We start from the raw sequence: 56,082 nt of genomic DNA, 5'->3' as shown, positions 1-56,082 counted from the left end.
AGGAATAATGTCATTGAGATATTTTAAGGTTTTATTTTTGTTGAGCAATTCCTGCTGGCGTTCCTCAAAGTCCCAGAATCCTTTTTGTCCCATAGTCCTGATGAGAAGTGAGTAATTTATACTGTCTATGATCTCATCTTTTCGTGTCTATCGACTATCTCTTTAAGAATCAAAATACTAATGATCAAATATTGGACTATTAGCAAATATTTCAGGAGTCTAGATTTCGGCGTGAGTCTCATTGTGAGACAGTGTCTTCAGTATTTTTCGAGGTGCCCTAAGGTTTTATTTTTGTTGAGCAATTCCTGCTGGCGTTCCTCAAAGTCCCAGAATCCTTTTTGTCCCATAGTCCTGATGAGAAATGAGTGATTTATATTATCTATGATCTCATCTTTTTGTGTCTATCGACTATCTCTTTAAGAATCCAAATACTAATGGGCACCTCGAAAAAACCAGATTTCCCTAGGAGTGACAACGTGATTCAAAGGTTTCCAGCTTCTCGAAAGCTGCCAAATGGTAATTAATCGAGGTGCCCTAATGATCAAATATTGGACTATTAGCAAATATTTCAGGAATCTAGATTTCGACATGAGTCTCATTGTGAGACAGTGTCTTCAGTATTTTTCGAGGTGCCCGATGAATTATTTTTGGAGGGGGCTTAACTAGCTATATATTTACTTCTGTAGGGCATTAATTATCATTCTGACTATATTGACATACAGCTCAGTCTAGCAAATAACACCCTTACCCCAATACCGGATGCTGCTCTAGTACTTTGGCCAAATACTTGCCCGTGTAGGAACCCGCCACCTGGGCCACCGCTTCTGGGGTGCCTTGGGCGATCAGTTCGCCGCCTCGGTCGCTGCCCTCTGGGCCGAGGTCGATGATCCAATCGGCGCAGCGAATTACGTCGAGGTTGTGTTTGCCCACGCAGACAGCATTACGCCTCCCCATTGAGACACCTTTTCGACTCAGGATCGCCATCGATTTAACCAGCCAACTTGCCCCAGCCAAGTATCCGCCGTCGTCTCCTGCAACAGGCGATCCAGGGCATGGATCAAATTGGTCAAACTCCAGCTACTCTGGGCTGCCAGGATAATGCCACTGTGTTCGGGATATTGCACCACCAACGCTAGAAAATCTTTCACGTTAAAGGTAAAAATACATCAGCCCTGGGCTGTTGCTTGCAGAAGCTGAGCTTTATCGCTGACATCCTCTGGCATCTAGGGGTTGGGGTTCGGGTCACATCATGGCCACGGGCCAACAAGGCTGAATGCAAGGCTTTGATGGACGTATCTGCATCCAGGTGCAGTTTTAGGCTAGGCATGGGATGCCTCGATGGCGGCCTCTAGGGCCATCGCACCCTCTATTTCGGCTTGGTTTGCCGCATAGAAGGCGAGGGCACCATCAATTTGAGGGATACTCAGATTGTATTCCTCAGCCAGTTGTTCCTTGGTGAAACCCCACTGGTGGAAGGCGATGGCGATGGTTTGTATCCGAATGCCCGTACCCGATACCACGGGCACGGGTTGGCCGCTGGCTCCCTGGCGATAGGCCACGTTGGGAAAGGCCGGATCGGTGGCCTGATGAAAGAATTTTGCCAAAAGCTGAAGGGTCATGGCTTCAACCGATAGCCCGTGTTGCGCGGCTTCTTTCGCTAAGCGTTGCTCTAATTCGGGGGGAAGATCGAGGGTTAAGGTCATCGTTCTACCGGGCTACCTAGCCTCCATAGTAGCGCTCCTACCCTGCCGGATGCCGCTCTAGCACCTTGGCCAAATACTTGCCTGTAGCCGCAACTATTCTGCGAGTGGCAACAAATCGTTGGGTTCTGGCTCAACATCAGCGACCTTGGCCAATACGGCCTCATAGCTAGAGCGACTGCCTTGGCTGGCACGGTCTTTTAGATAGCCTTCGGTGGTTAAGGCCGAGATTTTCTCAGCAACCGCCAGCGTGATGAACTGATCCAACAAAACCCCATCTTGATCAGCTAGCTTTTGCAGACTTTGAGAGAGTGTTTCGTAGTAGGTGTTCCACTCAAAGAAGTCTATCGTGTCTTCTAGTTCACCTGCTTGAAAGCGTTGGTAGAAATCCTCAGATGACATCTGATAATGGTCTTCAAACTGCTTCAATCGAAGCTTCAAATCCTGGACTTGTCCTGAAACTGAAGCTTTCTGAAGTTCATGGTCTAGGGATTGCCGTTCTTCGTCAGACAGCGAAAGAATGACCTGCGCTAAGGATTCCACTAGTTTTTGATTCATAGAATATCTCCAACACACAGCATTAGGCTATCTATTGCCTCTAACGCCTGCATCAAGGTAGCACCCGCCCCAAAGTTGTTGTAGGGGGTCGGCAAATCGTAGGTTTTGAAGGGTTCTAGGGGCGAAATATCTTCGGCTGCTTCTAGATCCTCTGCGAGAATCCGAATCAGTTTCAGTTTCTCGATAACCGAGAGTTTACGAACGGATGGAAGAACTTCAGACAGTGTCATATTAGAGTCTCCAAGCTTAAAATCTTGTGCTTTGAGGGCTTTGATGTTGGGGTGGAATCGGGGAGTTTGCTCTAGCTGCTGCAAACATCGAGCAATTTTCTTGGCTAGGGCTTTGTCTGCATTGGCATAGGTTTTTGCGGCATCTGGGTGGAGGAGAACGTCATACATCGGAGCGAATGGTTCTCCATGAGGTGTAATGCGCTTTAGGAGTCGCTTGGTTTTGCTTAATGCGTTCTAACAGCCCAGGAATGGCCAAAAGTTCTTGGGTGGCGGCTTCACTTTCTGCGTTTGCTAGGTAAGCGGCAAAATCAGCCAGTACTTGTAGGCGTTCTGGGGAAAGTTGTTTGAGGGAATCATTAAGCTGGCGTTGTAATTCTGCTACGGATACTACAACTCCTGACTCCATATCTTCGACTGGGAAATTATCGGTAGAGTTCATGACTTTGCCTGCTTAGCGACTTCAAAAATAAAGGATTCTAAAGACGATCACACAAAACCTTCATCAGTTTCAACTTCTGAAGGTATAGCCCTAGCAGGTCTTTACCTGGCTGACAGTGTAGTGCAGATTTAACAAGTAAACTTGATCAAAAGTAGAGAATTTCCATGTACTGCCATGAGAGTTTAGAGCACTAAAGCATTTGCTTAACTTTAAGATGAATCAGTCAGAAAAATAAAAAATTTCTCTATAAACAATCAACACTTCATGATCCTGGGGCAGAATTTTAGTTGATATTTGATCAAGTATTGTATTAGCCATATTTGATGCTGTTTTACAGGCCCATTTAGCAGCTTTTGCAGTACTGATTAACAATGTTATTGACTCAATACTGGTGTACTGCTGCACAATCCCTTTACTTCGGAGTTTCCTTGCTAGTCTTCGCCCCAAGAACCTAGATTCCTGATTATCACTAGCCTCTATTAGATCTTCTGGCTTTAGATGAACCAAGCAATCACGTAATCTAAATAGATCTGCAAAATCCTGATAAGGATTTTGCCCTTTATCAAATTGGCTTTCTAGTGCCTGACTTGCTAAAAAAAACTTATTCTGTGTACTTTTGTAGCCATCATTTTCTTCTATTGCATTAATTAACAGATCGAGCGATGATTCGTTGACTCCAGACTCCTTTACATTTTTGGCGATAGCAAGTAATTCATTGATAAATGCCTCTAGGGTAAAGGCTGAAAAAACAATAGCGACTATTGCATCATGTTGACGCTGGATTTCAAAGCCTTCACTAGCCTTACGATATCCATTTTTGGCAATTTCAAAAAAATGATTGGAATCTATAATGAAGCCTTGAGGAGAATTCATTGATTAAATCTCTATGTTTTTTGTGATCAATGATAGGGCAAAAAGCACCTGTAAATTATCTATTTAAAATCACGCACCAGCTTCTCTTGCCCATTTTCTGACTTTCTCCATCATTTTCGGCTCATTGATAACATCAAACTTACACCAAGGCTCTGGCCCATCGAAACCAATGATTATATTTCTCTGAACGCTGTAGTCACCTTCAGTCAGGCTACCAAAAAAGTATGCGGCAATATCTAGCTCTTGCTCTAGAGTTTGATTATCCATATGCCTTAGAATCTCACGAGCCAAGGCTACAGTTTTACCAGAAAACAACTTTCCTTCATCAAATTTTCCTCTAAAAATCAATAACTTGTACATCTTGCGAGATACATCATAGGTTGTTGCCATTTGATCTAGATTTAAAGCTCCATAATCGATTATTTTAAAGAATCTATACCCACTATCAATAGCCATGTCATAGTCAAATCCCATGGCACATTCAATCATGTTCATATAAAAAAAGGGATTGTTTGCGTATTTTCTTTCAACACTTTTTATAGAAGAAAAGGCTTGCTTAAAGTATTGAGAAGCACTTTTGGGTGAAGACTGATACGTCTGCATTCCTTTGTTATATAAGCTTACAGCATGTCTTAATGCCTCATCTCTAAATATTGCAGTGTTCCAATCAGCTTGATTGCTTATCATAGATAACGAGCTTGGTGCTTGAGAAGAATAAGGTTCGGGCGGAGAATCTAGTTTCTCCGAACCAATATTGTTAGAGTTATCTTTGCTAAGGGCAATTAAAAACAATATAAAACTCACGAAAATAAGGATTAAAAGCAAGGCACCCATGGTACTCTCCCTAACTATTTTCTAGGTGTTTCTAGCATGTTTAATGAACTTTGCGGTTTCACCAACCTGGTTATCTAATACAAGTCCCAAAAGCATTGAAAATACGTCGTCTTAGAATTGAAGCCCATAGTCCCTAAGTCGGAGCCAGAAGACTTGACTGAATGGGCTCTTGGGCTAACGTCCCTCACAAGAAATCAGGAGTTTCCGGAGATATTGCAGGCAATCAGTTCATCAGTTCGCCAACTAATTAAGCGATAGATTCATCAGATAACCACCGCGATGACTAATATTGTCCATCGAACTTGCAAGATGACACCTAGATCTTAAGAAATTAATCATCATTCCTGCCGTATCGGGAAACAAGCCCAACCTAGCAAATAACGCCCCTACCCCGCCGGATGCTGCTCTAGCACCTTGGCCAAATACTTGCCCGTATAGGAACCCGCCACCTGGGCCACCGTTTCCGGGGTGCCTTGGGCGATCAGTTCGCCGCCTCGGTCGCCGCCCTCTGGGCCGAGGTCGATGATCCAGTCGGCGCAGCGGATTACGTCGAGGTTGTGTTCAATCATCAGCACCGAGTTGCCCTTGTCTACCAGACGTTGCACCACGTCGAGGAGTTTGTGGACATCGTAGAAGGAGAGTCCGGTGGTGGGTTCGTCGATTAAATACAGGGTTTTTCCGGTGGAGCGGCGAGCCAGTTCGGAGGCGAGTTTCATCCGTTGGGCTTCGCCGCCGGAGAGGGTGGGGGCGGTTTGGCCGAGGCGAATGTAGCCCAGGCCCACGTCTACCATCGTTTGCAGGCGGCTGGCGGCCTGGGGGATGTTTTCAAAAAACACCAGGGCTTCTTCGGCGGTCATGTTCAGCACGTCGGAGATGTTTTTGCCCTTGTAGGTCACTTGCAGGGTTTCGCGGTTGTAGCGGGCACCTTTGCACACCTCGCATTGCACATAGACATCGGGCAGGAAGTTCATTTCAATCACGTTCACGCCCTGGCCGCCGCAGGCTTCGCAGCGTCCGCCCTTGACGTTGAAGGAAAACTGCCCCGCCTTGTAGCCCCTGGCCTTAGCCTCGATGGTTTCGGTGAACAGGTTGCGAATCACGTCGAACACGCCCGTGTAGGTGGCGGGGTTGGAGCGAGGGGTGCGGCCAATGGGAGATTGGTCGATGACGATCACCTTATCCAGCGCCTTGAGGCCGTCCAGCTTTTCGAGGTCTTTGGGGAAGGGGACTTTGCTGCCGAAGTGGTGTTGCAGGCCGGGGTAGAGCAGCTCGTTGATCAGGGTGGATTTGCCGGAGCCGGATACCCCGGTAATGCAAACCAGTTTGCCCAGGGGAATGTCTACGTCTAGATTTTTCAGGTTGTTGCGGTGGGCATTTTTGAGGGTCAAGGCCCGCCCGTTGCCCGGTCGCCGTTCTGCCGGGGTGGGGATGCTGCGTCGCCCAGAGAGGTAGGCTCCGGTGAGGGAATCCTGGGCCGTCATCAGCGCCTTCAGGTCGCCCTCGGCTACGATGGAACCACCGTGGATGCCCGCCCCAGGGCCAATATCCACCAGGTGATCGGCGGCGCGGATGGTGTCTTCGTCGTGCTCCACCACGATCAGGGTGTTGCCCAGGTCGCGCAGGCGGGTGAGGGTGTTGAGCAGACGGTCGTTGTCGCGCTGGTGTAGGCCGATGCTGGGTTCATCGAGGACGTAGAGCACCCCCGTTAGGCCAGAGCCGATCTGGGTGGCCAGCCGAATGCGCTGGGCTTCACCGCCAGAGAGGGTCATGGCGGTGCGGTGCAGGGTGAGGTAGTCTAGGCCCACATCCATCATGAATTGCAGACGGGCGCGGATTTCCCGCAGCACCAGTGCCCCAATTTGCAGTTGGCGGGCCGAGAGTTTTGGAGAATCACCCTCTTCGCCTACCAGAGTACGGATGCGTTTTAGGCATTCCCGAATCGAGACATTGGTGAGGTCGCTGATGGAATGGGGGCCGATGCGAACGGCGTTGGATTCGGGCTTGAGGCGGGTGCCGTGGCAAACTTCGCAGGTTTGATCGACCAGGTACTTCTCTAGCTTTTGCTTGTAGAGTTCCGAGGTGGTTTCCTTGTATTGCCGATCTAGGATGGGCAATACGCCCTCGTACTGGCGATAGTAGCCCTTGCGATCCCGGTAGCGGGAATCGGACTCAATATAAATCTTCTCTTCACTGCCGTGGAGGACGATGTGCTGTTGTTCGGGGGTGAGGCTGTCCCAGCGGGCTTGGATTTCAAAGCCAAAGGCTTGGCCAACGCTGTAGAGCAGCGAGAAATAGTAGGTGTTGTCCTTTTCCGACCAGGGAGCGATGGCGGCGTAGACGGGCAGGGTGGGATCGGGCACCACCAAATCCGCCGAAAACGTCCGCAGACTGCCCAACCCGTGGCAGTGGGGACAGGCTCCGTAGGGGGAGTTGAAGGAAAACAGTCGCGGCGACAATTCCTCCATCACCGCCCCATGTTCGGGACAGGCGAAGTTTTCAGAAAAGACCAGTTCCTTCGGCAGGGTGTCGGCCAACGCGGAACCATAGCTGCCCCCGGCTTCTGCTGCCTGGGGTGTCCGATCCGGCAGACGATCCGACAGGGACACCACATTATCCTTAGCGACCGCTTCTCCGGTGCCCGATTCCTGATTCTTCTCCGCCAGGATGTCAATCACCGCGATCCCCTCCGACCGCTTTAGGCAGGTGGCCAGGGAATCCGCCAGTCGCTCTTGCAGACCGTCTTTCTTCACCAGACGATCCACGACCACTTCGATGTGATGGCTGTGGTTTTTGTCGAGTTCGATGTTGTCGGTGAGTTCGCGAATTTCCCCGTTCACCCGCACCCGCACAAAGCCTTCGGAAGCGAGGCTGGAGATCAGTTTTTTGTGGGTGCCCTTTTTGCCTCGGACAACGGGGGCGAGTACCTGAAACCGAGTCCGATCCGGCAGGGCCATTACCCGGTCGATCATTTGATCGATGGTCTGGGGCGAAATGCTGCGGTCGCAGTGGGGACAGTGGGGTTCCCCGGCTCGTCCGTAGAGCAGCCGCAGGTAGTCGTAGATTTCCGTCACCGTGCCCACCGTGGAGCGGGGGTTGTGGGAGGTGGATTTTTGGTCGATGGAAATAGCAGGACTCAGCCCCTCGATGGCGTCCACATCGGGCTTGTCTACCTGGCCGAGGAACTGCCGCGCATAGGCGCTGAGGGATTCCACATAGCGGCGCTGGCCCTCGGCAAAAATCGTATCAAACGCAAGGGAAGACTTGCCGGAACCGGATACCCCCGTGAACACCACCAGCTTGTTGCGGGGAATCTCTAAATCCAGATTTTTGAGGTTGTGCTGCCGTGCGCCCCGAATGCGAATCACGTTGTCATTCAGCGCCGCATGGTGGTGAGCCAGCCCCGTGTGGCCAAGGTCAATGCCGGAGTCCTGGGGCGCGTCCTGATGGTCAGCGGAGGGCTTACCGTTAGTCGCCTTTTCCCCGGTGGCCTTGCCCTTGCTTGTCTTGCCAGTGGTGGACGCTCGCCCGTTGCGAGATGTGGCGGATTTCTTGTCGGCAGCGTCCGATTTCGGCATGTTTGGGGGCTTCGTGACAATGCTTTACCAATTTAACATTTATACATACAGGTTTAGGGTACAACTCCGGTAGGGCTCCCTTGTCAAGCCGATGACTGCTCAATCAAGCGCATCCTCAAGGCTGGCATCTGCGGTTTAGGGAGTTGTCTAATTGGCACTGTGTGGTCAAGAATGGAGGATGTTCTGTCGTCTGGGAATCCGTACTCCTGGGCGATTATGTTCTACGTTTTGGGTTTGCCTTAGGAGCCTGCTGTGAGCGACGCATTTGACTACGACCTAGTGATTATTGGGGCTGGGGTAGGGGGCCACGGAGCCGCGCTCCACGCCGTTAAATCGGGTCTAAAAACCGCCATTGTAGAGGCGGATGTGATGGGCGGCACCTGCGTAAACCGGGGCTGCATTCCCTCCAAGGCATTGCTGGCGGCGTCGGGTCGGGTGCGGGAACTGCGCGACGATCACCACCTCAAATCCCTGGGCATCCAAGTCGGCCAGGTCGGCTACGACCGCAGCGCCATCGCTGATCATGCGAAGAACTTGGTCAGCAAAATCCAGGGCGACCTCACCAACAGCCTTACCCGCTTGAACGTAGACATCCTCAAGGGCTGGGGCCGTGTGGTGGGCGAACAAAAGGTAGCCATCGACACCGCCGAGGGCGAAAAGATCGTCACCGCCAAGGACATTATTCTGGCTCCGGGTTCGGTGCCCTTTGTGCCCCCCGGCATCACCACCGACGGCAAAACCGTCTTTACCAGCGATGAAGCCCTGAAGCTAGACTGGCTACCCGACTGGATCGCCATCATCGGCAGCGGCTACATTGGCCTAGAATTTTCCGACATCTACACCGCCCTGGGCTGCGAAGTCACCATCATCGAAGCCCTGGATCAGCTCATGCCCACCTTCGACCCCGACATTGCTAAGGTGGCCCAGCGGGTGCTGATTGCACCGCGTGATATCGACACCCGTGCCGGACTGATCGCCAAGACCATCACCCCCGGCAACCCCGTGGTGATTGAACTGGCCGACCGCGAAACCAAGGAAGTGGTGGAAGTCCTGGAAGTGGATGCCTGCCTGGTCGCTACCGGACGCATTCCCGCCGCCAAGAACATGGGCCTAGAGCGCGTGGGCGTGGAGCTAGATCGACGCGGATTTATCCCCGTCAACGACCGTCTGCAAGTGACCCGCAACGGCGAACCCGTGCCCCACCTGTGGGCCATTGGCGATGCCACGGGCAAGATGATGCTGGCCCACGCCGCCTCTGCCCAGGGGGTGATTACCGTTGAGAACATCTGCGGCCAAGATCACACCGTCAACTATATGAGCATCCCCGCCGCCGCTTTCACCCACCCGGAAGTGAGCTTTGTGGGGCTGACGGAACCCGCCGCCAAGGAAAAGGCCGCAGCGGAAGGATTCGCCATCGACACCGTGCGCAGCTACTTCAAGGGCAATTCCAAAGCCCTAGCGGAGGGTGAAACCGAGGGTCTCGCTAAGGTGATCTACCGCAAAGACACCGGGGAAATTTTGGGCGCACACATCATCGGTTTGCACGCCGCTGATTTGATCCAGGAAGCCGCCAACGCTATCCACCAGGGGCAAACCGTCACCGATCTGTCCTTCTGTGTCCACACCCACCCCACCCTTTCCGAGGTGATGGACGAAGCCTTCAAACGCGCTGTGGTGGTTCCCGTATGACTATCCGCCGTCGTCCCCCCAATCCCCCCGTTGCGGTGAAGCATTTGCATTACCAAGTCCAAGCCCCCGACGCCGAACCGCGCAACATCCTGGAAAAAATCGTTTGGCACAAGGAAAAAGAGGTGGCCCAACTGCGGGAACGCCTGCCCTTGGCCGACCTTCAGCGGGACGTGTTGAGTGCTCCCCCCGCTAGGGACTTCATTGCCGCCCTGCGCCAGGGGCCAACCTCCCCAGCGTTGATTGCCGAGGTCAAAAAAGCCTCCCCCAGCAAGGGCGTGATTCGCGAAGACTTTGACCCCGTGGCCATTGCCCAAACCTACGCTAGCCACGGGGCCGCTTGCCTCTCGGTACTGACGGACAAAGCCTTCTTCCAAGGCGATTTTGAATACCTAGCCCAGGTGCGGCAAGCGGTGGAGATTCCGTTGCTTTGCAAGGAGTTCATCATCTACCCCTACCAGATGTATTTGGCCCGCTGCAAAGGGGCCGATGCGGTGCTGCTGATTGCGGCCATTTTGTCCGACAAAGACCTGCGCTACTTTGTGCAGATTGCCAAAGCGTTGGGCATGGCCGCCTTGGTCGAAGTTCACACCCTGGAGGAACTGGATCGGGTACTGGCGATTCCAGCGGTGACGCTGATCGGCATTAACAATCGTGATTTGGAAACCTTCACCACCGACCTGGCCACCACCGACACCCTGATTACCGCCCGACGGGCCGAACTGGAGGCTAGAAATGCCTTAATTGTGGCTGAATCGGGAATTTTTACCGCCGAAGACGTGCAAACCTTGGCTACTTCTGGAGCCAGTGCCATACTGGTAGGAGAATCGCTCATGCGACAGCCCGATCCAGGGGCAGCGATTGACCAACTGTTTCCGGCCAGGGCAGATTCGTGAAGGGCTGTTCCTGACTCAACGGAATACGGTTTACGCACGCGGGTTTATTTTTTGGGGCACAACACCTATGGTGACTCCGGGCCAGCCAGTTCCACTGCCATCCCACATTCACTACGAGCTACTGTTACAACTGCTAGAGCAACAGACCATGGCGACGGTCTACCCATCGCCCCACCTAAAGCAGCAGACCCAAGAGCTAATCTTTACCCTGAGAAAGGCGCTTTCCCAGCAGCGACAGCTTGAGCAAACCTGCAAGCTCTCCAATGTGCCTGTGGAGTATCAATGGTCAACCAATCAGCCCCTAGATCGATTTTCAGCGGAAGTCGGCAACGGTTGAGCCACCCTAGACGAATGCCCTCCTAGGGACTGAGCTAGGATGGGAATCTACGGGTCAGAACGGCGTGGGACATGGATCTTTCTTTTCTGTTGGCGATTGCGCTTCTCGTCGGGTTGTTTTTTTGGCTGAAGCGCTTTCGAGGGCGAGGGAGGAGCTATCGTCGTACCCGATCCACCGCTGCCCCAACCCAACCCCGCTCCGTCAAAGGTGCCACCCGGCGGGAACTGCTGCGTTTGGTGGGCGGTAACCAGGATGTAGCCCAGCGCTTGGTGGATCAGGTGCAGTTGCGCAACCCCAACCACAGCGAACAATGGTGCTGGGAAAAGGCGATCTACGACATCCAGCGGGATCGCCGTAGTTCCTAATGTCGGTTGGGCAACGAGCACCCTAGCCCCGCAGACGGGCTTTGAGTTGTTTGGCGGCTAGGGCATAGCCTCCATCGGCGCTGTCGATGAGGTGAAAGTGGCGATCTCGGCGGTTGAGGATCAGGCAGGTCATGAGTGCTCGGTCGGAAACATGAAGGCCGTAGGCGAGGTATCCCCGTTGGTAGCGATCTTCCAAATAGTCTCTAAGCTGCTGGGTTTGGGCTGGGGTGCCCGCCATCACCATGCGTAGAGAATCATCGAGCTTTTGGTAGTCCGATGCCGCCCACACCTCCTGCCGATAGCGGCCCCAGTCTACCCCGCCAGCCTTGATTCCCAGCGCCATGAAGGCAAAGCCCAACAGGGTTTCTAGGTACGCCCTAATCCAGTAGACCCATTGCCCCGATTTGGGTCTGTGGGCCTTCACCTCCGCCGAAAGCTGAAGCGGATTGAGCGTTACCGTCAACCGATCTATCGCAGCAGGGTGATAGTCGGCTGGGTTGCCGTAGAGGGTTTGGATTTGAGTCAGCACCTCCCGAAAGACGGCAGGGGGTAGGGTATGCCCACGCTTGGGGGCCGCCACAATTAGGCTGAGGGTGTGCCCTGGTTTGCTGGGAATGGCCCGCCAACGGCATTCTAGGCCCGATAGGTTAGCCGTGGCGGGGTTGCCTGCCTGCTCCAGTCGATACATCGCCTCGGTTTTGATCAATCGCTCGGCATAGGTGATGCCCCCGCCCTGAAAATTCGCCTGACAATAGGTGGGCGTGAGACGAAACTTAGCCACCTTCACGGGCATCTCTGGGGCCAAGGCCGACACAGGCACCACCCCCACCCGCAGGGTTAGCCCAAAGGCTTCCTGAGCGATGGTTTTTAGCCCCAGCAGGGCTTCCCGCGCCTGCCCCAGGGCCGAGGGAGGCACCAGTAATACGGCCCCATCGCCCCCGAATACAAAGGGCACATCCAAGGGCGCGATGGCGTTGAGCACCGCCATAATGGAACTTGCCCCCAGCACGTTGACGGCTTTATATTGTCCCCGTTCGATGGCGGCGGTAGACCCAGCTACGTCGGTCATCAACACATACCAATCCGCCGGAGCCGTCCGATAATGCGTGGAATCCGCCAGGTCGATAAAGCGCTCTAGCACTGGAAGCGACCGATAAAAGTCCTCGCTAGCCATCATCGCCTAGGCTCACAACATCAAGGGAATACCACCATCGAACCACGCCCCCCGGATTGAAACCGTCAGACCGTACAGAAAAGCCTACAGATATTAACCCCATCCCCTGGCGACCCTATCCTCTGGGCGGAGAGACTGGGCCTTAGACCCTCTGGGTGGGAAGACTTCGCCCCTACCGTAATCCGCCAATCCGCCCCACCCCCTTAACAATGCCCCTCCCCCGTACCTGATATACTGATCCTCCAACCGTTACAAACCGTAAACCGTCTGCCCACGGAGATTATGCAGCCCACCGATCCGGATAAGTTTACCGACAAAGCCTGGGATGCCATCGTTGAGGCGCAGGATGTCGCCCGCCGCTTCAAACATCAGTACTTAGAAGTGGAGCATGTGATGATTGCCATGCTCGACCAGGAGGAGGATGGGCTGGCCCACCGCGTTTTGGCTAAGGCCAAGCTGGATACGGATTTGATCCTGGACGAACTAGAAACCTTTACCCAGCGGCAGGCCAAGGTACGCACTCCCATGGATGGCAATCTCTACCTGGGCAAGAGCCTAGATCGAATGCTGGACAAGGCGGAGGAAGCGCGGGAGAACTTCAAAGATAAGCTGATTTCCGTGGAGCATTTGCTGCTGGGCTTTCAGCAGGATGAGCGCATTGGGCGGCGGTTGCTGCGGGGCTTTAATGTGGATTCCGCCGAGTTGATGGCGGCGATCCAGGCGGTGCGGGGTAGTCAGCGGGTCACCGATGCCAAGCCAGAAGCCCAGTATGAGGCGCTAGAACGCTTTGGTCTAGATCTCACCCAGGCGGCACGGGACGGCAAGCTCGACCCCGTGATTGGGCGGGATGAGGAAATTCGGCGGGTGATTCAAGTCCTGTCCCGGCGCACCAAAAATAACCCGGTGGTGATCGGCGAACCTGGTGTGGGCAAAACCGCCATTGCCGAAGCCCTAGCCCAGCGCATCATCAACGGCGAGGTGCCGGAATCGCTGAAGGGGCGGACGCTGATTTCCCTGGACATCGGGGGCCTGATTGCCGGGGCCAAGTTCCGGGGCGAGTTTGAAGAACGTCTGCGCCTGGTGCTGAAGGAAGTCACCGACTCCGAGGGGCAGATCATTCTGTTTATCGACGAACTGCACACCGTGGTGGGGGCCGGGGCAGGCCAAGGCACCATGGATGCGGGCAACCTGCTGAAGCCCATGCTGGCCAGGGGCGAACTGCGCTGCATTGGGGCCACTACCCTGGACGAATACCGCAAACACATCGAAAAAGACGCCGCCCTAGAACGCCGCTTCCAGCAGGTCTACATTGGCCAACCCAGCGCCGAGGACACGATTTCCATTCTGCGGGGGCTGAAAAATCGCTACGAGGGCTACCACGAGGTGGAGTTCGCCGATAGCGCACTGGTGGCGGCGGCGGTGCTGTCGGATCGCTACATTGCGGATCGGTTTTTGCCCGACAAGGCCATTGATCTGATCGACGAAGCGGCGGCCAAACTAAAAATGGAGATTACCTCCAAACCCGCCGAGCTAGAGGACATGGGGCGACGGCTGATGCAGCTTGAAATGGAAAAGCTGTCCCTAGAGGCCGAAGAACGGGTGGGAACCGCCAGTCGGGCCACCCGCGAACGCCTGGATCGCATTCAGCAGGAAATTGACCTCCTCACCCCCCAAAAGCAAACCCTGGATGACCAGTGGCAACTGCAAAACCAGGCCCGTGATGCCATCCACACCCTCAAGGAAGAAGAAGAAAACCTGCGCCGCCAGATTGACCAGGCCGAACGGGATTACGACCTGAACAAAGCCGCCCAGCTCAAGTACGGCAGACTGGAGGCGGTGCAGCAGGAACGGGAAGCGCTGGAAGCCCAGCTTGCCGAAATTCAAGACCAAGGGACAGCTCTGGCCCGCAAACAAGTTACCGATGCCGACATTGCCGAAATCGTCGCCAAATGGACGGGCATCCCAGTCAATCGCCTGATGGCCTCGGAACGGCAAAAGCTGCTGCAACTGGAGGGCCACCTCCACGACCGCGTCATCGGCCAAAACGAAGCCGTGGAAGCCGTTGCCGCCGCCATTCGTCGCGCCCGTGCGGGGATGAACGATCCCGGTCGGCCCCTGGGTTCCTTCCTGTTCATGGGGCCAACGGGGGTGGGCAAAACGGAACTGGCCCGCGCCCTGGCAGAATTTTTGTTCGACACCGAAGATGCCCTAATCCGCATCGACATGTCGGAATACATGGAGAAAAACGCCGTGTCTCGCCTGGTGGGTGCCCCTCCCGGCTATGTGGGCTACGAAGATGGGGGCCAACTCTCGGAAGCGGTGCGCCGCCATCCCTACTCCGTGGTGCTGCTGGATGAGGTGGAAAAGGCCCACCCCGACGTGTTTAACATTCTGCTGCAAGTGCTGGATGATGGCCGCATCACCGACTCCCAGGGCCATCGGGTGGATTTCCGCAACACTGTAGTGATCATGACCAGCAACCTCGGTAGCGACCACATTTTGGAACTGGCGGGCGACGACGACCGCTACGACGAAATGCGTAGCTTGGTACTAAAGGCCCTGCAAAAGCAATTCCGCCCTGAATTTCTTAACCGCGTGGATGACCTGATTCTGTTCCACTCTCTGCGGAAACAGGAACTACGGAAAATTGTGGCGATCCAAATTCGGCGGGTGGAAAAACGCCTCACCGACCAGAAAATTCGCCTAGACATCACCGATGCCGCCATCGACTTCATTGCCGAAAGCGGCTACGACCCCGTCTACGGTGCCCGACCCCTCAAGCGGGCCATCCAGCGCCTCTTGGAAAACCCCATCGCCACCAAAATCCTAGAAACCACCTTTACCGAAGGCGGCACTATCCAGGTCAATAAAGAAGGCGACGATGGGTTAGTTTTCAGCCATCAGGAACCCCAGCCTCCGGAAGAGATTGAAGTAACGACGGATCAGACCGATGATCAACCCTTGGCAGAATCTGTAGCGGGTAGTTAGTTGAGGCATCTGCCTCTAATCGTCTACCTCTAATCAACCGTAGGGGAGAGTTTCCTCGCCCCTCTCAACCAAGGATTGACCTTAAAGGATTGGCCTACCAAGGCATCCAGATTAAAAGGAATCTAGGTCGAGGGCCTTGGAGCCACCTTCTTCGATCATGGCTAAGATTTTGCCCAACTGCGACCAAATCAGCAGACCGCTAAGCAGGGTCATCGGGGCTCCCATGGCGTAGGCGACCTTACCAGAGAAGCCAAATAGCTCAATGCCAGAGGCTAGGAAAACGCACACCCCAGCACAAATGCCGAAGAAGGGAATTTTGAGCTGAGGCCCCCGTAGGGTCGCTAAAATCCGGGTCGAACGATTGCGGTTCCAGTCGCTGACGGCTTGTTGCAGGGCGGTACTAAAGGCGTAGCCAGAGGTAACGGCGGCTAGGAAGCCCGCTAGGAGCAGGATATAGGGAGGTTGGGAATACACGGGTAACGCTCTGAAACAATCATGAATCTTTAGCAATTATAGGGGAGAGGTTTCCCTTCTTTAGGGCAGTGGCTAAACCTGAAGCACTTGGCGCAGTTCGCCCATCCCCGGCACCAACTGTTCGGCCTGTTCTAGGGAGTAGGTGGTAAACGCTCCCCAGGCGGCACCAAGGACACGATCCACGGTCAGGTCGTCCTTCACTAAGGCCCACAGGCGTTGCACCTCTTCGGTGTGGAGGCGGTCGTTTTCGGTCAGGGCCAGCAACAGCATTCGGCGCAGGTGCAGTCCTTCCTCGGACATCAGGTAGCGAATCCCTAGGCCAGCGGTGGGCAGAACGTCGAAGTTACTATCACTGCGGGCAATGGCTAGCATATTTTCCAAGCGCTGCCACTGGAGTTGACCGTCCTTAAAGATGACCTCTAGGAGCCGCTGGCGCAGGGCCGGGGTTTCGCCTAACAGTAGCCGACGGGCCACATAGGGATAGGCCACATCGACAATTTTAAAGTCGGGATTCAGGCTCAAGGCCAACCCTTCCTGGGTGACCAGGGATCGAATAATCAGGGCAAACTTGGCAGGCACCCGGAAGGGGTAGTCATACATCAATTCCGAGAACTGATCCGTGATGGTCTTGAAATTAAAGTCCTGTACCCTGGCCCCCATGGCATCCCCCAACACCCGTTTGAGCGCAGGAATAATCGGCCCTAGTTCGGTCTCCGGGGTCAGGAAGCCCAGCTTGATGAAGGCAATCCCCAACCGTTCAAAGTCCTGGTTGATCAGATAGACAATGGCATCCACCAAGGTTTCCTTGGTGTCTTGATCCATCTGATCCATCATGCCAAAGTCGATGTAGGCCATGCGACCATCGGCGAGGGCGAACAGGTTGCCGGGGTGAGGGTCGGCGTGGAAGAAGCCAAATTCCAGCAATTGTCGCAGGCCGGAGGTAACACCAATTTCAATCAGCCGATCCTGATCCAGGTTATCTAGCGCCATCCCTTCAGCATCCGTTAGCTTGCTACCCTCGATCCATTCCAGGGTCAGCACTCGGTGACTGCTGTAGGGCCAGTAGATGGAGGGCACCTTCACCGTGGGGTCATCCTTGAAGTTGGCGGCAAAGCGTTCGGCGTTGCGCCCTTCATTCAGGTAGTCAATTTCCTCAAACAGCTTGATGCCAAACTCATCCACAATCAGGGTGAGATCATGCCCTAGGTTGAGGGGCAAAAATCGCGCTATCCACCCCGCGGCCCAACGCATCAGGTAGAGGTCTCGACTCAGCAAAGGCCGTAGGTTAGGGCGCTGCACCTTCACCGCCACCTCTTCCCCAGAAAAGAGGCGGGCGCGGTAGACTTGGCCCAGGCTGGCGGCGGCTACGGGGGCGGGGGAAATACTGCTAAAAATTTCTTCGGGGGAATAGCCCAGTTCCGCTTCGATGATCGCCCTGGCGAGGGGGGTGGGAAAGGGCGGAAGCTGATCCTGAAGTTTGGTTAGTTCCTCCAGAAAGTCTTTACGCACCAGGTCGGGCCGGGTGGATAGGGCTTGTCCCACCTTAATGAAGGTTGGCCCTAGGTCAATCAACACTTGGCGCAGTTGGGAGGCCCGTTTCTGGCGGTTTTGTTCCTCTCGCCGGAACCATTGATCAAACTTTAGCCCTAGAACAAAGGTGCCCAGCCACCAGAGAATTTGTACAATCCTTGTCCCTAGCGTCCACCAGCGCCACCGAAAATGACGGGCAATGACGGCAGCGTCATAGGCCCACAGAGCATTGGGATCTTCACCAGTCACAGTACGCTTGCCTCTCTTCCAGGGGGTAGGGGAACGATGCCAGGGAGCCTATGCCTATCCGAGTAATGCCCCGAGAAGCCACTGGCTCTAGTATCAGGTCTGCTTGTCTCCCGTTAAGACTAGTATAGAAAACTACAAACAAATTTACCTAAGAGATCCAAACCTTTACCCTGGGTTCTTGTTAGTAGGTCAATAGAGTTTTCTCAACGGTTGATGAATTACCGATAGAAGGAATGGCTGATCCACGAAAGGTCAACCCTGATCAGAGTCAGGCTAGCAGTACTGGGCGGCTTTCACACCCACCTCCGACAACACCTGCTTTAGGGTGGCGACCACGGTGTCCTGACGGGCGGCATCGAGTTCAGGGAACATCGGCAGGGAGAGGACTTGGTGCGAGGCCGCTTCGGCCTGGGGCAGGTCTCCTGGCTTGTAGCCTAGGGACTCGTACACGGGCTGAAGGTGTAGGGGGATGGGGTAGTAGACCATGCAGATCACCCCGGCTTCGCGCATCTTCTGCTGAATGTGGTTGCGTTCTTGGCCATCGGCGGTGGATCCAACAATGCGCAGGGTGTACTGGTTCCAAACGGACTGGCCAAAGTTGGGGGCTTGGGGGCGAACCACACCCTCTACATCAGATAGAAGGGCATCGTAGCGCTGGGCCACGGCGGCGCGTTGCTGGTTCCACTGATCCAGGTAGCGTAGCTTAATGGCCAGGATTGCAGCCTGCACCGAATCTAGACGGCTATTCACGCCAATGGCCTCGTGGTGATAGCGCACCCGACTGCCGTGCTCCCGCAGCATGGTCATGGTGTCGGCTAGGGCGGGATCGTTGGTGGTAATGGCCCCGCCATCGCCACAGCCTCCTAGGTTTTTGGTGGGGAAAAAGCTAAAACAGCCCACATGGCTCAGACTACCCACCGATTTCCCCTGCCATTGCGCCCCCGTCGCCTGGGCGCAATCTTCAACGACGGCGAGTTGATGGCGACTAGCCAGGTCTAGGATTGGCCCCATGTCCACCGGATGACCAAACAAATGAACGGGGATGATGGCGCGAGTGCGTGGGGTGATGGCCGCTGCAATGCGGGTAATATCGATATTGAAGGTGTCGGGGTCGATATCCACAAAAACAGGGGTAGCCCCCACCGCACTGATGACTTCAGCGGTGGCAATGAAAGTGAAGGGGGAGGTAATCACCTCGTCCCCAGGGCCAATGTTGAGGGCACGCAAAGCCAGGTAGAGGGCATCCGTCCCGGAGTTGCAGACAATGCAGTGATCGGTGCCCACGTATTGACCAAAGGCTTCCGTAAAGGACTGCACAATGGGGCCGTTAATATACTGGCCCGCCGCCAACACTTGGGTTACCGCAGCATTCACTTCGGCTTGAATTTGCTTAAACTGCTCCGTCAGATCAACAGGAGGAATCACAGCCACTCGCTTACACTCACGCTCATAGATAGATAGGCTTAGTGTACCGTACTATCTGAGCCCCCGTAGGTTCCCCCATGCCCTCTGCTGATTGAGTCGTAGCCGCTGTGACTGAGGCCTTCTGTACCGATCCCACCGATCCCATCCATCGACGGTGGATGACGCGCTGCCTAGAACTCGCCCAACAGGCCGCCGGACAAACGGCCCCCAATCCCCTCGTGGGTTCGGTGGTTCTACAAGGGGAGGAGGTCATGGGGGAGGGGTTTCATCCCGGCGCAGGGCAACCCCATGCGGAGGTCTTTGCCCTGCGGCAGGCGGGGGAGAGGGCGAAGGGGGCCACGCTCTATGTCAACCTAGAACCCTGCAACCACACAGGCCGCACTCCCCCCTGCACCGAGGCGATTCTTCAGGCGGGGATCCGGCGCGTGGTGGCGGGCATGGTAGATCCCGATCCCAGGGTCTCCGGCGGCGGGATTGCGCGGTTGCGTCAGGCCGGAATTGAGGTTGTCGTGGGGGTGGAAGAAGCGGCCTGTCAGCGGCTAAACGAAGCCTTTGTCTGTCGGGTTTTGCGCCAACGTCCCTTGGGCCTACTGAAATATGCCATGACCCTAGACGGCAAAATTGCCACCACCACGGGCCACAGCCAATGGGTGACGGGGCCGGAGGCGCGGGCCGCAGTACATCAACTGCGGGCGGTGTGTGATGCGGTGATCGTCGGGGGTAACACCGTGCGTCGCGATAATCCGCACCTCACCAGCCACGGCCACAGCCCCCATAATCCTCTCCGGGTCGTGATGAGCCGCGCCCTTGATCTGCCCGATCAGGCTCACCTGTGGGATACCTCAACGGCTCCGACGACCGTGTTTACTAGCCTCGTCGCCCCTGAGGAAAGGCGTCAATTATTAGATCAGGCCGGGGTGGTGGTGGTGGTGGTTGATCCCCTGACGCCAAGCATGGTGATGCAGCATTTGTACAAACAGGGCTGCGCCCAGGTGTTGTGGGAGTGCGGCGGAATCCTTGCTGCCCAGGCGATTCGGGATGGGGTGATTGATAAGGTTTGGGCCTTTGTGGCCCCCAAGCTGGTGGGTGGCCAAAATGCGCCAACGCCCCTAGGTGATTTGGGCATTACCGAAATGTCTACCGCTCTGCCCCTTGGCGACCTTACCTATCGATCCCTAGGGCCAGATTTGCTGATTGAGGGCTACCTAACGGGTCAAGACTGGGGGTAAATCCGCACGAGGGGAGACATTTCGTAGCGTAGGGATCGCTGACGCATGAAGCTGTCGAGCACCTGACGCATGTCGTCTTTGCCGTGAAAGGTTTCTAGGCGTTGTTGCAGTTCGCCGCCCTCAAACAGGAGCAGGGTGGGCAAGCTGGAGAGGCGGTAGGTGTTGGCAAGGCGGAGATTTTCGTCGGCGTTCACATCTACGAGGCGAATCTGGCCGTCCCATTCTGCCTGAAAATGATTGAGCAGCGGGGCCACCATCTTACATAGCCCGCACCAGGGTGCCCAGAAATGAACCAGCACGGGGACTTCAGAGGCTAGGACAGTGGCTTCAAAGGTGGCTTCGCTCACGGAGGTTGACATCGGTATTTTTAAGGAGTTTGGTTATTAAATTAATTGTGGCACCTTACTGCACATTACCAACGGCCCTACCCCGCTTTCGCCCCCAAATGCAGCCCCCGAAAGGCCCAGATTTGGAGCGCCATGGAGCCCACGGCCACCTGGCTGCGGTTGAGGCGTTGAACCCGCAAAATGACGCCACAGATCGGTCGATTACGGATATTGGGATCATTGTAGACCAGGGAAGAATCGAAGTTAACAGGCAGAGCCTCAGATGAAACCCAGGATGGTTACCAATGGCGGTCAGTTCGGTGGCGGTAGCGCCCCATCGGTTGATGATTGCGGAATAGGGGCAGTCTAACGCCTAAACCGTCTGGGCGACATGGCGAGCCAGCAACGCCTGGGCCTCCTCAACGGGTAGGGGTTTGGCAAAGTAATAGCCCTGGCCATAGTCGCAGTGTTCCTGCTTCAGCATGGTTACCTGTTCTAGGGTCTCCACCCCTTCCGCCACCACCTCCATGCCCAGCTTTTGGCCCAGGGTGAGGATCGTGTGGATGATGGCCCGATCTTCGTTGCTTTTTTCTAGGCGACCCACAAAGGACTTATCCACCTTGAGGGTATCCATGGGGAAGCGGTGGAGATAGCTGAGGGAGGAATATCCGGTGCCAAAGTCATCAATGGCTAGCTTTAAATCCAGGGACTTGAGCTTCAGCATCAGGTCAATGGCGGCGTCCACATCCCCCATCACCATACTTTCGGTAATTTCCAGGCGCACGCAGTCTCCCCGCACCTGGGTATCTTGAAGGGCGGCTTTAATGCGGCTAATCAAGTCAGACTGACCAAATTGGCGGTTGGAGAGGTTGATGCTCATGGTCAGGTTGGGGTATTGGGGAAACATACCGTGCCAGGTGTGGAGTTGGCGACAGGCTTCTCGGAAAATCCATTGCCCCAGGGCCATGATTAGCCCCGTTTCTTCGGCGGCAGGGATAAAGGCGCTGGGCAACACAAACCCCCGATCTTTCTGGTGCCAGCGTACCAGGGCTTCAAACCCGGCCAGTTCCCCCGTCGCAAGGCGAATAATCGGCTGGTAATAGAGCAAAAATTCCTGGTTATCCAGGGCGCTGAGCAGATCGCTTTCCAACTGAAGCCGATTGACCGCCTCGGTGAGCATCCCCACCGCAAACACCTCGAAGCGAGACTTGCCCAGAGCCTTAGCTCGGTACATGGCGGTGTGGGCATCCCGCAGGAGATCGGCGGGTTTGTGGGCCATACCGGGCTGGCTGATGGCCATCCCCATGCTGATGGCGCTGGGCAATTTCTGGCTCTGGAGCGTAATCGGCTCCGAGAGGGTGTACTGGAGGGTGTCCATCCGTTCCCCCGCCGCCTCATTGTCCAAATTCGTTAGCATCAGGGCAAACTCATCGCCCCCCACCCGAGCCACCTTAGACTCCAGGGGCATATGTTGAATTAACCGCTTGGCAATGATACGGAGCACCCGATCCCCGGCCTGGTGGCCCAGGCTTTCGTTGATCACCTTAAACCGATCAATGCCCATGAAGACCACAATCACCGGATCCGCCTCAGGGTCGCCCTGGTGCTGACGCAGCGCCTTTTGAATCAGGTTGAGGAAGGCTTCCCGGTTAGGCAGACCCGTGAGGGGATCGTGGGTACTGCGGTAGAGCAGCTTATAGGCAATGACGGCGGAGGTGGTGGTAATAATGCCAACGATAGGTTCGGCCATGGGGAGCCAAATCAAGTTCTGCACGGCCACCCAACCGATGCCTCCCACCCCCAGCAGCAGCAGTACGCTTGATCCCAGCATCAGGCTAGGCCGTCGCAGCCCCCAGACTAAGCTGCCCGCCGCTAAGCACCAAGCCAATAGCCACAGCCCTTCACTCCAGGGGGGTAAATAGCGGTATAGGGCGGGCTTGCCTTCCAATAAGTCGAGCAACTGGCTCACCATCTGGGCATGGATGACGACCCCGGCCATGGTCAGGTCATCATTTTGGTTAAAGCTGAAGGGGGTGTAGAAGCGATCCTTCAGGCTGGCGGCGGTGGTGCCAATGAGGACGACCTGATCGGTAATCCAATCTGGGTCAAACTGGCCGCTGAGCACCTGGCTCATGGAGAGTTGGCGAGCGGGCTGATGGCGACTGTGGTAGCGCAACAGAATTTGATAACCGCTGCTGTCCACCGCTTGATAGCCCCCATCTGGCCCCGACAGCACCCGAATGGGGATGTCGCCTAGGTAGAGGTGCTCGGTGTCGGTTCTTAGGGGTAAGGGATCGCGCTGGTTATCGGCAAGCACCACCCGCAGCCCAAAGGAGTAGTAGCCGTCGGGGGGGCGTCCCACAAACAGCAGGTTGCGCCGAATAATGCCGTCGGAATCGGTGGGAAAATCGTTAAAGCCGATCCGCTCTCGCTCCACCGTGGGCGGTGGCGGCACTTCCCCCAGGCCGGGGGCGTTCCCCACATTTTCAATGGCAATCAGGTTTGGCGCGGCTAATTGCTCAATCAACGCCTCAGATCCGGGGGGGCGAAAGGTGCTGCGGTAGAGATCGAGGCCCACCACCCGAGGTTGATGGGCCTGAAGGGCTTCCAGCAAGTCCGCCAGTTGCGCATCCGACAGGGGCCAACCATACTGTCGCAAATCCCCTTCACTGAGGCCAATCACGGTGATCCGAGGATTCAAGTCCTGATCCGGCAGAGCGCGAACCATGCGGTCAAAAATGAACAGTTCAGCCGGTTCTAGCAGCTGCAAGAACTTCAATCCGGTAATGCACAGGCCCGCAAACAGGCTCGACAGCAAGACAATCTTCCCCCCGGTGGCCAGGGTTTGGGTCTCCGATTGATACAGAACCTTGGGCAAAATAACGTGACGAACCAGGTGATTAAGGCGTTTCACAAAAGAAGCTTTCACAATCGCTAGAACCCTAGATGATGGCAGTTGGCGGTAGTAGGTGCATCCTGTGAGTAGTCGTAGATGCCAAGGCATCCCCCCCATACCCTGAACTCAATCACGGCACAGCCGAGACTACGCCCTAGCGCTGGGAAACGTCCCCGGTAAAGGCATGGGAGATCAATGGCGGGGAAAATCTCCATCTCTGTTCTATCTGAGTTCTAACGGAACGACCAGTGGACGTTATAGGCTGTAATCGTTCGCTAGACTCCCAGCCGATGGGATAGGCCAGATTCCCCAATCAAACGCGGGTCGATCTGGGGGCATCCTTCCTTCATCATGCCCATCTTGAACCCCAACCGATCACCTCAAGGCTGGGCTGGCCCATCGGGGTTGATTCGGCTCTAAAAAACGCCCCCTCGTGGTGAGGGGGCGCTAGGTAGGCTGAGCCTAACGGTGGTGCCGAGACCTCATTGTTCCCCGCATCCGGGAACCTATAGGGATCCCGTTTGGTCGTCAATCAACAGATCGTCATCCAGATCCATCATCGAGAACTCATCACCATCCTCGGCGGCGCTGCCGGGACGCCGTACCCCACTGTCCTCCAGGGAGGATCCGCCGATCATTTCATCATCGGCCAACAGGGTGAGGGTGCCCTCCATGTCATAGCTGCGGGCCGTGCGATCATCCAGCACCACATCCTGAAGGTCATCGTCGAGAATGGCGGATTCATAGCCCGCGTCAATCTCAGGGGCAGGGGCATCTTCGTAGGCGTTATAGCCCGTCCCCGCCGGGATCAAGCGACCGATGATCACGTTTTCCTTCAACCCCCGGAGCCAGTCGGACTTGCCCTCGATGGCGGCTTCGGTCAGGACACGGGTAGTCTCCTGGAAACTAGCCGCCGAGATGAAGCTGTCGGTGTTGAGGGACGCCTTGGTAATCCCCAGCAGTACAGGCGTGTACTGGGCTGGAGCCCCCCCGGTAATCGACATGGCTTCGTTGACCTGTTCCACCTGGTAGATTTCCACCAGTTCACCGGGCAACATGGTGGTGTCGCCGCCGTCGTCAATGCGGCACTTGGAGGACATCTGCCGCACAATCACCTCCGTGTGTTTGTCGGAAATATCAATCCCCTGGGACTGGTACACCGACTGCACCTCGTTCACCAGGAAACTCTGCACCTCTTGGAGGCTCTTGAGAGCCGCTTCATGGGTGCCTTCCCCCTGGCTCATGTGGTAATCAAAGAACACCTCCAGGATCTCATGGGGGTTGGCGGGGCCATCGGTGAGGTGGGTGCCGCTGAGCACCTCCTGACCATCGGAGACAATCACGTTTTGGCCGGGGTTCGTCGGGTATTCCGACACCACCCCGTCGTGTTCGATCACCTTCACTTCCACGGTTTCGTCGTCGCTGTAGACCACCTGGGCGATGCCGGGACGACGGGCCAAGATGCAGGCTTCCTTGGGCTTGCGGGCCTCCAGCAATTCCTCAATCCGGGGTAGACCCTGGATGATGTCCCCGGTCTTTGCCCGCTCAAACACCAGCAGCACCAGGTTGTCACCCCGCTGCACCAGGTCGCCATCCTCAATGTGCAACACGGCCCCGGTGGACACACGGTAAGGACGCGCAAGGCGCAGGGTCAGGGCGTCACCTTCAATGCTGGCGATCTCCCCAGACTCACCGTGACTAATCCCAGGGGCGAGTTCCGTTTCCGCCACCACTAGGTCGCCCACCTTCACACTGGGAGGCTGACCGCCCAGATCAATCTGCACCTGGTCAGAATCGCGTACCACCAACAAACGCCGCACCGCTTCTTGGCCTTCGCGAATCCCGCGCACCACCCCGGATTCCTTGCACTTAATTTCGGTGCGGGCCAGCACCGCCCCAGGGGGAATCTGGTCGCCATCCTTCACCATCAACGTGGTCGTGGTGCTGCCTTGGGTCTGATCAGCCACCACATCGCGGCGAATCACCTGGGTTTCGAGCACCACCATTTGTAGACGGGTGACATCGGCATCAGCATCGTCAGGCACGAGTTCGATGTCGGCCACCACATGGGGAGACTCGTCTTCAATGTCTAGCACCAGTTGGGTACGCAGAAGTTCCACGCCGTCTACGACCTCAATGCGGTCTCCGTCCTTAAAGGGCACCCGCTGCACCGCCCGCAGTTTGATGGAACTGCCCGCATCCGTAGCAGAACCCTGGCTGGGCACCGAAGGCTCGTTGGGTACGGTGTATTCTTCCACCGGGCGTAGCAGAATGGCTGGGCCTTCGGGGGTTTCCACGTATTCCACGTAGCGTAGGGCATCGGCCACCAGACCGGGCATAATTTCCTCCCCGGCATTCACCAGAGTACGATCCCGCTCCATCACATCTTCCGGGGCATCGACCATATGCAGGTCGCCCGGTTTGATGATGATCTTGCGCAGAATGTCATTTTTCTGGGTGATTTCCACCACCCCGGTGTTCTGGCAAAAAATGTCCTTCACCACCTCGGTGCCCGCTTCCAGGTATTGGCCGTCCTCCACCATCAGCAGGGAAATATCTTTGTTGACCTCGTGGGTTTCTTCGGGAATCCACAGCAGAGTGCCGCCCTGGACGACTTCGTAGCCCTGCTTGCCCTTGCCCTTCTTGGCCACCTCAACCCCGGCGAACTTGACGATGCCGCCCGTCTGGGTCTTGAACTGGTCGTCTTCCAGTTCGGCAATCACTTGGCCGCTGGTCACCTTAGCTCCAGGGGTGGCAATCAGGGAAAAACGCTGACCGTAGGAAGTTTCGATGAAATAGTGCTCCCGCCCTTGGCCCTGCTCCTTACGTACCTGGGCCTGATCCAGCATCACGGAGGCGGTGATAATTTCCACCTCACGGCTGCCCTTGTCGTCGTCGCTTTCGGGTAGACGCACAAAGCCACCGCGCTCGGTGGTCAGCTTGGTAGCAGCCAGGGTATCGCCCGCTTTAACGTGGTCGCCGTTGCGCACTACGGGCTCGGCACCGGGCAGCAGGTTGTATACATCCCCCGACCGCACCCAAAGCAGACCGCCCCGCTGGGCCAGTCGGGTGGTGTTGCCCTGGCGGTCGGTTTTTTCCTCCTGCACTAGGCCGTCAAACGTCACTTCCCCGGCCAAGTCGGAGGTCACGTCCTTGGTGGCCTTTTCGGTCACCTTACGGGTGCGCCCTGCGGAGGGCAGTTCAGCCAAAAGCTGCTCCTTTTGAACCGTCTGGCCATCGTTGACGAACAGGATCGTCCCCTGGGGCAGGCGTTCCGTTTGGTTCTTGCCGCTCATTTCCACCACCAGGTCGGCGTCGGATTCCAGCATCAGCGCCTCTTCACCGTAGCGGGTGCGGAAGGCACGGCTCTTAAACCGCTTGGGCAAGCGCACGGTGCCATCCTTATTGGCGTTAATCCGGGGGGCGACTTCGCCCGTAAACGTACCCCCGGTGTGGAAGGTCCGCATGGTCATCTGGGTACCGGGTTCGCCGATGGACTGGGCCGCAATAATGCCCACCGCTTCGCCCAAGTCCACCAGGTCGGAATGGGCCAGGCTCCAGCCGTAGCAGAGGCGACACACCGACCGGGTGGCTTCGCAGGTGAGGGGAGACCGCACCAGCACCTCTTCTACCCCAGCTTTGGCCATCTCAGTGGCCTTTTCGGGGGAGATCGGGTCATTTTTAGCCAGGATAATTTCCCCAGTTTCGGGATGCTTCACATCCTCGGCCACCACTCGGCCCAGCAGGCGGTTTTCGAGGGGAATCAGCACCCGTTCCCCGTCAGTCATGCTGCGCAGGGCAATCCCCCGTTCCGTGCCGCAGTCGTGCTCCCGAATAATCACGTCTTGGGACACGTCCACCAGACGCCGGGTGAGGTACCCCGAGTCTGCCGTCCGCAAAGCCGTATCCACCAGACCTTTCCGCGCCCCGTAGGAGGAGATCACGTACTCGGTCACGGTCAAGCCTTCCCGGAAGTTGGTCTTAATGGGAAGGTCGATGATTTCCCCCTGGGGGTTGGCCATCAGACCCCGCATTCCCACCAACTGACGCACCTGGGAAATGTTCCCCCGTGCCCCAGAGAAGGCCATCATATACACCGAGTTGAGAGGGTTATTTTTCTTAAAGTTCTCAACTACCTGATCCTTCAGCTTTTCGCTGGTGTCGTTCCAGGTGTCAATCACCTTGGTCAGGCGTTCTACCTCGGTAATTTCTCCGCGAATGTAGCGCTCCTCAGTGGCGTTGATGTCCTCCTCAGCGGCAGCCAGCATGGCCCGTTTTTCATCGGGCACTTGCAAGTCTTCCACACTAATGGAAACCCCGGCGCGGGTGGCGTATTTAAAGCCCAGATCTTTGATCCGGTCGGCCATTTGGGAGGTGCGGGCGGTGCCGTATTCGGTGAACGACCAGGAAATCAGCTTCTTGAGCTGCTTTTTGTCGATGATACGGTTCCGAAAAACCAGCGAGGATTGAGTTGCCCCTTGCTCAGCCATGTTGTTTCTGCCCCTCGTGCGGTGTACTGATGTCGTGATTGGTGGGAATTGCGGCTCCGGCTCATCTAAGCCGGAGCCAGACGTTAGCTTGCGATTGCTTCTAGAACGGCCTTGTTGTAGATGATGCGGCCCGTGGTGGTTTTGATGTACTGGGAAATGACGTTACCCTCTTGATCCAGGCGCACCCGTCGCTCGGAGTAAATCCGGGTGGTGATGCCAGCGGATTCCTCTTCTTTCTCCAGCACCTCCGGCTGATCCGACTCCACTGGCCCGTCATACCGCAGCCACACCTTGGCATGGAGATCCACCAAGCCCTGCTCGAAGGCCATGATCGCGTCCTCCATGCTGGCGAAGTAATGCCCTTCACCCTTGGTGGCACCGGGGTTGTCCGCCGTCAGGTAGTAGCAGCCCAGCACCATATCCTGGGAGGGCGTGATGATGGGCTGACCCGTGGCCGGAGACAACACGTTGTTGGAGGCCAACATCAGCAGCCGTGCCTCGGCCTGGGCTTCCAGGGAGAGGGGAACGTGGACAGCCATTTGGTCGCCGTCAAAGTCGGCGTTGAAGGCGGGGCAGACCAGGGGGTGAAGCTGGATGGCGCGACCTTCCACCAGAATGGGTTCAAAGGCTTGAATCCCCAGACGGTGGAGCGTCGGTGCTCGGTTCAGCATGACGGGGTGGCTTTCGATCACCTCCTCCAGCACTTCCCAGACGGTGTCGCTGTTGTCGCTGTGCTGAATCATCTTCTTAGCCGCCTTGATGTTGTTCACCACCCCCTGACGAATCAGACGATGGATCACAAAGGGCTGGAACAGTTCGATGGCCATCTCCCGAGGCAGACCGCACTGGTGAATTTGCAGCTTGGGGCCAACCACGATGACGGAACGACCGGAGTAGTCCACCCGTTTCCCCAGCAGGTTTTGGCGGAAGCGGCCCTGTTTCCCTTCGATGATGTCGGACAGGGACTTGAGGGGACGGTTGTTGGCCCCCACCACCGTGCGGCCCCGGCGACCGTTGTCAATCAAAGCATCCACGGCCTCTTGCAGCATCCGCTTTTCGTTACGGACGATGATTTCTGGGGCCAGGATTTCCTGCAAACGAGCCAGACGGTTGTTGCGGTTGATTACTCGACGGTAGAGGTCGTTGAGGTCGGAGGTGGCAAAGCGGCCCCCATCCAACTGCACCATCGGTCGCAGGTCGGGGGGAATCACGGGAATCACATCCAGCACCATCCACTCGGTCTTAGACCCGGTGGCGATGAAGTTGTCGATCACCCGCAGGCGTTTGATCAGCTTGGCCCGCTTCTGTCCCTTGGAGTTGGCGATTTCCTCCCGCAGCTTTTCGGCCACGGTTTCCAGTTCCAGGTCTTGCAGCAAGCGCTGGAGGGCTTCGGCCCCAATGCCCACCTCAACCCCGGAGAGTTCGGTATCTTCGTCGTAGAGCTGGTCTTCGATTTCAATCCACTGGTCTTCCGTCAGCAGTTGCTTATAGCTGAGGTTCTCGGCATTGCCGGGATCCAACACCACGTAGGCATTGAAGTAAACAATCTGCTCCACGTCCCGCAGGGGCATATCCAGCAGAATGGCGATGTAGCTGGGGATGCCCTTCAGGTACCACACGTGGGCCACCGGAGCGGCCAGTTTGATGTAGCCCATGCGGTGGCGGCGCACCCGCGACTCGGTCACTTCCACGCCGCAGCGTTCGCAGACAATGCCCCGGTGGCGCACCCGCTTGTATTTGCCGCAGTGGCATTCCCAGTCCTTGGCGGGGCCAAAAATCCGCTCACAGAAAAGCCCGTCCATCTCCGGCTTTAGCGTCCGGTAGTTGATGGTTTCCGGCTTGGTGACTTCGCCCACCACCTGGCCGTTGGGCAGGGTGCGTTCCCCCCACTGGCGAATACGTTCAGGGGATGCCAATCCAATTTTGACGTAGTCAAACCGCTGTTCTAGCTTGGCCATGCTGGGTGTTTTCCTTGTAAGCGCGCTCAATCGAATGGAAAGCCGTGATCTGGGAAGATCCGTGTCGGGTTAAAAGGCTGGATTAGGAGGGTTCCGAGGTGAAAGGCACCCCGGAACCTGGGTTTCGCCGAAGGTGGCGTTAGTCCTCCATGTCCTCGCTGTCGTCGCGGGCAATGGATTCGTAGGTGGGCCGAGAGGGTGCCCGACGGGTGTTGACATCGGCCATCAGGTCTACCTCAATGTCGCGGCTGGTGCCGTCTTCCTTGGTTTCCACCTTGTGAACGGCGATGTCGAGACAGAGGGATTGCAGCTCGCGCATCAACACCTTGAAGGACTCCGGCGTGCCCGGTCGAGGGATGGACTTGCCCTTGACAATGGCGTTGAGAGCTTCGTTACGGCCCTGCATATCGTCGGACTTCACGGTGAGCAGTTCCTGGAGGGTGTAGGCAGCCCCGAAGGCTTCCAGCGCCCACACTTCCATTTCCCCGAAGCGCTGACCACCCTGCTGGGCTTTACCGCCGAGGGGCTGCTGGGTCACCAGGGAGTAGGGGCCAGTGGAGCGGGCGTGGATCTTGTCATCGACAAGGTGAACCAGCTTCAGCATGTAGGCTTTGCCCACCGTAATGGCCTTGTCGAAGGGTTCCCCGGTGCGGCCATCCCGCAGAACGATCTTTCCGGGATCGTCGGGGTTAAACACCCAGTCCTTCCCGGTGACCTCGCGGGCCTCCATCAGCTTGCCGTGGGTGGAGTTGCGGGAGGCTTCTTCGCCGTACATTTCGTCGAAGGGAATCACCTTAAAGCGGGCATCCAGGTTTTCCGCCGCCCAACCGAGCAGACACTCAAACACCTGGCCCACGTTCATCCGGGAAGGCACACCCAGGGGGTTGAGGGCGATGTCAATGGGGGTGCCGTCCGGCAGGTAGGGCATGTCCTCAATGGGCAGGATGCGGGAAATGATCCCCTTGTTGCCGTGGCGTCCGGCCATCTTGTCGCCCACCTGGATCTTGCGCTTCTGGGCCACGTAGACCCGCACCACCATGTTGGCACCGGGGGGCAGTTCGTCGCCCTGCTCCCGGGTAAACACCCGCACATCGACCACACGGCCCTTTTCACCGTTGGGCACCCGCAGGGAGTTATCCCGCACGTCCCGCGCCTTTTCGCCGAAGATGGCCCGCAGCAGTTTTTCTTCCGGCGGCTGGTCGGATTCACCCTTGGGCGTCACTTTACCCACCAGAATGTCGCCGGATTCTACCCAGGCCCCAATACGGATAATCCCGGTTTCATCGAGCTGACGCAGGGCATCTTCCCCGACGTTGGGAATTTCGCGGGTGATTTCCTCAGGCCCCAGCTTGGTCTGCCGCGCCTCAATCTCAAATTTCTCAACGTGGATGGAGGTGTAGACATCGTCGTAGACCATCCGCTCGCTGAGCAGAATGGCGTCCTCGTAGTTGTAGCCTTCCCAGGGCATATAGGCCACCAGGATGTTCTGCCCGAGAGCCAGTTCGCCGCCCTCGGTGGCCGAGCCATCGGCTAACACCTGCCCCGACTGCACCTTGTCGCCGGGGAAGACGATGGGGCGCTGGTTCAAACAGGTGTCTTGGTTGGAGCGCTGGTACTTTTGCAGCTCGTAGGCGTGGATGTTGCCGTCGGGATCCTTCACCTTAATCAGGTCGGCATCCAGGTAGACCACTTCGCCATCGGTGCGGCTGATGATCACCATCCCAGAGTCGCGGGCGGCCTGGGCCTCCAGACCCGTACCCACTAGGGGACGCTCCGGCTGAAGCAGGGGCACCGCCTGCCGCTGCATGTTGGAACCCATCAGGGCGCGGTTGGCGTCGTCATGCTCCAGGAAGGGAATCAGGGACGTGGCCACGGAGATAATCTGCACCGGGGACACGGCCACGTAGTCCACCTCCGTCGAGGCGGTGGTGGTAAAGTCCTGCCGATAGCGCACGGGCACGGTGTCGCCAATGATGTAACCCTCTTCGTCGGTGGCAATGTCGCCAGGGGCCACCCGCAGATCGTCCTCTTCGTCGGCGGTCATGTAGACCGGGGGAATATCCTTCCGCACTCGGCCATTCTCGGCCTTAAAGAAGGGGGTTTCGATGAAGCCGAAGTCGTTGACGCGGGCATGGGTGGCCAGGGAGCCAATCAGTCCGGCGTTGGGGCCTTCCGGGGTTTCAATGGGGCAAATCCGCCCGTAGTGGGAGGGGTGAATGTCGCGCACCGCAAAGCCCGCCCGTTCCCGTGTTAGACCACCGGGGCCGAGGGCGCTGATCCGGCGCTTGTGGGTCAGCTCCGCCAGGGGATTGGTTTGATCCATGAACTGGGAGAGCTGGCTAGAGCCGAAGAACTCCTTAATCGCCGCCACCAGGGGCTTGGGGTTCACCAGGGAAGCCGGGGTGAGGGAATCGGCATCGGACACCGTCATCCGTTCCCGAATGATCCGCTCTAGGCGGTTCAGCCCCACCCGCACCTGGTTTTGCAGCAGTTCGCCCACGGAGCGCACCCGACGGTTGCCCAGGTGGTCAATGTCGTCGATGCTGCCGATGTCGAATTCCAGGTTAATCAGGTAGTCGATGGCGGTGAGGATATCCGTGGGCGTTAGCACCCGCATGGTATCGGGTACGTTCAGCCGCAGTTTGCGGTTCAGCTTATGACGACCCACCCGACCCAGGTCGTAGCGCTTGGGATCGTGAAAGCGAGAGAAGAGCAACTGCTCACCCCCCGTTACCGTGGGCGGTTCACCGGGCCGCAGCTTGCGGTACAGTTCCAGCAGAGCTTCCTCTTCGCTGAATTGCCCTTCTTTTTCGATAGTTTTTTGGAAATATTCCGGGTTCCGCAGCGAGTCAAAGATCTCGTTGTCGCTCAGCCCCAGGGCCTTCAGCAACACCTGGGCCGACAGCTTGCGGGTTTTGTCGATGCGCACCCACACCAAGTCGTTTTTGTCGGTCTCAAACTTCAGCCAAGCGCCCCGGTTGGGGATCAGGTTGGCGTTGTAGGTGCGGCGACCGTTTTTGTCGGTTTCCGACTTGTAGTACACCCCAGGACTACGGACGATCTGGTTGACGATCACCCGCTCGGCCCCGTTGATGATGAAGGTACCCCGGTCGGTCATCAGCGGCAGGTCGCCAATGAACACCTCCTGCTCCTTGATCTCCCCGGTTTCTTTGTTGATCAGCCGGGTGGGCACATACATCTGCACCGAGTAGGTGGCATCCCGCCGCTTGGCCTCATCCACGTCGTACTTCGGGCTTTTGAGCTTGTACTGCTTACCCAAAAAGTGCAGTTCTAGCTTGCCCGTATAGTCGGTAATCGGAGAGAAACTTTCCAGCTCCTCGATCAACCCTTCTTCTAGAAACCAGCGGAAACTAGAACGCTGGATCTCCACGAGGTCGGGTAGAACGAAGTTGGGCGTGGTGTAGGTGATAGGTTCAGTCATGGGTTTCCTAAAGCGAGTCAGGCCCGGGCCTGGGTGGCCTTGAATTCAGACGAAAGCATCCAAACGAAAAAGTCAGCTAGCCAGCACAGTGACTAACCGATGACGGGACAAGATAATGATGGGTAGGGTGGTCATAGGTAGGGGGCAGGATGGCGAACCTCAGCACAGTAAAACCTTGAAACGAACGAACCTTGGGGCCGTTAATCGAGCGGCAAAATACGGTGTCATGCCAATAGATTATCCAGTCGCCAGAGCCGCCATCCTCTCGGCAGAGGGAATGGGTTCAGTCCACTGAAAGAGATCCCAGGCATTTCGGGTGGTGACTTCCGCCAAAACCTGAAACTCCACCTGGCGCAGCTCGGACAGGTAGCGGGCTACATGGCCGACAAAGGCGGGCTGATTTCGACGCTCCTTACGCATGGGTTCAGGAGACAAAAAGGGGCAGTCGGTTTCGATCAGCAGTCGGTTGGCTGGGACAATTTGAGCCGAGGCTTTCACCTGATGCGCATTTTTGAAGGTGACAATGCCGCTGAAGCTGATGTAGAACCCCAAATCGAGGAACCACTGGGTTTCCTCAGGGGTTCCAGCCCAACAGTGCATGACTCCGCCCACAGGGCCAACGGCCTGCTGAAACTCACGGATGAGATCCGCCGTGGCCTGCGCCGCATCACGACAGTGGATAATCACCGGGAGGGACATCTGGGAGGCCAGGGTGAGCTGTGCCCAAAAGGCTTCCCGCTGAACCTCAGCGTTATCGGCCTTAAAGAAATCCAGCCCCGTCTCCCCAATCGCCACCACCCGGCTATCCGACCGAGCCAGTCGCCCGATCTCCGCCGCCGTATCGGCCCCCCACTGATCCACATCCAGGGGATGCAGCCCCACCGCCAGGGAAAGCTCAGGGTACCGATCCGCAATGGCCTGCATGGCCGGAAAGTCCTTGGGCTCCACGCAGGAATGCACCACCCGCACGATCCCAGCCTCTCGCCAAGCCTGAGCTAGATCGTCAAGATCGTCAGCAAATGTGTCGAAGTTGAGATGTACGTGGGTGTCAACCAGCGGCATAGTCGGGGGGCAGCAACGTAGAAAACAGGGGCGATATTTGACCCAAACCGTTCCTAGGACGCTGCTTCGGTACCCTGGCTGTCCTTCGTTTTCAGTGCCCGCGCCAAACCAGACTTCTTCCGTGCCCCGGTGTTGGGATGTAGCACACCCCGCTTAACGGCCTTGTCAATTTTGCTGTAGGCCGTTGCCATCTTGGCTTCCGCCGCCGCCAGGTTCTCTGGAGTGGGGTCAGCCTGGTACGCCTCAGCCGCCGCCAAGTAGGATTTGCTGAGTGTTTTCACCGCTGACTTATAGGAACGATTCCGGAGCCGATTCCGCTCGGCAACTTCGATGCGCTTCAGCGCAGACTTAATGTTTGCCACAGTATGCCCTAGCTTAACAAGATTATGCTTGATCTGGATATAACATCTTAGCACCAGATGTTGCCATTCAACAGAATGATGACAGGATTTTCTGAGCCATTCTCAAATTTTGGCAGATTGAGCAGGCTTATCCGTTTGCCCCGTTTGCATAGCCGCCCTAGAACGGCAACTTGTCGGGGGGCGGAAGGCAAGTTGCCCAATAAATCGACTATCCTGTATAGAACACAACGACTAACCTAGGTTCAAGACTGGGGAGCGTTGGGGGACGATCCCCAGGGCCACCGTTGACCGTCGAATCTATCCGAACCCATCCGCCGTAATGCTGCGCATCACTCATCAGATCACTGAGGCAAGGGCCGAGTTACAGCGTATCTGTGCCCGCACCCACGACGATCAGGTTGTTCACAAGGAGGCGACCGTTCGCGAGATCCTGCACGCGGTTAAGCGCCAGGGAGATCAAGCGCTGGTGCAATATACCCAGGACTTTGACCGGGTGGCGCTGACCCCAGAGGGTTTGCGGGTGACGGGGGCGGAACTGGATGCGGCCTATCAGCAGGTGAGTAAGTCGCTGCTGGATGCGCTGCGGGTCGCCTGTCGCAACATTGAAGCCTTTCACCGTCGGCGGTTGCCGAAAAGCTGGGTGCAGTTTGAAGACAATGGGATTGTGCTTGGGAAACGATATACCCCGGTGGATCGAGCGGGAATTTATATCCCTGGTGGTCGCGCCGCCTACCCCAGCACCGTGCTGATGAACGCCATTCCGGCCAAAGTGGCGGGGGTGTCCCGCATTGTGATGGTGACGCCCCCCGGCCCCGACAAGGCCATTACCCCGGCGGTGCTGGTGGCAGCTCAAGAGGCAGGAATTTCTGAGATTTACCGCGTGGGCGGTGCCCAGGCGATTGGAGCCTTGGCCTACGGGACCGAGAGCATTCCTGCGGTGGATGTGATCACTGGCCCCGGCAATATCTATGTGACCTTAGCCAAAAAGCTGGTGTTTGGCACCGTGGGCATTGACTCCCTGGCGGGGCCGTCGGAGGTGTTGGTGATTGCCGATGACAGCGCTAACCCCGACCATGTAGCTACGGATATGCTAGCCCAGGCGGAGCATGATCCCCTGGCGGCGTCGATTGTGATTACCACCAGTGCCTCCTTGGCAGAGGCGGTGGCGGCATCGGTGGCCCGTCAGCTAGCGGATCATCCCCGCCAAACCCTGACCGAGAAATCCATCGCCAACTACGGCCTTGCGGTGGTAGTGGACACCCTAGAGCAGGCGGCGGATCTGTCGAATCAGTTTGCCCCGGAACACCTCCAGCTTGAGGTGGCCGATCCTTGGAGTCTGCTGGATCACATTCGCCATGCGGGGGCCATTTTCCTCGGCCATTCCACCCCGGAAGCCATTGGCGACTACCTGGCGGGGCCAAACCACACCCTGCCCACCTCCGGCGCAGCCCGCTATGCCTCACCCCTCTGCACCGAAACCTTCATGAAGCATTCCAGCCTCATTCAGTACACCCCCAAGGCCCTTCAGGAGGTCTCTGAGGCCATTGCCGTGCTCACCGAAGCCGAGGGCTTGCCCTCCCACGGTCAATCGGTGTCGGATCGGGTATAGCCTGGACGAGTTGGCGTACAATACCTGTTCAGCCGTTGCCAAGGGGTTAGGGTGCCTGTGTTTGACGTTGTTCTGATTGCCTTAGACCGTACACCCTTTGACCAAGCGGTGATGGTGGCAGCCCGACAGCTGCGGTTGGAGGAGGACGCAACGGTGGTTTTTGTCCATGTGTTGCCCTACGCCGAGGACACCGCCGGACAGGATGCATATCGGCCTCTGCCCCCTGATCACGACTTTCCCCACGGCCAGTTAGAACAGTACCTCCGATCCTGCGCCGATCAGTTGGCCGATCCGCCATCGGGTCAGGGATCCAGTCTAGAGACTCGGTTTGAGATCGTCCAGGGCAATGCTGAAACCGAAATTATCCGTTTGGCCAACATTCACCAGGCCGACTTGGTTTTGTTGGGCAGTCGAGGCCTGACGGGGGTGGATCGGATTCTGGCAGGTTCCGTGAGCAGTCAGGTGGTGGCCGATGCGCCCTGTACGGTGATGGTGGTGAAGCCGCCCATGGACTAGGACGGGCCACTAGCCTAGACGACCCATGGCATAGCGCTGGCGGAATTGCTCCTCTGCGATGGCTTCTAGGAAGTGTTGTAGGGGCTGGGGGTCGGTAGGGGCTGGTGGGGCCATCGTGATTTGGATGCGATCCGGTGCTTCGGTGGTGAAATGGGGAGATAGGCCAACTGACGCTAAGGCCCGCAGGCCAAGGTCTAGGGAAACCTCTGAAATTCTCAGGCGTTCCCTCAGGTGATCGCGGGGCACAGCGATTTGGGTGCGGGCTAGGTATTTGGCCATGCCGACTAACCGCTGCCAGACAGTGATGGGGGACTCGGTATGTCTGGACTCGGTGTTGGCGGTTGGGCTAGCGTCTAACCGTGGTAGGGGGCTAGCAAGGAGGCCAACATCAGGAATTAGGCCAACATCAGGCTGAATGATGCCCAAATCCTCGGCGGCAGGGCGCACATCCACCAGTTTGAGGTGGTAGCCTTGGCGCTGGCTGTGATCCAACTCCACCACCACATCACAGCGACCGTCAGGAAGTTCTTCTTTGTAATGCCCCCACCATTCCCCCGGAAAGCCAGTGGTGGCGGTATCGTCCCACAGTTCAAACTCGGTTTTGATGAAGCTGACCCCCTGGTTGGTGGCATCACGCAGATTGCGGTGGAAGGTGTTGGCAAACCAGGCATTCCGAATCAGCAAACGGGGGACGGGATGCCCCATACCGTAGGGTTCCAGTAGTTTGAGTTCTCGGAATAGATCTTGCCCCAAGTCTGTCACGGCAACCGTTAGATCAATCGTCAGACTCGGTTGAGGGATGCCGCTACCCAGCGCTTCCCGCACCGCTCGGTTCATCGCTGTCGTGAACATGGCCAGTCGTTCCACGGGCAGGGTTAGCCCAGCCGCAAGGGGATGGCCGCCAAAGCTGGTCAGCAAATCGGCTTGGGATTGGAAGATCTCGTACAGGTCTAGCCCTAGAACAGATCGGGCCGATCCTCGTGCGAGTCGCCATTCTCCGTTATCCATAGGCGGGTCTATGGTGAGCAGTAGGGTGGGCCGACCGAGGGCTTGACTCACCTGCCCAGCCACCAAGCCCAGAATGCCCGTAGGCCATTGTTCATCGGCCAGAATGATGCAGTGAGTCGTGGCCAAATCGATGGCGGCAACCCGATCCATCACCTGACGGTAGAGATCTCGCTGTAGCCCCTTGCGACGGGTGTTGGCCAGTTCGGCCTCGTAGGCGAGTTTGCGGCAGCGGTCGGCATCTTGGCTGGTGAGTAGTTCCACACAAAAGCTGGCGTCGCCATGGATACGGCTGACGGCATTGATGCGCGGCCCCAGCCCAAAGGAAATATCCGTGGGCCGATCCCCGGTCTTTTTGCAGAGGGTCAACAATTCTTTAACCCCTGGTCGCAGGTAGGGAGGGTTGTCCGCCAGGTGGGTTTGAAGTCGCTGCAAGCCAAGCTGGGCCAGGTAGCGACAGTCCCCGGTCAAGTTCACCAGGTCAGCAATCAGGCCAATGGCCACCAGGTCTAGGAGATGGTCTAGGGAAAAATTTGGGGGAGACTCCAGCGCCTCATACAGCGCCTCCACCAGTTTGTAGGCCACGGCGACGCCGGACAGGGTCGCCAGGGGATGATCCGCCGGAAAATAGCGAGGGTTGATCAACGCCATGGCGGCAGGTTCCACCTCCGGTAGGGTGTGGTGATCGGTAATGATCACCTCCATGCCGAGGGCTTGGGCGTAGGCTACCTCCTCAAGGTTGGTGCTGCCCGTGTCGCAGGTGACAATCAGCCCCGTGCCCCAATCCCGCACCTGATCCAGGCCCGCCTTCGATAGGCCATGGGACTCCCGTAGCCGATTGGGAATGTAGTAGCGCAGGGTATTTCCCTGGTCGAGGATCTGGCCTAACCCATCCCACAAAACGGCGGTAGCGGTGACGCCATCGGCATCAAAATCCCCCCAGATGGTGACGATTTCCTGGTTCTCGATGGCCTGCTTGAGGCGGTTCACGGCCTTGACCATCGGCCCCCCAAAGGCACTGGCGGGGGTGGGGACGTAGGCGGACTCGTCGATAAAACCGTCGATGGCATCGAGGGAAATGATCTGTCGTTGCCAAAGCACCTGAGCCGCCCAACCCGTCAGAGGTAGCGGCGGTTCTCGGTGGGAAACCGCCCCTTGCACCGCCCTATACCATGCCTCCGGGGTCGGGGGAGAGGCGGCATTGAGCCACAGCGGCGGGGACAAATCCATGGCGACACCCAGCAACATTCGACACCGAATCCAACTCCGAGAACGGCCATCGGGCGGCGATGTATCCAGGGCTAATGATATAACCTACGAAGGTTTTTCTAGGACGTTAGAACGGGTGAGACAATACCTTAAACGCCTGAACGGCAGTCTACGTGGGGTCGCTGGACAGAGCTGGCTGTGGCTGGTGCTGTGGACGGGGGCGTTACTGCTGATCCACCATCCCCACCAAAGCCTGATGGCCTACGACGAAGGCTATTATGCCCAACAGGCCCGCTGGATTTTGGACAATCAAGATGGGGTCACCGTGGGCTGGTGGGGCCAGCCTGTGTTCGACCGCACCATTGGGGCGAATTGGTTGATCGCCCTGAGTTACCTCGTGTTTGACCGCAGTGAATGGTCGGCCCGTCTGCCCAGCATGGTGTTTTCCCTGGGGGCGGTGGTGCTGACCTGGCAGATTGGCCAACGGCTGTGGCCTCCGAGTACGGGGCTGTGGGGGGCGGCAATTTTTACCGTGATGCCCCTGTGGATGCATTCCAGTAAGCTAGCGACCCAGGATGTTCCCCTAGTTTTTCTAGAACTGCTAGCCATTTGGGGACTGCTTCAGGCGGAGGATCACCCCCGGCGACGCGGGTGGTGGGGCGGTCTGGCGGGGGTCGCGCTGGGCCTGGGCTTTTTGATGAAAAGCGTGATGATTTTTCTGCCCATAGTGGCACTGCTGCCCTACCTGGTGTGGGGTCGCAAAAGCCATCGCCATTTGCAGAACCCAGGGCTATACCTCGGCTTGGCTCTGGGAATCGTACCGACCGCATTCTGGCTAGGCGCTAGCTCGGCTCGCTATGGCTGGTTACCCTTTCAGCACCTGTTTGGCAAGCTTCTATTTTTGGCCCAAGAGTGGAATCAAAGCCCCGTCCCCACCTTCAACCCCGCCGCTTCGATGACCTACTACCTGTGGCACATTCCCGCCACCACCTTTCCCTGGATGCTCTTTGCCTTGGTGGGAGTCGGCTTGGTCTGGCGCAACCCTAGCATGGGCCGTCGTACCCTGTGGCTGGGCTATCCGGTGGTGCTGTTTATCCTGCTCAGCCTGTTTAATACCCGCACTTGGTACTACTCGCTGCAACTTTATCCCTTGGTGGCCCTGCTAGCGGCGGTGGGGTTGCAATATCTGGGGCGTTGGTATCGGTCACGGGCACCCCATCGCTATCGGGTGGCGGTGGGCCTCAGTTGGGCGATTGGGGTGCTGGGGCTGCTGCTGGCGTCTGCCGGGGTGGCGGTGTTGCTGGCCCCTGGGGCTCTGTTTACCCCGGAGTTGCGGGCCTACGGCTGGCTGGGCATGGCGGGCGGCGTGGGCTGGCTGCTGCCCTGGGGCTTAGCGGTGGGGCGACGCTCTCCCGTGTCTCAATCGCAACAGCGGGTCTGGCAGTGGAGCTGGCTATTGGGGCCATGGCTGCTGATTGCCGCCACCTTTGCCACGGGCCTGTGGGGCAACTACAACCCCGCCCTCAAGGCCAGCCTTGCCACAGAACCGACGGCCTCGGTGCTGGCCCAAAATGCCGTGTACTTCCTGCAACCCAGCGGCGACCGCGACACCATCCTGCTCACCTTCTATTCCCCTAACCTGGGGGTGGCTATTAGCGACTGGGCCGACCTACCCCCAGGGGAGTATGCCTGGGGCAATGGTCAACGCTTCCCCGTCCCCACAGAGCAGGGCTACGACATAATCGCCACCGTGGGCACTTGGCACTTGGTCAAGGCACCGCTGGCCCCCATCAATCCACAAGCGCCACAGCCACCGGAGGAGGAAACGCCCACCTTGCCCTAATCCCCCTGGCTACCACGACCCGCGATCAAATCTGGGACACCAGTCGGATCACGAGGCCGTTGAGCAACCGCTGTGTCTTGACCGAGGCGATGGGGACGCGGATGGTCGCCAAGAGGGTTGAGTTCTACGCAGGGTTCTGGGCGTAACGTTACGCCAACGTTACGCCATCGTTAACCTACATCTTGTCGTCCCTGGTTCTCTAGGGGATACTTGTATGACCTCAGCCTTTGCTTTTAATCAGGATGCCCCCCACTCAGTCGCCTAGGACGAGATTACCTTGTTGACTTGTGTTGTTTCAGTACCTCCTAACTTAACGGTGGTCGAGGCGGTGGAGTTTGAACGCCAGGTGAAGGCATACTGCAAGCAGCAGCCCTCGCCGCAGACTATTGTGATTGACCTCAGCGATACCACCTTTATGGACAGCAGTGGGCTGGGAGCGCTCATGATCTCCTACCGAGCCTGCCAGCAACAGCACATTGCCATAGTGCTGCGGGGCGTGCGCGAACAGGTGCGCATGGTGCTGACGATGACCGACCTGGATCAACTGTTTACCTTAGAACCAGGTACCAATGAAGCCGATGTGGCCTCACCAGAGGTCAAGTTTGCGGAGATCACCACCCATCCTTCCGTTCATTCCAAGGGGAAACGGGCCATGGATATTGTGGGGGCGCTGGTGGGGCTGGGGATTACCGCTATTCTGGCGATTCCGATCATCATCGCCATCAAACTGGAGGACGGTGGCCCCATTTTCTTCAAGCAGGTGCGCTGTTCTTGGCTGGGTAAGCGGTTCTACATTTGGAAATTTCGCTCCATGGTGACCGATGCCGAAGCCCTCAAGGCCAAGGTGAAAAATGAGGTGGAAGGGCCGCTATTTAAAAACGAAAACGATCCTCGCATCACCAAGGTAGGTCGTTTTCTGCGCCGCACCAGCCTCGACGAACTGCCCCAATTTTGGAACGTGCTGAGGGGAGAGATGAGCCTCGTAGGGACTCGCCCCCCCACCCCGGACGAAATTGAGCAATACAAAGTGCCGGAATGGCAGCGTCTAGATGTGAAGCCGGGAATGACGGGGGAATGGCAGGTCAACGGTCGCTCTAGTGTGAAAAAGTTCGAGGACGTGATTCGCATGGACTTGGACTACCAGAAAAACTGGAGCCTGATGTACGACGTGAAGCTGATTCTCAAAACCATTCTGGTGCTCTTTTCCAAAAAGGCCGGAGCGGCCTAGCCCCCCACTCCACCTCCCCAAACCGGAATCCCCCCGATTCGCTCAGAATTTGGGATCGGGCCATCGCCAGACCTGCGATAGAGTGGGAGGGATGCAGGATGGACGACGGGGGTGGGACATGGCCATACAACTATTGTCCGGGGTCTTGGCTGGGTTGGTGGGGCTGGGCAGCGTTACCCTTTACCTGGCGGCTTTTTTCTTCCCAGAAGTCCACCGTCGCCACGACTTTTTTTGGAGTGGGGTGGGCTGTTTCTATGCGCTAATTCTGTGGCTGGATGCCAGCCAGATCACCCCGACGGAACTGGTCGGACATCTCGCTAGCATTAGCCTGATGGGCTGGCTGGGCTGGCAAACCCTCACCCTGCGCCGCAAGCGCACTCCCGTCGCTCAGCAGACCCCCTACACCGCCGATTCCTGGCCCACCTTCCGCCGCGAAATGACCGCCCTGGCCCTAGATATTCTGCGCCAAACGCCCCTGCGCCGATGGTTGCCCACACCTGCCGCCGCCACGGTTCCTATGGCAGGCATTCGGGTATCGGCATTGAAGGCAGTGGGGTATGAATTCGTCGATCCGGTGGAAGGGCCGGAGGAGTCCTCCATCCCCAGAATCTTGGAAACCTCGGCAAGGACGATAGAGCCCTCAGCCTCCCCACGCCCCCAAATCGCCCAGGCTAATCAGCGCTCAACCGCCACTACTGCTCCCTCCCAATCCGCTAGCCCTAAAACGGGCATGACCTGGGGAGAGCGTGGCCAAGGCTTGGTGACCTGGGTGCAGGACTTGGTGCGGGCCAAAACCGCCCCGAAGCCTACAAAAACGGTGATTGACATTCCCCCACGCCCCTCCTCCCTGGCGAAGCGGTCAGCTTCCCCACAACCGTCACCTCCACAACCGTCACCCCCACAGCCAGACTCCCCAAATCAGGCAGAGGACGTGGATACAGCCTTCGCCCCAACGACTTCGGCCAAGGTTCCTCCAGAAAAGCCACCGCTAGACCGCTATCCCCAAGACACCCAAGTGACCCAAAACACCCAAGCGGCCAGCAATTGGGACGATGAAGCGGACGAGGACTGGATCTAGCCTGCCGCCAATTTCCCCGGTATTGAGGGCAACCGTGACGGCTAGACTTGGATTTCATCCCGCCACAGGTGAGAATAGGGGAACGGTCACCTTGCCGATAGCATTGATTGATTAAGGATTACGAGAACAGTTTGGATAATTCAGCATCGAATCCCACTGCCCAAGGCTCACTTCGGGTCTTGATGACCGGAGCCAGCGGTTGTATTGGACACTATCTCCTTGAACTGTTGTTGCAGGTGGATCGCTACGACATTTACCTGCTGTTGCGGTATCCCGAAAAGTTGCGCCTGCCCGTGGCGGATCACCCCAGGGTGCATATTCTCCAGGGCGGTCTAGCAGATATTGATCAGTACGCCGATCTGCTCCCCACCATACAGATCGCTATCCTCACCGCTGCGGCCTGGGGAGGGGATGAGGAGTATGTCTTTGGCACCAATGTGCGCCACAATCTGCGGCTGATGTCCATGTTGGATCCTGACCGCTGCCAGCAGGTGATTTACTTCTCCACCGCTAGCATTTTGGATCGTCACCGCCAACCCCTCGCCGAGGCGGGCACCCTTGGCACCGACTACATTCGCAGTAAGTACGAGTGCCACCAACGGCTCCCAGAACTAGCTATCTATCCCAAAATTACTACGGTGTTTCCCACGCTGGTCTTCGGGGGCGATAAGGACAAACCCTACTCCTTTATTTCGGCGGGGTTGCAGGATGTGACCCGCTGGGTGGGGCTGGTGCGGTTCTTCCAGGCCGATGCGGGCTTCCATTTTTCCCATGCCCAGGACATCGCTACGGTCGTGAACCATCTGATAGAGCACCCATCAGACCAGGGGTACCGGGAATTTGTGATTGGGAATCCGCCCCTGTCTGTGAATCAGGCGGTGGAGCAAATTAGCGACTATTTCGGTCAGCGTATTTGGTTTCGGGTACCCCTGTCCCTGGGGTTGGCCAATCTGTTGATTCAGATCTTTCGGGTGCAAATGGCTCCCTGGGATTACTTTTGCCTGCAATATCGCCACTTTGTCTACCAGGGAGCCGTCAACCCGGCCAGCTTTGGCATGGATCCCTACTGTGCCACCCTGGCGGATTTGCTGCGAGTCCACGACATTGCAGGCCATCCCCCTTAACTCACAATCCCGCCCTGGGTATCAATCAATCCTGAGGGTGAAGGGCAGTCGCATGTAGAGTCCGCGTGGGTCGTTGAGGGTCTGCACAAGGGTGAGGTGCTCTCCCCAAATCTGCTGGACTTGGGCTGTGAGGGGATCGGGGTTGGGTTGGGCCTGGGATCCGAGGAAGGTGGCCCAAAATTGTTGCCAGTCGCTCGGTTCGGGGTAGCTGACTAAGCGCCAGTCGTCGCCCAGTTCGGCCAGTTCGACGGCTTTTTCAAGGGCAACCTGAAGCCCCCCTAGTTCATCCACCAGCCCTAGATCGTAGCTGGCTTGGCCCGACCACACTCGGCCCTGGGCCAGATCGGCCACCTGGGCACGGGGCAACTGTCGGCCTGCTTCTACCCGATCTAAAAAGGCACCGTAGAGGGAGTCAACGGTGGATTGGAGAATAGCTAGTTCTTGAACGGTCTTGGGGCGGGACAGGGTGAACATATCGGCCAGTTCAGCGGTTTTGACGGTCTCCCAGTTAAAACCCACGGTGTCGCTGAGGTCTTCTAGGTTGAGGAAGAGGCTAAACACCCCAATCGACCCGGTGATGGTACCGGGTTGGGCCACGATGGCATCGGCACTGGCGGCAATCCAGTAGCCGCCAGAGGCGGCCACGTCCCCCATGGACACGACCACGGGAATGCCCTCGGCCTGGATGAGCTGCACCTCCCGCAGAATCACCTCCGAGGCTAGGGCACTGCCGCCCGGACTGTTGACCCGCAGTACGACGGCCTTCACCTGGTCATCCCGGCGCAGTTGGCGGAGTTGGTGGGCAAGGGCATCTCCGGCAATCAGGCCGGGACTTAACCCATCGGTGCCGCCTTCGCCATAGACAATCGGGCCTTCGGCATAGACCACCGCCACCTTGGCCTTGGCGGTGCGGTTAGCCCAGTCATCCTCCACGGTGGTGGCGTAGGTGGGTAGGTCAATCTGCCGAAAATCAGCCCCTTCCTCCTCCCCATCGGTGGCCTCTTCCCCGGTGAGTTCCCGCAGAGCCGCTACCACCTCATCTTCGTAGGCCAGTTCATCCACCAACCCCTGGGTTTTTGCCGCCTCTCCAAATAGAAAGCCTTGGGTGTTGGCGATGGCCTGAATCTGCTGGGGAGTCAGGGATCGGGCCTGGGACATATCGCTCAGCAGCCCTTGCCACAGGTCTTGCAGGAGGCGCTGGGTCTGCTCTCGTTCCTCTGGGCTCATGGCGTTGTTGGTGAAGGGCTCCACCGCCGATTTATAGGCTCCGGTACGGGTGACCTGTACCCCAACCCCCAGCTTTTCTAGGGCATCGGCCTGGTACAGAGTTTCGCTGTAAAGCCCATTCATCTCCAGTTCGCCAAAGGGATGCAAGTAGAGGGTATCTGCCAGGGAAACGAGGGCATATTCCCGTTCGCTCCAGCCGACGGCGTAGGCCAGGATGGGTTTGCCGGATTCCTTAAAGCGAGTGATGGCCTGGGCGAGTTCCTGCTGATTGGCCAACCCAATACCCAAGGTGGTCGGACTGCCCTTAAGGTAGAGGGCCACAATGCGATCATCCTCAGCGGCGGCTTCTAGGGCGAGAACGGCCTGCCGCAGAGCGACCTGGGGGGCTATCGGGCCATTGAGGACAAAACTTTCTGGCCCCTGAAAGGTGGGGGAATCGGGGACTAGGGTGGCCAAGTCGTAGATCAAAACCGAGTCTTTTTCCACCGTAGGAACGCCCCCGTCTCGGGCGAGGCTAGCGATGAGCACCCCCATTAACCCCATCGCCCCCAGGGTGATCAAAAAGCCCGCCAGCAGAAAGAACAAAATCGACCCAGTGAGGCTGGCTAGGGTGTACTTCAAAAACTGCCGCATGGAAGAGGGCTCGCGCAAGGGTGTTGTTTTACTGTAACCCCATTGGTGTGGCGGTGGCCTGCTTTACCCACAGGGCCAAGCCGCCCCCTCGACCACGGGCCGCGAGGTATTGTTCGGTGGCGGCAAAAAAGGCGAAAAAGGGCAGCTTGGCGATGGGGATGGTGGCAAAATCCTCGGAGCTAGACCGCCCCTTAATGGGAAACTTAAACAGACGCAGACCGCCCACAGAGACCTGCAACTGCACAAAATCAAAGGCCAGTAGGTTTTGTTTGGCCAAAAACTTGGCGGGGCCACTAAATTGCAGGGCCAGGGGACCAAGCCGAATTTGGTTTTCGATGGTTAGCCGATCTGGGCTTGGGGACGCTGAGGTTGGGGCGTCCGCCGTTGACGAATCTAGGACTGAGGTGTCTGGGATCGAGGCGTCCGACACTGGGCCAGGGCTGACGGGAACAGAACGGCTGAAGCGGATGGTACCTGGTACCAAGACAGGCCAGTAGAAGCCTTTGCCCGTGGGCACTCCCGACTTATAGGCGGGCTTATTGGGGGCTGTAAACCGCAGTTGCCACTGGCCGAGGAGCGACTCCAGCGCCAGGGACGGACGGGGATGTCTTGCCGCTCGTTCGGTATCCAACAACGCCTGCACCACCTGGGGCGACTGGGGGCGAGGGCTCGTCCGATCCGCTACTTGGTTGAGGAGATTCGAGGTGGTAGCAGAGGGGGTGGACATCGCTTGTGGAATCATGGTTTCCTCCAAAACAGCACCGACAGGGATAAGCCTTGGCGATCTGAATCTGGCCCTACTTTTATTATGGCAGTTTTCCCTATCCCCCATCCCCCCGCCAGGACAAACGCATACTCGATGAGCACAGATTAGCAATCTCAATGAGGAACGTCGTCTCATTACTCACCTTTTGGGGCCACCCGTTGAACGTTATTACAATGCCTCTGGTGAGTGATTTGTCAACCTGCGGAATGTAGGATCTAGAGTCAGGTAGGCTAAATACAAGCTATAGCGGTTCTCGATAGCGTGAGATACACCGTTGCTGGGTTCTAGATCCCCCCAGTACCTAGCGGTCTAAGGCTCACTCTTTACCTCCCTTGATAAGGGGGCAGGGGAGATCATCGCAACGTACTTCAACCCAGTGAAATCTGCCATAGTGTTCAGTCAATATATTTAATATATTTATTGACGGCTAAGATAAGGCCACAACTACTGATTTAGAAGATTTTGGCGCAAGCGTTACCCGTCATTGATTTCTTGACTGAGTACTAGGTCACTTAGCTTAGAGTATCCAAGACCCAGGTAAATCTTTCAGGACGGCTGGCCAACTCCGCGAACCCCTGCTGTGGGTGATCGACTTTGCCAACCCCGACCATAACGACTTCCTCGCCGTGCGCAAACCCTGGATTCAGGGGCCGATCTATCTCCGCTGCCCCGATCTACCCCAAACCTGCTACCGCACCACACAACATCACCAGGCTACCCGTAGACGACGACTCGAAGGATGAGGTGGAACGCCTTTCTAAGGTGGTGTATTTGCCTGTGTTCCAGCAGTATATAAACCGGAACATGTGTATCGAGGGTTGGCTTAACTATGGATCTGTTCGACCACAACCGCCAAGCCCAGATTGACCGGGAGGCTCCCCTGGCGGCACGGATGCGGCCTCGTACCTTGGATGAGTTCGTTGGTCAGGATGCGGTGGTGGGGCCGGGGCGGTTGCTGCGGCGGGCGATTCAGGCCGACCAGTTGTCGTCGTTGATTTTCTTTGGCCCACCGGGGACGGGCAAAACCACCCTGGCCCAGATCATCGCCAACACCACCAGCGCTCACTTTATTGCGGTGAATGCGGTGCTGGCCGGGGTGAAAGACCTGCGGGAAGCCATTGCCCAGGCCCAGGACTTGCGGGGGCGCTACGGTCGCCGCACGATTTTGTTTGTGGATGAGGTGCATCGGTTCAACAAGGCTCAGCAGGATGCGCTGCTGCCCTGGGTGGAAAACGGCACCGTGATTTTGATTGGAGCCACCACGGAAAATCCCTACTTTGAGGTGAACAAGGCCCTGGTTAGCCGCTCCCGCCTCTTCCAACTGCAATCCCTGGGGCCAGAGGAATTGCGGCAGGTCGTCCACCAAGCGTTGACCGACCCAGATCGGGGCTACGGCAATCGGCCCATTCACCTGGAACCGGAGGCTTTGGATCACCTCGTCAACGTAGCCAATGGCGATGCGCGGGCCTTGCTGAATGCCCTGGAATTGGCGGTGGAAACCACTCCGGCGGGCGACGACGGCACCATCACCATTCCCCTCACCGTGGCCGAAGAATCCATCCAGCGGCGGGCGGTGCTCTATGACAAAGAAGGGGACGCCCACTTCGATATCATCAGCGCCTTTATTAAAAGCGTGCGTGGTTCCGACCCCGATGCCGCTCTGTACTGGCTGGCGCGGATGGTCTATGCCGGGGAAGATCCTCGGTTTATTCTGCGGCGGCTGATTATTCTGGCCAGCGAAGATGTGGGTTTGGCCGACCCCCAGGCGGTAGCGGTGGTGACCAGTTGCGCCGACGCCTTCGACCGCATCGGGATGCCGGAGGGGCGCTATCCCCTGGCCCAGGCGACCCTGTATTTGGCGACGGCCCCCAAATCCAACAGCACCATGGGCTTTTTTGACGCCCTGGCCACGGTGGAACGGGAGCGCGAAGCGGCAGTCCCCAACCCCCTGCGGGACGCCAACCGCGACAAAGCCGACCTGGGCCACGGTCAGGGCTATCTTTACCCCCATGCCTACCGCGATCATTGGGTGGCGCAGCAGTATCTCCCGAACGGCCTCCAGGGGCAGGTGTTCTACGAACCTTCCAGCCAGGGCTACGAGGCGGCCCTGCAAACCCAGGTAGCCCAGCGACGAGAGGCCCAACTAGCGGCCTTGGTGGATGGCTCCAGTGTGTTGCCGGACGTGCTGACCTACAGCCCCGATGATCCGGCCCGTGATCGCTGGCTACAACGTACCCTCAGCCAAGCCGGAGCCCAACTCGGCCAGGTGCGAGATCGTCTGTTTGACCTCGCCCCACCCCAGCGTCACCATCGGGTGTTGGATCTCCATGCCCGTACCGGATTGCTGACCTGGGAAGCCCTACGCCGTGTGCCCGAAGGTCAGGTCTACGCCAGGGTTCACAATGCCCAAGACTACGAAGCTCTCACCGAACAAAGTGCTACCCTGCCTGAACTTCACCGTCCCGTCCTCGTCCATGCCGACTATGAAGCCCTCTCAGCCTACCTCTCGGCCCACAGTCCTGATCTGGCCTTTGAGCGCATCGTAGGCCGCAACGCCTTTGGCCAAGCGGTGAATCGTGAGCGCTTTGTGGAAGTGCTGCGCCGCTGGCTAGCCCCTGGAGGTGTCGTGCTGCTGGTGGAAACCATCCCCCGCCACAGCCAGCGCATTTCTAGCCTGGTGGATACGAGTACCCTCAGCAAAGCCTTGGTCAAACGCTGGCAGCAAGCCGAGGAAAAAGCCTTGCAATCCAGCGACGATCCCCGCTTTAACTGGCAAGCCAACACCCTAGAAACTCTACTGCATCAAGTCGGATTTACGGCACAGTCGTCTACCGACCGACTCCACACTAGAATCTACCTGTCCGAAGCCCTGTTGCAGCGCTGGTTTACGGTCAGCCATCAGCCCCCTAGCTATCGCGACCAACTTGCCCCCTACTTGTCAGAAAAAGATTTAGCCACTATCCAAACCCTCTGCCAACGCCAGCTTACAGGCCAAACCATCCACTGGCAGTCCTCGCTCACCTACCTCCAAGCCAGCCTGCGGGAGTAATACCAAATCCTGCTTGGCTACCCCCGATTTCCCAGGGGTGCATTGCGGATCATCAAATCGATCAGGACGTTGCCAGACATGGTTGGAGCCGCGAATTCACCCTACGTTCTGCCTTTTGGAAAACCCCGATTCCCAGCCCAGCAAACCGTAGGGACGCGGTCTCCTCGCCCGTGTGAGCCGGGGGCAAGCAAGCCGAATTGAGTCTCAGCGTTGGGTTTAAGTCATAATTGCCCCGCCCATAAATTTGTCGTAGCGACGCTGGAGTTCCTGGGCCAACCGAGGATAACGGGCCAAGGTAGAGTCTTCATTCAATAAAGCTTCCGCCGCTTCACGGGCCAGCATCAGTACGTCCTGGTCTTCGATCAAACTCGCCAAGGCCAGGTCAGGTAAGCCGGATTGCCTTGTACCCAGCACTTCCCCCGGCCCCCGAAAGCGCAGATCCATTTCAGCAATAAAGAAGCCGTCCTGGGACTGTTCTAGTACCCGCAGCCGTTGCAGGGCATTTTCGCTTTTGCTGCTGCTGAGTAGTAAACAGAAGGATTGCGCCGCCCCACGGCCCACCCGCCCCCGGAGCTGGTGCAGTTGCGACAGGCCAAAGCGTTCGGCGTGTTCAATCAGCATCACCGAGGCGTTGGGCACATCGACGCCCACTTCCACGACGGTAGTGGAAACGAGGATATGGGTCTCCCGATTGCGGAAGGCGGTGATGGCCGCGTCCTTTTCGGCGGAGGACATTTTGCCGTGGAGCAGGCCGACGGTGAACTCTGGGAAAATCTCCTCCGCAAGGCGCTGGTGTTCGTCCACGGCAGATTTGAGGTCGAGCTTTTCGGATTCTTCCACCAGGGGCAGCACCACATAGACCTGGCGACCCTGAGCAATTTCCCGCCGCATCAGGTCGTAGGCGTGGGTGCGGTCTTTGTTGGTGAGCAGGGTAGTTTGGATGGCCTTGCGTCCGGGGGGCAGTTCGTCGATCTGGCTGACGTCCAAGTCGCCGTGTAGGGTCAGCGACAGGGTGCGGGGGATGGGGGTGGCGGTGAGGGTGAGCACGTGGGGATTGGCCCCTTTTTGCATCAGTCGCGCCCGTTGTTGCACGCCAAAGCGGTGCTGTTCGTCGATGCTGACCAGGCCCAGGCTACAGAACTGTACCGGGTCTTCGATCAGGGCATGGGTGCCAACTAGGACTTTCAGTTCCCCGGTGGCCAGTTCGCCCAGGAGTTTGCGGCGTTTGGCGGCACGGGTCGATCCGGTCAGCAGTTCCACGGTTAGGTGCAGTTGGTTGAACCACTCCACCAGTTTGCGATAGTGCTGCTCGGCGAGGACTTCCGTGGGGGCCATCAACGCCGCCTGGTAGCCCGCCTGAATCGCCGCCAACATCGCCACCACCGCCACCACGGTTTTGCCGGAACCCACATCCCCCTGCACCAGGCGATTCATGGGGATGGGCTGCTGTAAATCGGCCAAAATGTCGTTCACCACCCGCTGCTGAGCGTCGGTTAACTTAAAGGGCAGGATGCCGTAGAACCGATCAATCAACTCCCCGGTGGGGGCCAGGGTGATGGCGGTTTGCTGCTGGCGCTGCTGTTGCCGACGACGCAAAAGGCCCAGTTGCAGATAGAAAAACTCGTCAAACACCAAACGGCGGCGGGCCTGGGTGAGGTTTTCCTCGTCGTCGGGGAAGTGGATCTGGGCGATGGCCTTATCCAACGCCACCAAGCCCTGCCGCTGCCGCACATCCACGGGCAGGGGGTCTTTTAGCAATGGCACCGCTGGCAACGAGGCCACCACCACCTTTCGCACCAGATCCGCCGTCACCCCCTCCGTCAGCGCATAGACGGGCACCAGCCGCCCAATGGTGAGGGATTCGATGCGGTCGCTGAGGCTGTCCAACACCTCTAGGTGCGGATCCTCCAGCGTCATGCCATACTTGCCTTCCTTCACCAGCCCCGAAGCCGCCACCACCGCCCCCTGGGGATACTGGCGCTTTTGCTGCTGCTGCCAACTGGGCGTGGCGTAGCGGTTGCCGGGGTAAAACCGATTCAGCTTTAGGTTGCCGCTGCCGTCCGACAGTTGCAGCTCAAAAATGGTCAGATTCTTATTGCGCGGACTGGTAAAACAATTCACCCGCCGCACCGTTCCCACAAGGGTCACGGTCTCCCCCGGTACCAGGTCGCGAATTTTCACCTGCTGGGCATAGTTGATGTGGTCGCGGGGATAGTAATAGAGCACATCCTGCACGGTGAACAGGCCCAGCCTGGCCAGCCGCTCACTGTTCTTGGGGCCGATGCCCTTCAGGTAGGTGAGGGGCTGATCTAACCCAAAGCCAGAACTGCTGGGACTCGCCGCCACCTGGGCCGTCTTGGGGCTACGCTTCGGCGTTTGGCTCGTGGTCGTTGAGTCTGGGGATGATCCCCCACGGCCAGAGGCTCCGCTAGTCGTCGATGCCCCCGATTCCCCGACCGTTTGGCCCCGCTGAGCTTTGGTCTTACTGAACTGCTCTAGCAACCGCTGGGTGCCATACAAAAACCGCCGCGTTTCCGCCACCAAATGCTGCCGCTGGGCAAAGCCCAAGTCCCCGTAGTCGCTATACTTTTGGGCCAAATCCTGCCAAGACCGCTGCTGATCCGGCGGCAACACTCCCGGCGGCTGTTGCAAACTGTCTCGCAAAAACTCGCTGAAGGTCTGATGTTTGCCCACCAGGTCGTTAAAGCCGCTCTCAGCCTCCACCGAGAGCGCCCGTTGTAAGCGCCCCCAGTCGGGTGAAGTCGGTTGCAGATCGGACACCATAGGGCAGGAACACAAATTGCCAGCGCTAATGATTCTAGGATGCCTCAGGGGCAGGGTGATGGATCATGGCTATATAGCTTCTGTCTAGCACTCCTCACCACATAGCTTGCATAGCGACTCCTTCATGATTCTTTACCTTACCGATAGATACTTTCAGATCAGCCTGGGAATGCTAGATCTAGATTCAGATGATAAGGGTCTGGTTGACTGACAAAAGTGGATTGCGGACATCTGAGTGTCTTGCTGCGTGGTAGTTTCGGAGATTGAGACGAAATAAAAAGCTTATATCAATACTTTAGAAGGAGCACCATAGTCTATCGCCTGCAAGATTTGTGAGCAAAAGGCTCTAGTCTAATACCAATCAGACATGAGGATGAGCATAAACCAGGGCATGGAAGGCCTGTGAATCAAGGGTTTCAGCTCTTTAGGGTTTGTCCAGCTTCATAACGTTTTGGTATGATTTTCTTTCACTTACTTTCATATTAGATTGGTATAGCACAAGCAAACTGCGTCTGGATCGCATCCTAATTTTTGCCCTGTTTAGGTTAATAGTCATGGAAAATTCTCTTCTAAGCTCAGCTAAAAATGGTGATGTTAAGGCTATTGAATCTTTAATAAATTCATCCTTAAAAAGCAAGAAAATGGTAGCTCGTGTTACTCACGCAGGTTCTGTCCTTAGGGTGAGAGTTAGATCGGAGATAAAAATCGATCAGTTGATGGCTGACTATATTTTCAAAGGTATTGGCAAAATTCAACCGAAAGGATTCAAAAAACTAATTGTTGAATCAGAGACATTAGGAGGAGATACAACCTGGTCACTTAGCCTTGAGTTGGATTCTGGCAATATTCAAACCTTACCTTCTGAAAAAAAGAGAAGTCACGACGTAAAAATTCTCACTTTTATTGGCCTTTCCGCTTTAGCCTGTCTCACCTTGTTCCTGTGGCTGGGATTCTCTCTATTTTTTTGGAATTCAGGTTTCTTTTCAGATCCAGGTAAGGAGCATTGGATTAATTCAGAAGAGAAAATGAAGATTGGGCTCGAATATCTTAATTCTGGAAATCTTCCAATGACTGCGGAAGCCATAGATGAGGCTATGATAGAGCTTGAGAAAATACCAGAAAACAGTAGTTATTATGATGATGCCGTAGGGTGGATAGAATATTTCAACAATTTCTTGGCAGACATACATGCATGGGAATTAGAACAATCATACGCAATGGCAGGCAAGCTCAAAGAGGGACTAAGATCATCTGATCCTGACGCCATGTTTTTCTCTGATGTTAGAGTTGATTCAAATGATGATTCAGAATTTAAGTCTTTAGTGCTTGAAGTAACAACAGCGTGGGACTACCAAACCAGGGAAGTACAGAATCGAGTAGCGACAGAGATCTGGAGCATCTGGGCAGAAGCTCGTACGCCTGAGGATACTAGTCAGGCATCGCTGAAGATAGTAACTACTGACGGGAGAGTTGTAGGAGGATATACACCTGGCAATGGTGTTTATCTCAATAATCCTAATCCTAATTTTTCTTCTCCCGCTGTAAATCCTTCGTCGCAGTCTGTAAATCCTTCATCGCAGATCGAAGCCGATCTTCAGAATTATGATTTTGCTATTGCACAAGCTATGGCTCAGAGTCGTGCGGAAACATCTCGATTAATACTTGAGATGTATGGAGAAATGGGGCGTAATCGATCTCAACCCTATTATACAGGAGGTGGGAGCATCTTTAATTCCTTAGATCCCTGTAATTATCCTTGGCAAACCGATAGTCTTGGAAGATCTTGCGGTGGCAGGGCAGCTAGTGAAAGAGAAGGTGGCCAATAGAAAGTTCTTAGGATAGATTAGTTTTTGAGGTGCGCTAGTGCCCAAAAAAAGCATCTTTTCTATATAGCCTTTCTCTTAAAGAGTACCTCGAAAAATACAAATCTTGTTGAAAATATGCACGAGATTTCAGTAGTTTTAGGCTCTTCAGATTCGCAATAAGGAAATTAATCGAGATGCCCTTTTGTTTGATGATTAGAACAAGTTGCTGCAAGGCTGTCTTGATTTTTATCTCGACTCAGCGTTCTTTTTCTTTAAACTATCAAGGACTTGTTCAGAATTTCTATCAAGCATAGGAAGTTCATAAAGGTAGCTAAGAATCATTTGGCAAAGTTTCTCTAGAATAGGAATTTCTTCCTCTGTTAACTCACCCATGAAAGCGTGCGCACCAACATTCCTGAAATCTTTGAGGCGACGAGCAATACTGAATAACTTATCAGGAATCTTGCCTTTTTTCGACATTTCTTGAAGAGAATTATATAGATTTCCCTTGACGACTGTTTCCTGATCAATACATACAGATTCAAGAGTTCTTCCTAGTAAAACCCCATAGGCATTCGCATCAATACTTTTCACTGTCAATGCCGCTTTATATGCCTTTCTGACTTTCTCAGGAAAGTGATATAACTCATTGGAATCTAAATTATGTGTTGCCCCTATGAACTGAGGATATAAAATCTTATACTCTACCTCTGGCTCTAGATGATCATCCCAGAGATGTTTGCGTAAAGTTACTTCCTTACACGCTGGGCATAGTAGTAAATCATAATATGCTTTTAAGCTAGAATAGTAGCCATCGCCATGATGTGTTGATTCAAGAGGAACTGGAAGCTCATCAACAACAACTTTCATGGAGACATCATTTTTACAGTGTCCACATTCCATTTTTATATATCTTTCTTGATTTTCGCTTCTCATGGTAAAAGATGATGTCTGCAAAGGAATAGAGTGTATTAGCATTATTATAGGGCTTTCTATGTATAGGGCACCTCGATTAATTGAGTATCCAGGGAATTGCCGTCTCAAAAAAGAACACAGTGAGACAGAAATAACCTTTCTATCGCACTGTGTCAGTCGTGATTAAAATGAA

The 56,082-nt window shown here is 56.5% G+C and carries 40 protein-coding genes; 15 read left to right on the top strand and 25 right to left on the bottom strand.

Annotated elements, in window-relative coordinates; genetic code table 11:
- Positions 1–744 precede the first annotated feature (744 nt).
- The 9 genes from H6G62_RS11785 to uvrA form a co-directional block, all read right to left on the bottom strand.
- Positions 745–954 carry a hypothetical protein gene (locus H6G62_RS11785; RefSeq protein WP_199324919.1) on the bottom strand — a complete coding sequence of 70 codons (210 nt, stop codon included), beginning with the start codon at positions 952–954 and terminating at the stop codon, positions 745–747.
- A gap of 17 nt (positions 955–971) precedes the next feature.
- Positions 972–1,163, bottom strand: coding sequence for a DUF5615 family PIN-like protein (locus H6G62_RS27355; RefSeq protein ID WP_347239342.1), 192 nt, complete (start codon positions 1,161–1,163; stop codon positions 972–974).
- A gap of 156 nt (positions 1,164–1,319) precedes the next feature.
- Positions 1,320–1,703: a DUF433 domain-containing protein gene (locus tag H6G62_RS11775; RefSeq protein WP_190495286.1), complete on the bottom strand. Its 384-nt coding sequence runs from the start codon at positions 1,701–1,703 to the stop codon at positions 1,320–1,322.
- Between the two features lie 93 nt (positions 1,704–1,796).
- A complete protein-coding gene (locus H6G62_RS27830; RefSeq protein ID WP_242051948.1) occupies positions 1,797–2,258 on the bottom strand; it encodes a hypothetical protein in 462 nt (153 codons plus the stop codon).
- Entirely contained in the window at positions 2,255–2,656 is a 402-nt protein-coding gene (locus H6G62_RS27825; protein ID WP_242051947.1) for a hypothetical protein, read from the bottom strand. The genes H6G62_RS27830 and H6G62_RS27825 overlap by 4 nt, the downstream gene beginning before the upstream one ends.
- Entirely contained in the window at positions 2,649–2,927 is a 279-nt protein-coding gene (locus tag H6G62_RS11755) for a hypothetical protein (RefSeq protein WP_190495284.1), read from the bottom strand. The genes H6G62_RS27825 and H6G62_RS11755 overlap by 8 nt, the downstream gene beginning before the upstream one ends.
- 219 nt (positions 2,928–3,146) lie before the next feature.
- Positions 3,147–3,800, bottom strand: coding sequence for a hypothetical protein (locus H6G62_RS11750; RefSeq protein ID WP_190495283.1), 654 nt, complete (start codon positions 3,798–3,800; stop codon positions 3,147–3,149).
- 69 nt (positions 3,801–3,869) lie between these two features.
- On the bottom strand, positions 3,870–4,634 hold the full coding sequence (locus H6G62_RS11745; RefSeq protein WP_190495281.1) for a hypothetical protein: 765 nt from the start codon (positions 4,632–4,634) through the stop codon (positions 3,870–3,872).
- Positions 4,635–5,020: 386 nt separating this feature from the next.
- Positions 5,021–8,209, bottom strand: coding sequence for an excinuclease ABC subunit UvrA (gene uvrA / locus H6G62_RS11740; RefSeq protein ID WP_242051946.1), 3,189 nt, complete (start codon positions 8,207–8,209; stop codon positions 5,021–5,023).
- 252 nt (positions 8,210–8,461) lie between these two features.
- Between uvrA and lpdA the strand changes: the two genes are divergently transcribed.
- From lpdA to H6G62_RS11720, 4 genes are all read left to right on the top strand, one after another.
- On the top strand, positions 8,462–9,898 hold the full coding sequence (lpdA, locus tag H6G62_RS11735) for a dihydrolipoyl dehydrogenase (protein WP_190495279.1): 1,437 nt from the start codon (positions 8,462–8,464) through the stop codon (positions 9,896–9,898).
- Entirely contained in the window at positions 9,895–10,791 is an 897-nt protein-coding gene (gene trpC / locus H6G62_RS11730) for an indole-3-glycerol phosphate synthase TrpC (protein ID WP_190495278.1), read from the top strand. Before lpdA ends, trpC begins: the two co-directional genes overlap by 4 nt.
- A 67-nt stretch (positions 10,792–10,858) precedes the next feature.
- Entirely contained in the window at positions 10,859–11,128 is a 270-nt protein-coding gene (locus H6G62_RS11725) for a DUF5340 family protein (RefSeq protein ID WP_190495276.1), read from the top strand.
- A 71-nt stretch (positions 11,129–11,199) separates the two neighbouring features.
- Complete coding sequence (locus H6G62_RS11720; RefSeq protein ID WP_190495273.1) at positions 11,200–11,493, top strand: hypothetical protein; 294 nt, start codon at positions 11,200–11,202, stop codon at positions 11,491–11,493.
- Positions 11,494–11,515: 22 nt separating this feature from the next.
- Here the strand turns inward: H6G62_RS11720 and H6G62_RS11715 are convergent, their stop codons facing one another.
- Positions 11,516–12,670, bottom strand: a complete 1,155-nt coding sequence (locus H6G62_RS11715) for a DUF3095 domain-containing protein (protein ID WP_190495272.1) — start codon at positions 12,668–12,670, stop codon at positions 11,516–11,518.
- A gap of 279 nt (positions 12,671–12,949) precedes the next feature.
- Between H6G62_RS11715 and clpB the strand changes: the two genes are divergently transcribed.
- Entirely contained in the window at positions 12,950–15,655 is a 2,706-nt protein-coding gene (clpB, locus tag H6G62_RS11710; protein WP_190495270.1) for an ATP-dependent chaperone ClpB, read from the top strand.
- A 111-nt stretch (positions 15,656–15,766) separates the two neighbouring features.
- Here the strand turns inward: clpB and H6G62_RS11705 are convergent, their stop codons facing one another.
- The 3 genes from H6G62_RS11705 to H6G62_RS11695 form a co-directional block, all read right to left on the bottom strand.
- Positions 15,767–16,129 (bottom strand): hypothetical protein, encoded by a 363-nt coding sequence (locus H6G62_RS11705; protein WP_190495267.1) that lies wholly within the window; start codon positions 16,127–16,129, stop codon positions 15,767–15,769.
- Between the two features lie 72 nt (positions 16,130–16,201).
- A complete protein-coding gene (locus tag H6G62_RS11700) occupies positions 16,202–17,908 on the bottom strand; it encodes an AarF/UbiB family protein (protein ID WP_190495265.1) in 1,707 nt (568 codons plus the stop codon).
- Between the two features lie 273 nt (positions 17,909–18,181).
- On the bottom strand, positions 18,182–19,333 hold the full coding sequence (locus tag H6G62_RS11695) for a DegT/DnrJ/EryC1/StrS family aminotransferase (protein ID WP_347239341.1): 1,152 nt from the start codon (positions 19,331–19,333) through the stop codon (positions 18,182–18,184).
- 158 nt (positions 19,334–19,491) lie between these two features.
- Here H6G62_RS11695 and ribD point away from each other — a divergent pair, with 158 nt between their 5' ends.
- On the top strand, positions 19,492–20,562 hold the full coding sequence (gene ribD / locus H6G62_RS11690; RefSeq protein WP_190495295.1) for a bifunctional diaminohydroxyphosphoribosylaminopyrimidine deaminase/5-amino-6-(5-phosphoribosylamino)uracil reductase RibD: 1,071 nt from the start codon (positions 19,492–19,494) through the stop codon (positions 20,560–20,562).
- On the opposite strand, the gene H6G62_RS11685 is transcribed toward ribD, so the two are convergent.
- From H6G62_RS11685 to rpsT, 7 genes are all read right to left on the bottom strand, one after another.
- Positions 20,547–20,921, bottom strand: coding sequence for a thioredoxin domain-containing protein (locus H6G62_RS11685; RefSeq protein WP_190495261.1), 375 nt, complete (start codon positions 20,919–20,921; stop codon positions 20,547–20,549). The genes ribD and H6G62_RS11685 overlap by 16 nt on opposite strands.
- Before the next feature lie 340 nt (positions 20,922–21,261).
- Positions 21,262–23,817, bottom strand: a complete 2,556-nt coding sequence (locus H6G62_RS11680) for an EAL domain-containing protein (RefSeq protein ID WP_190495259.1) — start codon at positions 23,815–23,817, stop codon at positions 21,262–21,264.
- Between the two features lie 473 nt (positions 23,818–24,290).
- Complete coding sequence (locus H6G62_RS11675; protein WP_190495257.1) at positions 24,291–28,274, bottom strand: DNA-directed RNA polymerase subunit beta'; 3,984 nt, start codon at positions 28,272–28,274, stop codon at positions 24,291–24,293.
- A gap of 83 nt (positions 28,275–28,357) precedes the next feature.
- The gene (locus H6G62_RS28325; RefSeq protein WP_190495255.1) at positions 28,358–30,232 is read right to left on the bottom strand and encodes a DNA-directed RNA polymerase subunit gamma; all 1,875 of its coding nucleotides are present in this window, start codon (positions 30,230–30,232) and stop codon (positions 28,358–28,360) included.
- A 139-nt stretch (positions 30,233–30,371) separates the two neighbouring features.
- A complete protein-coding gene (gene rpoB / locus H6G62_RS11665) occupies positions 30,372–33,674 on the bottom strand; it encodes a DNA-directed RNA polymerase subunit beta (RefSeq protein ID WP_190495253.1) in 3,303 nt (1,100 codons plus the stop codon).
- A gap of 237 nt (positions 33,675–33,911) precedes the next feature.
- The gene (locus H6G62_RS11660) at positions 33,912–34,736 is read right to left on the bottom strand and encodes a TatD family hydrolase (RefSeq protein WP_190495251.1); all 825 of its coding nucleotides are present in this window, start codon (positions 34,734–34,736) and stop codon (positions 33,912–33,914) included.
- A 53-nt stretch (positions 34,737–34,789) separates the two neighbouring features.
- Positions 34,790–35,098, bottom strand: coding sequence for a 30S ribosomal protein S20 (rpsT, locus tag H6G62_RS11655; RefSeq protein ID WP_190495249.1), 309 nt, complete (start codon positions 35,096–35,098; stop codon positions 34,790–34,792).
- Positions 35,099–35,417: 319 nt separating this feature from the next.
- On the opposite strand from rpsT, the gene hisD reads away from it, so the two are divergent.
- Positions 35,418–36,707, top strand: coding sequence for a histidinol dehydrogenase (gene hisD, locus H6G62_RS11650; RefSeq protein WP_190495247.1), 1,290 nt, complete (start codon positions 35,418–35,420; stop codon positions 36,705–36,707).
- Between the two features lie 57 nt (positions 36,708–36,764).
- Positions 36,765–37,223: a universal stress protein gene (locus tag H6G62_RS11645; protein ID WP_190495245.1), complete on the top strand. Its 459-nt coding sequence runs from the start codon at positions 36,765–36,767 to the stop codon at positions 37,221–37,223.
- Positions 37,224–37,232: 9 nt separating this feature from the next.
- Here the strand turns inward: H6G62_RS11645 and recJ are convergent, their stop codons facing one another.
- Positions 37,233–39,458, bottom strand: a complete 2,226-nt coding sequence (gene recJ, locus H6G62_RS11640) for a single-stranded-DNA-specific exonuclease RecJ (protein WP_190495243.1) — start codon at positions 39,456–39,458, stop codon at positions 37,233–37,235.
- Between the two features lie 115 nt (positions 39,459–39,573).
- On the opposite strand from recJ, the gene H6G62_RS11635 reads away from it, so the two are divergent.
- The 4 genes from H6G62_RS11635 (at position 39,574) to H6G62_RS11620 (ending at position 44,710) form a co-directional block, all read left to right on the top strand.
- Entirely contained in the window at positions 39,574–41,280 is a 1,707-nt protein-coding gene (locus tag H6G62_RS11635; RefSeq protein WP_190495241.1) for a glycosyltransferase family 39 protein, read from the top strand.
- 280 nt (positions 41,281–41,560) lie between these two features.
- Entirely contained in the window at positions 41,561–42,508 is a 948-nt protein-coding gene (locus tag H6G62_RS11630; RefSeq protein ID WP_242051944.1) for an anti-sigma factor antagonist, read from the top strand.
- Positions 42,509–42,626: 118 nt separating this feature from the next.
- On the top strand, positions 42,627–43,586 hold the full coding sequence (locus tag H6G62_RS11625; RefSeq protein WP_190495238.1) for a Ycf66 family protein: 960 nt from the start codon (positions 42,627–42,629) through the stop codon (positions 43,584–43,586).
- 131 nt (positions 43,587–43,717) lie between these two features.
- A complete protein-coding gene (locus tag H6G62_RS11620; protein WP_242051943.1) occupies positions 43,718–44,710 on the top strand; it encodes an NAD(P)-dependent oxidoreductase in 993 nt (330 codons plus the stop codon).
- A gap of 21 nt (positions 44,711–44,731) precedes the next feature.
- Here H6G62_RS11620 and sppA read toward each other — a convergent pair whose 3' ends face one another.
- Both sppA and H6G62_RS11610 read right to left on the bottom strand, forming a co-directional pair.
- Entirely contained in the window at positions 44,732–46,588 is a 1,857-nt protein-coding gene (gene sppA, locus H6G62_RS11615) for a signal peptide peptidase SppA (RefSeq protein ID WP_242051942.1), read from the bottom strand.
- Positions 46,589–46,598: 10 nt separating this feature from the next.
- Positions 46,599–47,312 (bottom strand): hypothetical protein, encoded by a 714-nt coding sequence (locus tag H6G62_RS11610; RefSeq protein WP_190495236.1) that lies wholly within the window; start codon positions 47,310–47,312, stop codon positions 46,599–46,601.
- 608 nt (positions 47,313–47,920) lie between these two features.
- Between H6G62_RS11610 and H6G62_RS11605 the strand changes: the two genes are divergently transcribed.
- Positions 47,921–48,079, top strand: coding sequence for a hypothetical protein (locus tag H6G62_RS11605; RefSeq protein ID WP_190495234.1), 159 nt, complete (start codon positions 47,921–47,923; stop codon positions 48,077–48,079).
- An 86-nt stretch (positions 48,080–48,165) separates the two neighbouring features.
- A complete protein-coding gene (locus tag H6G62_RS11600; protein WP_190495233.1) occupies positions 48,166–50,385 on the top strand; it encodes an AAA family ATPase in 2,220 nt (739 codons plus the stop codon).
- 216 nt (positions 50,386–50,601) lie between these two features.
- Here H6G62_RS11600 and recG read toward each other — a convergent pair whose 3' ends face one another.
- On the bottom strand, positions 50,602–53,169 hold the full coding sequence (gene recG, locus H6G62_RS11595; protein WP_190495231.1) for an ATP-dependent DNA helicase RecG: 2,568 nt from the start codon (positions 53,167–53,169) through the stop codon (positions 50,602–50,604).
- 554 nt (positions 53,170–53,723) lie between these two features.
- Between recG and H6G62_RS11590 the strand changes: the two genes are divergently transcribed.
- Complete coding sequence (locus tag H6G62_RS11590; RefSeq protein WP_190495229.1) at positions 53,724–54,995, top strand: hypothetical protein; 1,272 nt, start codon at positions 53,724–53,726, stop codon at positions 54,993–54,995.
- Positions 54,996–55,220: 225 nt separating this feature from the next.
- On the opposite strand, the gene H6G62_RS11585 is transcribed toward H6G62_RS11590, so the two are convergent.
- Complete coding sequence (locus tag H6G62_RS11585) at positions 55,221–55,844, bottom strand: DUF4145 domain-containing protein (RefSeq protein ID WP_190495227.1); 624 nt, start codon at positions 55,842–55,844, stop codon at positions 55,221–55,223.
- Positions 55,845–56,082 lie beyond the last annotated feature (238 nt).

Source organism: Phormidium sp. FACHB-1136, assembly GCF_014697375.1.
Lineage (GTDB): Bacteria > Cyanobacteriota > Cyanobacteriia > Phormidesmidales > Phormidesmidaceae > Nodosilinea.
The sequence above is the reverse complement of the archived record's forward strand: the minus strand, read 5'-3'. Positions and strand labels throughout refer to the sequence as shown.

Bases quoted from the DNA above. Each gene is read 5' to 3' on its own strand.
- H6G62_RS11785 (WP_199324919.1), bottom strand. From the start codon at position 954: ATGGGGAGGCGTAATGCTGTCTGCGTGGGCAAACACAACCTCGACGTA.
- H6G62_RS11775 (WP_190495286.1), bottom strand. From the start codon at position 1,703: ATGACCTTAACCCTCGATCTTCCCCCCGAATTAGAGCAACGCTTAGCG.
- H6G62_RS27830 (WP_242051948.1), bottom strand. From the start codon at position 2,258: ATGAATCAAAAACTAGTGGAATCCTTAGCGCAGGTCATTCTTTCGCTG.
- H6G62_RS27825 (WP_242051947.1), bottom strand. From the start codon at position 2,656: ATGTATGACGTTCTCCTCCACCCAGATGCCGCAAAAACCTATGCCAAT.
- H6G62_RS11755 (WP_190495284.1), bottom strand. From the start codon at position 2,927: ATGAACTCTACCGATAATTTCCCAGTCGAAGATATGGAGTCAGGAGTT.
- H6G62_RS11750 (WP_190495283.1), bottom strand. From the start codon at position 3,800: ATGAATTCTCCTCAAGGCTTCATTATAGATTCCAATCATTTTTTTGAA.
- H6G62_RS11745 (WP_190495281.1), bottom strand. From the start codon at position 4,634: ATGGGTGCCTTGCTTTTAATCCTTATTTTCGTGAGTTTTATATTGTTT.
- uvrA (WP_242051946.1), bottom strand. From the start codon at position 8,209: ATGCCGAAATCGGACGCTGCCGACAAGAAATCCGCCACATCTCGCAAC.
- trpC (WP_190495278.1), top strand. From the start codon at position 9,895: ATGACTATCCGCCGTCGTCCCCCCAATCCCCCCGTTGCGGTGAAGCAT.
- H6G62_RS11725 (WP_190495276.1), top strand. From the start codon at position 10,859: ATGGTGACTCCGGGCCAGCCAGTTCCACTGCCATCCCACATTCACTAC.
- H6G62_RS11720 (WP_190495273.1), top strand. From the start codon at position 11,200: ATGGATCTTTCTTTTCTGTTGGCGATTGCGCTTCTCGTCGGGTTGTTT.
- H6G62_RS11715 (WP_190495272.1), bottom strand. From the start codon at position 12,670: ATGATGGCTAGCGAGGACTTTTATCGGTCGCTTCCAGTGCTAGAGCGC.
- clpB (WP_190495270.1), top strand. From the start codon at position 12,950: ATGCAGCCCACCGATCCGGATAAGTTTACCGACAAAGCCTGGGATGCC.
- ribD (WP_190495295.1), top strand. From the start codon at position 19,492: ATGACGCGCTGCCTAGAACTCGCCCAACAGGCCGCCGGACAAACGGCC.
- H6G62_RS11685 (WP_190495261.1), bottom strand. From the start codon at position 20,921: ATGTCAACCTCCGTGAGCGAAGCCACCTTTGAAGCCACTGTCCTAGCC.
- H6G62_RS11675 (WP_190495257.1), bottom strand. From the start codon at position 28,274: ATGGCTGAGCAAGGGGCAACTCAATCCTCGCTGGTTTTTCGGAACCGT.
- H6G62_RS28325 (WP_190495255.1), bottom strand. From the start codon at position 30,232: ATGGCCAAGCTAGAACAGCGGTTTGACTACGTCAAAATTGGATTGGCA.
- rpoB (WP_190495253.1), bottom strand. From the start codon at position 33,674: ATGACTGAACCTATCACCTACACCACGCCCAACTTCGTTCTACCCGAC.
- H6G62_RS11660 (WP_190495251.1), bottom strand. From the start codon at position 34,736: ATGCCGCTGGTTGACACCCACGTACATCTCAACTTCGACACATTTGCT.
- hisD (WP_190495247.1), top strand. From the start codon at position 35,418: ATGCTGCGCATCACTCATCAGATCACTGAGGCAAGGGCCGAGTTACAG.
- recJ (WP_190495243.1), bottom strand. From the start codon at position 39,458: ATGGATTTGTCCCCGCCGCTGTGGCTCAATGCCGCCTCTCCCCCGACC.
- H6G62_RS11625 (WP_190495238.1), top strand. From the start codon at position 42,627: ATGGCCATACAACTATTGTCCGGGGTCTTGGCTGGGTTGGTGGGGCTG.
- H6G62_RS11610 (WP_190495236.1), bottom strand. From the start codon at position 47,312: ATGATTCCACAAGCGATGTCCACCCCCTCTGCTACCACCTCGAATCTC.
- H6G62_RS11600 (WP_190495233.1), top strand. From the start codon at position 48,166: ATGGATCTGTTCGACCACAACCGCCAAGCCCAGATTGACCGGGAGGCT.
- recG (WP_190495231.1), bottom strand. From the start codon at position 53,169: ATGGTGTCCGATCTGCAACCGACTTCACCCGACTGGGGGCGCTTACAA.
- H6G62_RS11590 (WP_190495229.1), top strand. From the start codon at position 53,724: ATGGAAAATTCTCTTCTAAGCTCAGCTAAAAATGGTGATGTTAAGGCT.
- H6G62_RS11585 (WP_190495227.1), bottom strand. From the start codon at position 55,844: ATGAAAGTTGTTGTTGATGAGCTTCCAGTTCCTCTTGAATCAACACAT.